General features: G+C 60.9%; 60 protein-coding genes (2 of these 60 running past the window's edge). 38 read left to right on the plus strand and 22 right to left on the minus strand.

Annotated elements, in window-relative coordinates:
* Positions 1-166: the 3' portion of a hypothetical protein gene (locus tag ACWPMZ_RS10845; RefSeq protein WP_455704019.1), read on the plus strand. Its footprint begins 320 nt before the window's first position; 166 of the gene's 486 nt are visible here — the last part of the coding sequence; the start codon falls outside the window, past its left edge; its stop codon occupies positions 164-166.
* A 21-nt stretch (positions 167-187) separates the two neighbouring features.
* On the opposite strand, the gene ACWPMZ_RS10850 is transcribed toward ACWPMZ_RS10845, so the two are convergent.
* The 3 genes from ACWPMZ_RS10850 to ACWPMZ_RS10860 are packed head-to-tail and all read right to left on the minus strand — an operon-like array spanning position 188 to position 2098.
* On the minus strand, positions 188-595 hold the full coding sequence (locus tag ACWPMZ_RS10850; protein ID WP_455704020.1) for an ATP-binding protein: 408 nt from the start codon (positions 593-595) through the stop codon (positions 188-190).
* Positions 585-911: an STAS domain-containing protein gene (locus ACWPMZ_RS10855; RefSeq protein ID WP_455704021.1), complete on the minus strand. Its 327-nt coding sequence runs from the start codon at positions 909-911 to the stop codon at positions 585-587. Before ACWPMZ_RS10855 ends, ACWPMZ_RS10850 begins: the two co-directional genes overlap by 11 nt.
* Positions 908-2098: a PP2C family protein-serine/threonine phosphatase gene (locus ACWPMZ_RS10860; protein ID WP_455704022.1), complete on the minus strand. Its 1191-nt coding sequence runs from the start codon at positions 2096-2098 to the stop codon at positions 908-910. Before ACWPMZ_RS10860 ends, ACWPMZ_RS10855 begins: the two co-directional genes overlap by 4 nt.
* 172 nt (positions 2099-2270) lie before the next feature.
* Between ACWPMZ_RS10860 and bcsS the strand changes: the two genes are divergently transcribed.
* The 9 genes from bcsS to ACWPMZ_RS10905 all read left to right on the plus strand — a co-directional run bounded on the left by bcsS (position 2271) and on the right by ACWPMZ_RS10905 (position 9772).
* Positions 2271-2939, plus strand: a complete 669-nt coding sequence (gene bcsS, locus ACWPMZ_RS10865) for a cellulose biosynthesis protein BcsS (protein ID WP_455704023.1) — start codon at positions 2271-2273, stop codon at positions 2937-2939.
* 43 nt (positions 2940-2982) lie between these two features.
* Positions 2983-3777, plus strand: a complete 795-nt coding sequence (locus tag ACWPMZ_RS10870) for a glycoside hydrolase family 16 protein (protein ID WP_455704024.1) — start codon at positions 2983-2985, stop codon at positions 3775-3777.
* A 53-nt stretch (positions 3778-3830) separates the two neighbouring features.
* Entirely contained in the window at positions 3831-6254 is a 2424-nt protein-coding gene (locus ACWPMZ_RS10875) for a CHASE3 domain-containing protein (protein WP_455704025.1), read from the plus strand.
* On the plus strand, positions 6251-6622 hold the full coding sequence (locus ACWPMZ_RS10880) for a response regulator (protein ID WP_455704026.1): 372 nt from the start codon (positions 6251-6253) through the stop codon (positions 6620-6622). Before ACWPMZ_RS10875 ends, ACWPMZ_RS10880 begins: the two co-directional genes overlap by 4 nt.
* The gene (locus ACWPMZ_RS10885; protein WP_455704027.1) at positions 6615-6908 is read left to right on the plus strand and encodes an Hpt domain-containing protein; all 294 of its coding nucleotides are present in this window, start codon (positions 6615-6617) and stop codon (positions 6906-6908) included. The genes ACWPMZ_RS10880 and ACWPMZ_RS10885 overlap by 8 nt, the downstream gene beginning before the upstream one ends.
* Positions 6909-7228: 320 nt before the next feature.
* On the plus strand, positions 7229-7699 hold the full coding sequence (locus tag ACWPMZ_RS10890) for a carboxymuconolactone decarboxylase family protein (RefSeq protein WP_455704028.1): 471 nt from the start codon (positions 7229-7231) through the stop codon (positions 7697-7699).
* The gene (locus ACWPMZ_RS10895) at positions 7689-8588 is read left to right on the plus strand and encodes a sigma-70 family RNA polymerase sigma factor (RefSeq protein ID WP_455704029.1); all 900 of its coding nucleotides are present in this window, start codon (positions 7689-7691) and stop codon (positions 8586-8588) included. Before ACWPMZ_RS10890 ends, ACWPMZ_RS10895 begins: the two co-directional genes overlap by 11 nt.
* Before the next feature lie 117 nt (positions 8589-8705).
* Positions 8706-9338 carry a tyrosine-type recombinase/integrase gene (locus ACWPMZ_RS10900; RefSeq protein ID WP_455704030.1) on the plus strand — a complete coding sequence of 211 codons (633 nt, stop codon included), beginning with the start codon at positions 8706-8708 and terminating at the stop codon, positions 9336-9338.
* 152 nt (positions 9339-9490) lie between these two features.
* On the plus strand, positions 9491-9772 hold the full coding sequence (locus ACWPMZ_RS10905) for a hypothetical protein (protein WP_455704031.1): 282 nt from the start codon (positions 9491-9493) through the stop codon (positions 9770-9772).
* Positions 9773-9893: 121 nt separating this feature from the next.
* Here ACWPMZ_RS10905 and ACWPMZ_RS10910 read toward each other — a convergent pair whose 3' ends face one another.
* The gene (locus ACWPMZ_RS10910) at positions 9894-10250 is read right to left on the minus strand and encodes a hypothetical protein (protein WP_455704032.1); all 357 of its coding nucleotides are present in this window, start codon (positions 10248-10250) and stop codon (positions 9894-9896) included.
* Positions 10251-10492: 242 nt separating this feature from the next.
* Between ACWPMZ_RS10910 and ACWPMZ_RS10915 the strand changes: the two genes are divergently transcribed.
* Positions 10493-11185 carry a hypothetical protein gene (locus tag ACWPMZ_RS10915; protein ID WP_455704033.1) on the plus strand — a complete coding sequence of 231 codons (693 nt, stop codon included), beginning with the start codon at positions 10493-10495 and terminating at the stop codon, positions 11183-11185.
* 156 nt (positions 11186-11341) lie between these two features.
* Here ACWPMZ_RS10915 and ACWPMZ_RS10920 read toward each other — a convergent pair whose 3' ends face one another.
* On the minus strand, positions 11342-11680 hold the full coding sequence (locus ACWPMZ_RS10920; protein ID WP_455704034.1) for a hypothetical protein: 339 nt from the start codon (positions 11678-11680) through the stop codon (positions 11342-11344).
* Positions 11681-11882: 202 nt separating this feature from the next.
* Here ACWPMZ_RS10920 and ACWPMZ_RS10925 point away from each other — a divergent pair, with 202 nt between their 5' ends.
* From ACWPMZ_RS10925 to ACWPMZ_RS10970, 10 genes are all read left to right on the plus strand, one after another.
* Positions 11883-12104 (plus strand): hypothetical protein, encoded by a 222-nt coding sequence (locus tag ACWPMZ_RS10925; RefSeq protein ID WP_455704035.1) that lies wholly within the window; start codon positions 11883-11885, stop codon positions 12102-12104.
* Positions 12105-12283: 179 nt separating this feature from the next.
* Positions 12284-12586, plus strand: a complete 303-nt coding sequence (locus ACWPMZ_RS10930) for a DUF3489 domain-containing protein (RefSeq protein WP_455704036.1) — start codon at positions 12284-12286, stop codon at positions 12584-12586.
* 2 nt (positions 12587-12588) lie between these two features.
* Positions 12589-12999, plus strand: a complete 411-nt coding sequence (locus ACWPMZ_RS10935) for a DUF2924 domain-containing protein (protein WP_455704037.1) — start codon at positions 12589-12591, stop codon at positions 12997-12999.
* A complete protein-coding gene (locus ACWPMZ_RS10940) occupies positions 12996-14660 on the plus strand; it encodes a recombinase family protein (protein ID WP_455704038.1) in 1665 nt (554 codons plus the stop codon). The genes ACWPMZ_RS10935 and ACWPMZ_RS10940 overlap by 4 nt, the downstream gene beginning before the upstream one ends.
* Before the next feature lie 705 nt (positions 14661-15365).
* Entirely contained in the window at positions 15366-15740 is a 375-nt protein-coding gene (locus tag ACWPMZ_RS10945; RefSeq protein ID WP_455704039.1) for a c-type cytochrome, read from the plus strand.
* 14 nt (positions 15741-15754) lie between these two features.
* The gene (locus tag ACWPMZ_RS10950) at positions 15755-16105 is read left to right on the plus strand and encodes a hypothetical protein (RefSeq protein WP_455704040.1); all 351 of its coding nucleotides are present in this window, start codon (positions 15755-15757) and stop codon (positions 16103-16105) included.
* A 759-nt stretch (positions 16106-16864) separates the two neighbouring features.
* The gene (locus tag ACWPMZ_RS10955; protein WP_455704041.1) at positions 16865-17305 is read left to right on the plus strand and encodes a hypothetical protein; all 441 of its coding nucleotides are present in this window, start codon (positions 16865-16867) and stop codon (positions 17303-17305) included.
* A 3-nt stretch (positions 17306-17308) separates the two neighbouring features.
* Entirely contained in the window at positions 17309-17680 is a 372-nt protein-coding gene (locus tag ACWPMZ_RS10960; RefSeq protein WP_455704042.1) for a c-type cytochrome, read from the plus strand.
* Positions 17681-17732: 52 nt separating this feature from the next.
* Positions 17733-18827: an aromatic ring-hydroxylating dioxygenase subunit alpha gene (locus ACWPMZ_RS10965; RefSeq protein ID WP_455704043.1), complete on the plus strand. Its 1095-nt coding sequence runs from the start codon at positions 17733-17735 to the stop codon at positions 18825-18827.
* Positions 18828-18964: 137 nt separating this feature from the next.
* Positions 18965-19708, plus strand: coding sequence for an SDR family NAD(P)-dependent oxidoreductase (locus tag ACWPMZ_RS10970; RefSeq protein WP_455704044.1), 744 nt, complete (start codon positions 18965-18967; stop codon positions 19706-19708).
* A gap of 48 nt (positions 19709-19756) precedes the next feature.
* Here the strand turns inward: ACWPMZ_RS10970 and ACWPMZ_RS10975 are convergent, their stop codons facing one another.
* The 5 genes from ACWPMZ_RS10975 to ACWPMZ_RS10995 all read right to left on the minus strand — a co-directional run bounded on the left by ACWPMZ_RS10975 (position 19757) and on the right by ACWPMZ_RS10995 (position 26695).
* Positions 19757-21418, minus strand: a complete 1662-nt coding sequence (locus tag ACWPMZ_RS10975; RefSeq protein ID WP_455704045.1) for an FAD-binding oxidoreductase — start codon at positions 21416-21418, stop codon at positions 19757-19759.
* 99 nt (positions 21419-21517) lie between these two features.
* A complete protein-coding gene (locus ACWPMZ_RS10980; protein ID WP_455704046.1) occupies positions 21518-21730 on the minus strand; it encodes a hypothetical protein in 213 nt (70 codons plus the stop codon).
* A 224-nt stretch (positions 21731-21954) separates the two neighbouring features.
* On the minus strand, positions 21955-24285 hold the full coding sequence (locus ACWPMZ_RS10985; protein WP_455704047.1) for a TonB-dependent receptor: 2331 nt from the start codon (positions 24283-24285) through the stop codon (positions 21955-21957).
* A 185-nt stretch (positions 24286-24470) separates the two neighbouring features.
* Complete coding sequence (locus ACWPMZ_RS10990) at positions 24471-25622, minus strand: serine hydrolase domain-containing protein (RefSeq protein WP_455704048.1); 1152 nt, start codon at positions 25620-25622, stop codon at positions 24471-24473.
* A gap of 140 nt (positions 25623-25762) precedes the next feature.
* Complete coding sequence (locus tag ACWPMZ_RS10995; RefSeq protein WP_455704049.1) at positions 25763-26695, minus strand: NAD(P)-dependent oxidoreductase; 933 nt, start codon at positions 26693-26695, stop codon at positions 25763-25765.
* A gap of 251 nt (positions 26696-26946) precedes the next feature.
* Between ACWPMZ_RS10995 and ACWPMZ_RS11000 the strand changes: the two genes are divergently transcribed.
* The 8 genes from ACWPMZ_RS11000 (at position 26947) to ACWPMZ_RS11035 (ending at position 33941) form a co-directional block, all read left to right on the plus strand.
* Positions 26947-27717, plus strand: coding sequence for a GntR family transcriptional regulator (locus ACWPMZ_RS11000; RefSeq protein ID WP_455704050.1), 771 nt, complete (start codon positions 26947-26949; stop codon positions 27715-27717).
* 130 nt (positions 27718-27847) lie between these two features.
* On the plus strand, positions 27848-28741 hold the full coding sequence (locus ACWPMZ_RS11005) for an MBL fold metallo-hydrolase (protein WP_455704051.1): 894 nt from the start codon (positions 27848-27850) through the stop codon (positions 28739-28741).
* Positions 28742-28746: 5 nt separating this feature from the next.
* Positions 28747-29262 (plus strand): nuclear transport factor 2 family protein, encoded by a 516-nt coding sequence (locus ACWPMZ_RS11010; protein ID WP_455704052.1) that lies wholly within the window; start codon positions 28747-28749, stop codon positions 29260-29262.
* Positions 29259-30014 carry an SDR family NAD(P)-dependent oxidoreductase gene (locus ACWPMZ_RS11015; protein WP_455704053.1) on the plus strand — a complete coding sequence of 252 codons (756 nt, stop codon included), beginning with the start codon at positions 29259-29261 and terminating at the stop codon, positions 30012-30014. The genes ACWPMZ_RS11010 and ACWPMZ_RS11015 overlap by 4 nt, the downstream gene beginning before the upstream one ends.
* A gap of 83 nt (positions 30015-30097) precedes the next feature.
* Entirely contained in the window at positions 30098-31738 is a 1641-nt protein-coding gene (locus tag ACWPMZ_RS11020; protein ID WP_455704054.1) for a GMC family oxidoreductase, read from the plus strand.
* Positions 31735-32187 (plus strand): carboxymuconolactone decarboxylase family protein, encoded by a 453-nt coding sequence (locus ACWPMZ_RS11025; RefSeq protein WP_455704055.1) that lies wholly within the window; start codon positions 31735-31737, stop codon positions 32185-32187. Before ACWPMZ_RS11020 ends, ACWPMZ_RS11025 begins: the two co-directional genes overlap by 4 nt.
* A gap of 199 nt (positions 32188-32386) precedes the next feature.
* Positions 32387-32959 carry a TetR family transcriptional regulator gene (locus ACWPMZ_RS11030; RefSeq protein WP_455704056.1) on the plus strand — a complete coding sequence of 191 codons (573 nt, stop codon included), beginning with the start codon at positions 32387-32389 and terminating at the stop codon, positions 32957-32959.
* Between the two features lie 280 nt (positions 32960-33239).
* Positions 33240-33941: an N-acyl homoserine lactonase family protein gene (locus ACWPMZ_RS11035; RefSeq protein WP_455704057.1), complete on the plus strand. Its 702-nt coding sequence runs from the start codon at positions 33240-33242 to the stop codon at positions 33939-33941.
* 142 nt (positions 33942-34083) lie between these two features.
* Here the strand turns inward: ACWPMZ_RS11035 and ACWPMZ_RS11040 are convergent, their stop codons facing one another.
* Together ACWPMZ_RS11040 and ACWPMZ_RS11045 are read right to left on the minus strand one after the other, a co-directional pair.
* Entirely contained in the window at positions 34084-35544 is a 1461-nt protein-coding gene (locus tag ACWPMZ_RS11040) for an aldehyde dehydrogenase (protein WP_455704058.1), read from the minus strand.
* A gap of 47 nt (positions 35545-35591) precedes the next feature.
* A complete protein-coding gene (locus tag ACWPMZ_RS11045) occupies positions 35592-36629 on the minus strand; it encodes a Rieske 2Fe-2S domain-containing protein (protein ID WP_455704059.1) in 1038 nt (345 codons plus the stop codon).
* A 197-nt stretch (positions 36630-36826) separates the two neighbouring features.
* Between ACWPMZ_RS11045 and ACWPMZ_RS11050 the strand changes: the two genes are divergently transcribed.
* Genes ACWPMZ_RS11050 through ACWPMZ_RS11065 form a run of 4 tightly spaced genes read left to right on the plus strand, consistent with a single transcriptional unit; the run spans position 36827 to position 40350 of the window.
* Entirely contained in the window at positions 36827-38458 is a 1632-nt protein-coding gene (locus ACWPMZ_RS11050; RefSeq protein WP_455704060.1) for a GMC family oxidoreductase, read from the plus strand.
* Complete coding sequence (locus ACWPMZ_RS11055; RefSeq protein WP_455704061.1) at positions 38458-38961, plus strand: DUF3237 domain-containing protein; 504 nt, start codon at positions 38458-38460, stop codon at positions 38959-38961. The genes ACWPMZ_RS11050 and ACWPMZ_RS11055 overlap by 1 nt, the downstream gene beginning before the upstream one ends.
* Before the next feature lie 19 nt (positions 38962-38980).
* The gene (locus ACWPMZ_RS11060) at positions 38981-39406 is read left to right on the plus strand and encodes a nuclear transport factor 2 family protein (protein WP_455704062.1); all 426 of its coding nucleotides are present in this window, start codon (positions 38981-38983) and stop codon (positions 39404-39406) included.
* Positions 39407-39438: 32 nt separating this feature from the next.
* The gene (locus tag ACWPMZ_RS11065; protein WP_455704063.1) at positions 39439-40350 is read left to right on the plus strand and encodes an NAD(P)H-binding protein; all 912 of its coding nucleotides are present in this window, start codon (positions 39439-39441) and stop codon (positions 40348-40350) included.
* A 7-nt stretch (positions 40351-40357) separates the two neighbouring features.
* Here the strand turns inward: ACWPMZ_RS11065 and ACWPMZ_RS11070 are convergent, their stop codons facing one another.
* From ACWPMZ_RS11070 to ACWPMZ_RS11100, 7 genes are read right to left on the minus strand one after another with little or no spacing between them, the layout of a single operon-like run.
* Positions 40358-41587, minus strand: coding sequence for an NAD(P)/FAD-dependent oxidoreductase (locus ACWPMZ_RS11070; RefSeq protein ID WP_455704064.1), 1230 nt, complete (start codon positions 41585-41587; stop codon positions 40358-40360).
* Entirely contained in the window at positions 41584-42624 is a 1041-nt protein-coding gene (locus tag ACWPMZ_RS11075; RefSeq protein ID WP_455704065.1) for a Rieske 2Fe-2S domain-containing protein, read from the minus strand. The genes ACWPMZ_RS11070 and ACWPMZ_RS11075 overlap by 4 nt, the downstream gene beginning before the upstream one ends.
* A 55-nt stretch (positions 42625-42679) precedes the next feature.
* On the minus strand, positions 42680-42997 hold the full coding sequence (locus ACWPMZ_RS11080) for a 2Fe-2S iron-sulfur cluster-binding protein (protein ID WP_455704066.1): 318 nt from the start codon (positions 42995-42997) through the stop codon (positions 42680-42682).
* Positions 42997-44109 (minus strand): S-(hydroxymethyl)glutathione dehydrogenase/class III alcohol dehydrogenase, encoded by a 1113-nt coding sequence (locus tag ACWPMZ_RS11085; protein WP_455704067.1) that lies wholly within the window; start codon positions 44107-44109, stop codon positions 42997-42999. The genes ACWPMZ_RS11080 and ACWPMZ_RS11085 overlap by 1 nt, the downstream gene beginning before the upstream one ends.
* A gap of 39 nt (positions 44110-44148) precedes the next feature.
* Positions 44149-44538 (minus strand): hypothetical protein, encoded by a 390-nt coding sequence (locus ACWPMZ_RS11090; protein WP_455704068.1) that lies wholly within the window; start codon positions 44536-44538, stop codon positions 44149-44151.
* Entirely contained in the window at positions 44535-44897 is a 363-nt protein-coding gene (locus ACWPMZ_RS11095) for a c-type cytochrome (protein ID WP_455704069.1), read from the minus strand. Before ACWPMZ_RS11095 ends, ACWPMZ_RS11090 begins: the two co-directional genes overlap by 4 nt.
* Positions 44894-46462: an FAD-binding oxidoreductase gene (locus tag ACWPMZ_RS11100; protein WP_455704070.1), complete on the minus strand. Its 1569-nt coding sequence runs from the start codon at positions 46460-46462 to the stop codon at positions 44894-44896. The genes ACWPMZ_RS11095 and ACWPMZ_RS11100 overlap by 4 nt, the downstream gene beginning before the upstream one ends.
* 193 nt (positions 46463-46655) lie before the next feature.
* On the opposite strand from ACWPMZ_RS11100, the gene ACWPMZ_RS11105 reads away from it, so the two are divergent.
* Positions 46656-48149 carry a carotenoid oxygenase family protein gene (locus tag ACWPMZ_RS11105; protein WP_455704071.1) on the plus strand — a complete coding sequence of 498 codons (1494 nt, stop codon included), beginning with the start codon at positions 46656-46658 and terminating at the stop codon, positions 48147-48149.
* A complete protein-coding gene (locus tag ACWPMZ_RS11110) occupies positions 48146-49762 on the plus strand; it encodes a GMC family oxidoreductase (protein WP_455704072.1) in 1617 nt (538 codons plus the stop codon). Before ACWPMZ_RS11105 ends, ACWPMZ_RS11110 begins: the two co-directional genes overlap by 4 nt.
* A 53-nt stretch (positions 49763-49815) precedes the next feature.
* Here the strand turns inward: ACWPMZ_RS11110 and ACWPMZ_RS11115 are convergent, their stop codons facing one another.
* The 3 genes from ACWPMZ_RS11115 to ACWPMZ_RS11125 are packed head-to-tail and all read right to left on the minus strand — an operon-like array spanning position 49816 to position 52490.
* The gene (locus ACWPMZ_RS11115) at positions 49816-51231 is read right to left on the minus strand and encodes an aldehyde dehydrogenase family protein (protein WP_455704073.1); all 1416 of its coding nucleotides are present in this window, start codon (positions 51229-51231) and stop codon (positions 49816-49818) included.
* Positions 51232-51282: 51 nt separating this feature from the next.
* On the minus strand, positions 51283-52065 hold the full coding sequence (locus ACWPMZ_RS11120) for an SDR family oxidoreductase (protein ID WP_455704074.1): 783 nt from the start codon (positions 52063-52065) through the stop codon (positions 51283-51285).
* A 35-nt stretch (positions 52066-52100) separates the two neighbouring features.
* Positions 52101-52490, minus strand: coding sequence for a nuclear transport factor 2 family protein (locus ACWPMZ_RS11125; RefSeq protein WP_455704075.1), 390 nt, complete (start codon positions 52488-52490; stop codon positions 52101-52103).
* Between the two features lie 95 nt (positions 52491-52585).
* Between ACWPMZ_RS11125 and ACWPMZ_RS11130 the strand changes: the two genes are divergently transcribed.
* From ACWPMZ_RS11130 to ACWPMZ_RS11140, 3 genes are all read left to right on the plus strand, one after another.
* Positions 52586-53917: an NAD(P)/FAD-dependent oxidoreductase gene (locus ACWPMZ_RS11130; RefSeq protein ID WP_455704196.1), complete on the plus strand. Its 1332-nt coding sequence runs from the start codon at positions 52586-52588 to the stop codon at positions 53915-53917.
* A gap of 124 nt (positions 53918-54041) precedes the next feature.
* A complete protein-coding gene (locus ACWPMZ_RS11135; RefSeq protein ID WP_455704076.1) occupies positions 54042-54866 on the plus strand; it encodes an SDR family NAD(P)-dependent oxidoreductase in 825 nt (274 codons plus the stop codon).
* 6 nt (positions 54867-54872) lie between these two features.
* A protein-coding gene (locus ACWPMZ_RS11140) for a nuclear transport factor 2 family protein (RefSeq protein WP_455704077.1) crosses the window boundary here: on the plus strand, positions 54873-55268 show its 5' portion. It continues 312 nt past the right edge of the window; the window shows 396 of its 708 coding nt (coding positions 1-396); the start codon lies at positions 54873-54875; the stop codon falls past the right edge of the window.

The raw sequence follows: 55268 nt of genomic DNA on the forward strand, positions 1-55268 counted from the left end.
TGGCAGCCTGAAACTCGATCGGATCGAACCGGAAATCGTGGAAGCGCGGGCGGCGGGAAGGACCGTCCATCGCCTGTTGATACGCCCACGAGGCGAGATGTCCGCAGCGCAGATGTGCCAGGAATTTCAGGCGCTGGACAACGCCTGCTTCGTGCGTGAGCCCTAGTCTGCCGCCAGCGGCTCCGGCTCAGAGAAGCTTGGTCAAGGTCAAGGTGTTGTGCCCGTCCTTGGTTTCGTACTGTATCGCATCAACGCAGGAACGGACTATGCCCATGCCGCGCCCGCTTTCGGCATCGAGCGGCACTTCACGACATTCAGAATAGAACCGTTGCGGCGCGGCGATGCCGGAGTCGCTGAGGGTCACGACCGCGGTCCCGCGGTCGACGAAGAAGTCGAGCGCGATGGTCCCCGTCCCATCGCCGCCATGCTCGACGATGTTGTTGGCCGCCTCGACCAGCGCCAGTTCAAGGTCGAGCGCCGCGCCGTCTCCCAATCCCGCGGCTTGGCATCGGTCGCGCAGCCATTCGGCCAGGCGGCGAACCTGTAGGAAATCCGCCGGGACCGCGATCCCCGTGAATGGCAGGTCAGCCGGCAAGCGACATCTCGGCCTCGACACTGTCGGCGCAGAGGATGAACAGCTTGTCGAGCCCGGTTATCTGGAACAGCCGCGTGGGGGCGCCGCCCGCGCCAACGACCGCGATGCGCCCGCCGGGCGCCATCTGCTTGAGCATAGAAACGAGCACGCCGAGCCCGGTCGAATCGATGAACTGGACCCGCGATAGATCCAGCAGCACGCGCTGCTGGCCGTGGTGGCGGGCGCTGGCTAAAAGGCGGCGCATGTCGGGTGACGCTGCTGCATCGAGCCGCTCGAACGGCACCTCGATGCGGACGATTGCGGGCGAATCGGTCATGGCTTGGTCTCTTCGGCCGCCGTCGACTCGAGCGCAAGCATCGAGACATCGTCGGCCGGTTCGCGCAGGTCCAGCCGGCTTTGCAACGTCGCGACCAGATCGGCCAGCGGGCTCCCGGCCGATGTCTCGACGACCGACTTCAGGCCCGCTTCGCCCAATTCGCCACCCGCCGCGCCGTGGCAGTCGGTCAGGCCGTCCGAGTAGAGGATGAGCCGGGCGCCGGGCGGGAACGGAAACTCCTGGACGCTGTGCGATACGTCGGCGAACCAGCCCAGCGGCATCCCCTCTCCGCCGCCGAGTTCGCGAAGACCCGATCCATCGTCCAGCAACGGCAGGGGGTGGCCCGCCCGGACCAGCCAGCCTCGTCCCCCGGGCGCATCGAGAATGCCGGCGACCATCGTGGCGTAACTTTCGTCTCCGCGCTGTTCGATCTCGCGATTGAGCCGAGCGACCGCGGCGGCGAGCGATTCAGCGCTGTCGGGACGGTATTGCTTGAGGCGATGATGGAGGTGAAAGGATTCAAGGGCGGCGGGCACGCCGTGGCCGCGGACGTCGATCAGGAAGAACAGCGTCAGCCCATCGCCGACCGCACTTGTCCCCATGGTATCGCCGCCAAGGCCGGTGGCCGGGTGATAAAGGTGCGCGGCCCGCACCGCCTGGAGCTGCTCGGCGCGGGGAAGCGAACGCTGGTGGAGCGCGGCGGCCGCGGCGATGTCGCTGCGCACGGCGCGCAGTGCCTCGCGCGTCCGGGCATGCGCCATGGCGAGGAGCTGGTTGCGGCGCGAGAGCCTGCGCTGGAGCATGCGATTGCGCCGCGCGGTCGAGAGCGCGAGGTCTAGCTGAAAGGGATCGACCGGCTTTAGCAGGAAATCGTCGACACCCGCGCGCAACGCCTCGATCCGGGCACTCTGATCTTCGCGCGCGGTCATCATCGTGATGTGCAGGTGCCTTTCCGAACTGCGGTTCTCGCGCGCCCGGCGAACCAGTTCCATGCCGTCCATCCCCGGCATCTGCCAGTCCGTCAGCAACACATCGACTCCTTCGTCGAGCATGGCCAGGGCAGCGGGAGCCGACGCGGCGATGCGGACGCTGCACCTTCTCGCCTCGAGCTCGATGGCGACGAACTCCGCCAGCATCTCGTCGTCGTCCACCACCAGGACGGTCAAGTGCTCGGTCCGGTCGGCCATTGCTCGCTACTCCCGCGTCCGGGCGGCGAAGGGCGCGCCCGGGGGGGCGCTTTTGCGGCAATGGGTGGGATCGGTCATTGAGCCTGCGACGTTAGGCGCTACAGCGGCGTTCGGAAGAGTTTTCATCATGGGAACCTGTTTCTTGCCAAAAATACAATCCGCAGGCTGCGCGATGGGTGCCATGCTTGCCTTCATGAGCGTTCCGGCCGCCGCGCAGGACATCGGCGTGACCTATGCTGGCGGCGGCGTCGGCGACGGGCGAAACGCCTATGCCGGAGCGGTCATCGCCTTGCCGGGAGCAACGCTGGGCAACGGCATGGCCATCAGGGCCGGCGGCAGCGCGGGCCGTTACGAGTACGAGACCGGCGCCACCCAGATCGACGGCAAATACGTCTCGGGCGAAGTGGCCCTAGTCTATCAGACCTCGGGCGATTGGGGTTGGGCGAATTTCGGCGCGGGTCCCCGCGTCACCGATACCAGCTTGTCGCCGTTCGATCCCGCCAACGAACGGGCCGGAACCCGCTGGGATCTCGCGCTCCAGACCGACGGCGCGGTCGGCTACCGGTGGCGCCTGGGCTGGTTCGGATCGCTCGGCGTTCTCGACAAGCCCTACAACGCGGAATTGCGGGTCGGCCGGCTCGTGAGCGAGGCCAGCCAGACGCGGGTCGGCGTCGAGACCGGGATTGCGGGAGACGATACCTATACCCGGGGCACCCTGGGCGTGTTCGCCTCGACTCAGGTGGCGGCCAAGACGGAGCTGCGGGTGTCCGGCGGGCTGAGCGAGCAGCGCGGGCGCGATGCCAAAGGGTATGCAGCTGTCAGCCTCAGCCGCACGTTCTAACATTCGCCCGGCGTTGGCTCTCCGGTTCGCGGCAAAGGTGGCCATGCTAGCCGCGAGCACCGCTTCCTCGACATCCGCCGCGCAAGCCCTGCAGCGTCCCCCGGGCTATGTCCTCGCCTGGGCGGACGAATTTGACCACCCGGGTCTGCCCGATGCGCGCCGCTGGACCCACGACACTTCGCGCAACCGCGCCGGCTGGTATAACGAGGAACTGCAATACTATGCGCGCGACCGCGCCGAGAATGCCCGCGTGGAGAAAGGCCGGCTGATCATCTCGGCGCGGCACGAGGACCTGGCGGACGCCCGGCCTCGCGATTGGGGCGGCCAAGCCTTCAGCTCTGCTCGTCTCACGACCCGCGGCAAGGCGAAATGGCGAGGAGGCTTTTTCGAGGTTCGTGCGAAGATGCCCTGCGTGCTTGGCGCTTGGCCGGCGATCTGGTTGCTGCCCGACAGCCACCGCGGCGACTGGGAGGGTGGGGAAATCGACATCGCCGAACATGTGGGCTTCCGGCCGGACACGGTCTACCACGCGGTCCATACGCGCGAACGCAACTTTCGCCGCGGCAATCACCTGCAAACCAGCACCCAACTCGACGCCTGCGGCGCATTCCACACTTACCAATTACTCTGGACCGATGAGCAGATTGTGATCGGAGTGGACGGCGAGGCCTCGCTCAGCGCGCCCGCAGCGTCCTTCGAGCGACCCATGTCGCTGATCCTCAACGTCGCGGTCGGCGGCACATGGGGAGGAGAACGAGGTATCGATGCGGCCGCCTTTCCGGCGCGGATGGAGGTCGACTACGTGAGGGTGTGGCAGCCGCTGGAGGGACAGCGGTGACCGTGGCCATCAACAGGGCGAAAGAGCGGCGCTGGCGCCGCATAGCATGGGGGGTGGCTTTTTTAGCCCCGCTGATCGTTGCGCTTGTCGCGCTGCTGCTCGTGCAACAGGTCGTAACCGCCAACAGGCTGCGGGACGCCGAACGCGCTTCGCAGGAACGGCGTGCCCAACTGCTGAGCGTGCTCGGAGCGCACCAGGACGTCGAAACAGGCCAGCGGGGGTACCTGATCACCGGCAGCGAGGCCTTCCTTGCCCCCATGCGCAATGGTGAGCGACGCCTCGATGCGATCTTTCCTCAACTCGAGCGGGAATATGCACTGGACCCTACGCAGGCCGCTCGGCTCGACGAGATAGAACGCGTTTCCGAGGCCAAGCGCGCATTCAGCCGAAGAACCGTCGAACTGCGCAAGGCGGGCGACGACGAGGCCGCCACGGCCATGGTCCGGGGCGGCGACGGAAAGGCGCTGATGGACCGTCTCCGAGCGCTCACGGGCGAGATGATCGGCGTCGAAGTCCGTGTCCTTGGCGATACTGCGGCGCGCTTCGAGCAGGCCACCACCACGCTGCGCTGGCTCACCTTCGGTCTCTTGGCACTGTTGCTGATCCTTCTCGCCAGCGCCGCCGCCGCGCTCAGGCTGATGTGGATCCAGCGCCGAGAAGCCATGATTGCGCTGGAGGACACCGCGGTTCGGCGGGCGGCCATTCTCGACAGCGCCATGGATGGCATCATCACGCTGAACCCAAGCGGCAGCATCGAAGGCGCCAATACCGCCGCGGTGCGCATGTTCGGTTTCGGCGAGGAAGAATTGATCAGCCGCGATGTTGGAATGCTGTTCGCCACTCCGCCGCCGATTGGCCAGGTCGCCGCATCCCTGCGGGACATGCAACTGGAAGCGGGCAATCCGGGCGCGTTGCAAGAAATCGTCGGGCGCCGCAAGGACGGCTCGACCTTTCCGGCCGACGTCGCGGTGACTGCGGCCCCGCTGGCAGAGGGCCTGCGCTACGTCGCAGTGATCCGTGACATCACCGACCGGCAGAAGGCCGAGCAGGTCAAGGCCGAGTTCGTCGCCACGGTCAGCCACGAGTTGCGCACGCCCCTGACCTCGATAGCCGGGTCGCTCGGCCTGCTCGCCGGGGGCGCGGCAGGCGAACTGAGCGACCGCGCCGCGCGCCTCATCGCGATCGCCCATACCAACGCCGACCGGCTGGTGCGCCTGATCAACGATATTCTCGACATCGAAAAGCTCGAATCGGGCAAGATGCGCTTCGACAACCGCCTGCTGTCGCTAGCGCCGGCGGCGGAACAGGCAGTAGAGCAGATGCGCGGCTTCGCTGACACCTACAAGGTCGGGATACGGCTCAACGCGGCAGAGGATGCCTGGGTTTTCGCGGATCCCGACCGCCTGACCCAGGTCCTGACGAACCTGTTATCGAACGCGATCAAGTTCTCCCCGGAGCATGGCGAAGTCAGGCTCACCGTGGTTCCGGGCCGCAAGCGTCATCTGGTTTCGGTAAGCGACGACGGCCCCGGCATTGTCGACGAGTTCCGCAGCCGCATTTTCGGCAAGTTTGCCCAAGCCGATTCGTCCGACAGCCGCAGCAAGGGCGGCACCGGCCTCGGCCTCAGCATCGTGCACGAGATCGTCACCAGGCTGGGCGGGAGCATCAGCTTCGACAGCCGCCCCGGCGAGGGCACGCAGTTCCATGTCCACCTGCCCGCAGTCGATCCCGAGCTCGACATGCCCGAAAAGGCCAGGACGGTCCTTCTCGCGGGCGAGAACCTCGCAGGTCGCTTGCGTGAAGCGCTGCGGGGAACGCGTTACGACCTGGTGGTGGGCAACAGCCCGGCCGACGTGCGCCGGCTGCTCGATACGCGCCAGTTCGACGCGATGCTGCTCGACATGAGCATGACCAACGAGGATCCCGTTCAGATCGTTCGTTTCACGCGCCTTTCGATCCTCAACGAACGCGTCCCGATCATCGCCATCGGCGGCCATGACGAAGGCCAGTATGCCTCCGACCCGACGTTCCTGGTCGACTGGTTACACAAGCCGGCGGAGATCGGCTCACTTTCCTCCCGGCTCGATGCCAGCATACTCCACTGGGAAGGTCCGCGGCCGAGGATTCTTCACGTCGACGACGACCCGGACATCTTGCGGGTCGTGCGGGCCGCGATCGGCGAAAAGGCGGACGTGACGCCGGCGCAGAGCCTTGCGGCCGCGCGCGCCGTTCTGGCCGAAAACGACTTCGATCTGATCATCCTCGACCTGACCTTGCGTGACGGCAATGGCGCGGAACTGCTGGCCGACTTGCGCCAGCATGAGCGCGAGGTACCGATTATCGTCTTCTCGGCCGAGGATTCCGATCAGCACAATCTCGACCGACTGCAGGGCTTTCTCACTAAGGCGCGCACGCCCATCGAGCGGCTGGTTTCAATCGTGCAGCGCGAAATTGCCCGAAAGGATGCTAGCGAGTGAGCTACGACATACTTTACGTCGATGATGAGCCGGATCTACGCGAGATTGCACAGATGAGTCTGGAACTGGACCCGCATCTCGAAGTGCGTTGCTGTGCCAGCGGGGAAGAGGCCCTGCGTGCGGCGGCTGAGCGCCGGCCGGACCTCGTACTCCTTGATGTCATGATGCCGTCCATGGACGGCCCGCAGACTTTGAAGAGACTGCAGGAGGACCATGGCCAAGCCTTGGCGGTGGTATTCATTACCGCGCGCGCCGGTGAAAAGGATGAGCAGGACTTGCGCCGGCTCGGAGCAAGAGGGGTGATTGCGAAGCCGTTCGATCCGATGGATCTCGCTCGCCGCGTAAAGACCTACCTCGCGGATGTCTGAAATCGAACCTCGTCTAGAACGACTCCGCCAACGCTATCTCGAACGGCTTGCCAGGGAGATGGCCGAACTCGAGGCAATTGCCCGGGGCCGCCCAACACTAGCTGAGCTCCAGGAATTGCAGCGGATCGCGCACAAGCTGGCCGGCATTAGCGGTTCTCTGGGGTTTGAATCGGTTTCGACAGCCGCGCAGAAACTCGATCGCGACTGGAGCACATCCGCTGCGGATCTGACCGTCCTCTGCGCATCCGTCTCGGAGTTGAGGCAAATCGCCGACACTGTTTTGTAGTAGACGGCGGTAATCGAGGTCTGGAACTGGATGATTACCGGGGTTTGCATCGTACCCAAATCAAACAAACTTCGGCACGTGGAGGCGATCGTGCCGGAGGAGTTGGTCTGACGGGTTTTATCAGTACCGCAGGCCGCGTCATCCGCTAAGCAGCTGTTCGAGCGCGAAGCCGACAGTCCGCAATCGGCCCAAATGCGGATCTCTGTGAGACGAAGTCCATGCAGCGTCCGCTCCAATATATTTCGAGCAGATGTCACACCGCGCAGGGCTGGGTCGTCTTAGTGTCGAGCGCTTCGATGCTCGTCACCAGGAGACCATTCATGAGCCCCCGCCTCGACAATCCATCCACACTCTTTCCCGCCGGCTTCAAGGCCATGGTGGCGCTCGAACAAGCGCTCGCCCAGTCAATCGATGCGGAGCTGTTGGAACTCGTCAAGCTGCGCGCATCGCAGATCAATGGCTGTGCCTTTTGCATCTACATGCACACGACCGACCTGCGGAAGCGCGGCGTCGACGAAATGAAGCTTTACCTCCTCAACGCTTGGCGCGACTCCTATCTCTATTCCGATCGGGAGCGGGCGGCTCTGGGCTGGACCGAGGCACTTACTCGCGTGGCGGACGAGGGGGCGAGCGACGAGGCCTACGACGTCCTCGCCGCACATTTCGACGAGGAGGAACGAGTGCAACTGACCTTCGCCATCGGCGCGATCAATGTTTGGAACCGCCTACAGGTTGGGTTCCGGGTCGCCCACCCGCCGCGTGGCGCGGCAATGCGCGCCGATGCAGCCTGACAGGTCCCTGAGCGATTTCGAGGCGCAGCGGCCCCGACTGCTGCGCCTCGCTTACCGTATGCTGGGCTCGCTGAGCGAGGCCGAGGATGTCGTTCAGGATGCGTGGCCGCGTTGGGCGGCAGTAGAGGGGGAAGTATACGTAGCGGAGGCCTACCTGACACGCATAGTGACTCGTCTCTGTCTCGATCGGCTGAAATCCGCACGCGCACGGCGCGAGCAATATGTAGGTGCGTGGTTGCCGGAGCCGCTACTGCAGCAGTCAAGCGACGAGGATTTTGCCGACGACGTCACCCTTACGCTGATGATGGCGATGGAGCGGCTTTCACCACTCGAGCGCGCCGCTTTTCTCTTGCACGACATCTTAGAGACGCCGCTGAACGAGGTGGCTGCTGTGCTCGAACGCGACCCTGCCGCAGTTCGCCAGTTGGCATCCCGCGCCCGGCGTCACGTTCGGGAGGCGCGGCCGCGGTATACTCTTTCTCCGCAAAGTGCGACGGATCTCGTGCGGGCTTTTCACGAGGCTAGCACGAAAGGCGACATCAAAACCTTGAGCGGCATCTTGGCAGAGGAGGTCTCTGTATTTTCCGATGGGGGAGGCAAGGTTATTGCATTCCGCAACGTCGTCCACGGCGTAGATCGGGTCCTTCGCCTGTTTCAGGGGCTGGCACGCAAGGCGGCATATCGGCCACGATTGCTGCGCATCGTCATGATCGACGGGCTTCCAGGCTTCGTCAGCATCGACCGCGGGGGGATTTTGCAGACCACCGCGATCGAGGTCCGAGACGGAAAGGTTTCTGCGCTCTACATCGTGCGCAACCCAGATAAACTCTATCATATCGAGGCGATGCTGGCCGATGGATCAGCCCGGCCAGGCCAAGATAGGAGCTGAGTTTCAGCGTCAGCTTGTGACCAGTTCCGGCATTAAGCCGTCAGTCCGCATTCGGCCCAAAAGCTGCGGCGCGCTTCGCGTTCTTTGATCGGCCAATCTCGGCCGTGGAGAAGAACCATGGGATACTCTCGATTTGAACCCGAAATGCAGGCCCGCGCAGCGTGGAATGCTGGCAAGAACGTGGGAACGAAGCGCCCGCTTTCCCAGAAGCAGATCTGGGCGATCCGCTTCCATCTCGATCGCGAAGGCCGGTTGAGGGACAAAGCGCTTTTTGACCTCGCCATCGACAGCAAGCTGCGCGGCTGCGATCTGGTCAAGATCAAGATCGGTGACGTTGTCGCCGGCGCGGACGTCCGCAACCGTGCGATCGTCATCCAGCAGAAGACCAATCGGCCAGTTCAGTTCGAGCTATCTGCTGACGTTCGCGCGACCCTGGTCGCCTGGTTGGAGCGGCGTCGTGGCTCGACCAATGATTATCTGTTTCCCAGCCATGTCGATCGACATGGCCATATGAGCACTCGCCAGTATGCTCGCCTCGTCGACGAAAGGGTAACGGCCATCGGATTGCGTAAGGCCGAATATGGCACGCACTCTCTCCGTCGCACGAAGGCCGCCATGATTTATCGGGCCACGGGTAACATCCGTGCAATTCAGATCTTGCTGGGCCACACCAAGAGCGAGAACACGGTCCGGTATCTCGGTGTCGATGTCGAGGATGCTTTGCTCTTAGCGGAGCGAACAGAAATCTGACCCATCTTGCGGTCGGCCAGCGAAGCTGGTCGACCGCTTTTGGGAATCCGCCATGTTAATCTGATCGGCCGGGATTAGGGTGGAAAGCTGACCCTTGAGCCCAAGGCGGTCTGTCCCATATTTCAACCATGGTTTGGGACCTCGGCGAAGCGATGCAGAAGAAGGAGGAGTTCGAGTCAGCGCGGCTGATGGACTTCGAATTTCGTCAGCGCGCTCGGGCCACCCGACTTCTTGCTCGTTCGCTCGGCCTCAGTGAGGAAGCGCTTGTCCGCGATATAGCGTTGAAAAGCGAAGATGGACTCCTGGACGCCATTGCGGCCGAAACTTCCCAGCCTAAGGAAGTCGTTGCCAAGCTTTATGGCATCTGTCTGAGCGACGCACGCAAGCAACTGATTGCCGAACGAGGAGACCCCAGTCCGTATCGACTGGGCTAATTCGTGCATTGGGTCGGTAGCACTCGTCCATTTTCGGGCTGGGTGGCGCGACAGCTGCTGGTCTGCTTTTGGCGAGCGCCAGAGGAGGCGTGATCGGCTGACATGGGGTGGGAAGCGGACGCTAATCGCGCCCCCGCAAAATGCGGCGTCGTGACCTCAAAATGTCGACGAATTCTGCCACTCCGAAGAGGGCATAGCCACCAACAAGGAGAGTAACTTGGAACTGCTCAGAACCGCTTAGGCTGAATGAGAGCGCCAATGCAACTGAGATGAAAATTGCGAGAACGTAGCGCCAGCGAGCGTTCTCGAAGTCGTAGAAATCCGCCACAATTTCGTCCGTGCGAGTTTCCATACCCCATGCCGCATAGCCTCTCACCTGTTCCCATGACCAATCCATCAAGAGCAAAACGCCGAGGCTGAAGATGCCGACAGCGGCTGGTGACGAGGCAGATGAGAAAGCCAGCATCGCAGTAGCCATCAGCGACGCGCTTAGTGCGAGCAAACCCCATCTCATTTCCGATGAGTGCCCTTCATTAGCAATGTCCGCAATGGGGTCGTTAGCGGACAGGCAGCTTTCCGCCACGGAACTCTCGCAAGCCGACTGTCCGCAATCGGCCCACCTTCCGCCACTGCTCGCGTCGGGGGTCAAAATGCCAACGTGCCGCACGCTATTCCCCGCCGATGATTGCGCACCTTCGCTCAAGCGCGCATCTTGTTCGGGTGAGACGCTTCACTCGCTACTGGCAGGATCCACAGTTTCGCGCAGCAATTGATCGCGAGAAGGCTCGAGCGAGGCTTGAGGGCGAACAGAAGGGGTGGATCACTTATGCGATCCACGATCCCACGACGCCCGACGATGTCGGCGAGTTCAACACCCTCATCGTTTATGTTGGCCAGTCTAAGGTCTTTGCGTCGCGCGTGGATCGCAGGCTTCGCGAGGCAGGCACGGCGACACGGCGTCCAACGAGCTACGTCGAGGGTTTGATGTACGATATCATGCGGCGCGGCGGTGTGCCTCGGTTCCGTGTGATTGAGCGCGTAGATGATGCCATCGCGTCATTCGCTTCGGAAACAAACTGGGCGCAGGGATACATCTCGCAAGGCTATCCGCTGCGGAACAAGTGGGATGAGCAACGGCGGCCGGGCGAGATAATGACTCGTGAGACCGTGCCTCACAAATGGCTTTGGCGACTGGCCGTGGAAGATGCGCTCGAAGCCAGGTTCACGATCCTCGCAATGGACAAGCTGTCGGGCAACAGCCTCAAGATCGACTTGGCCGCAGAGCGGCCAAAGGAGTTGCTTCGGGTTGTTCGGTCCAAGTTGGAAACGCGTATACGCGAGCTGGGGGCGCAGCCGCAGTTCCGGCTTCTGATTGAGGAAACACCTGACGTACTCCCCGGGATAGACAATTGATGTGCTGCATAGGCCTTGTTTGACAGCCGGCTCGCCACCTTGGGCAGTCGCCGCGGAAAGCAGGAAGCGCTTCGAGGTTTACCGTCCGACTTAGGCTCGAGGGCGCCGAAAGCGGACCATCAGCTTTCGGCCATTCTGTGTCATTCGGCTATCTTGTCAGGCAGCGGCCAAGATTAGCTCGCCACCCGCTTGTAAGAGCAAAGGTCCAGAGTCCGGAAGCAATTCGAAGGTGTCCTGAGCGATCTCAACGCAGGCCAAACCCGCAACGTTGAAATACCCGAGGCGCTTCTCTTCATCCGCTCGCCAGCTCTTCGTGAGGTTCACTGCGCTCACGAACAGATCTCCGTGTCGTGCAAACAGCGCGTGCGGCGCCAGCGTGAGCCTCTGGCCATTGTAGTTGGCCGTGAGCAACAGCCGGCGAGCAATTGCCTCCAGAATCCTCATTCGGCAGAGATCGGGATCGTCTTCGGCTCGATCTGAAATGTCATTGTGCATCGCAGCAATATGGGTCTGGATGCTTGCCGCCGCAAGCGAAGCACACGCTGTAATCCAAGCAAATGCATCCGAGACGGGGCCGATCGCGGACCATCAGCCGCGCCACCATTTTCCAACAACGCATTCCGCTGGCGGTCGGATTGAACGGGTCGAGGATCGCTTACGCGTGGTGTACAAGACGCACACACGTGGGGGTAAAGTGATGGACGGCACAGTCCTGGACAAGGTGAAGTCGCCCATCAAGCGGCTAACGCCGGATCCTGTCTGTGACGACTGCATCACGGAGCGTCTGGGTTTGTCGGTTCGGCAACACGCCAATCACAAGACGCGTGAGCTTGCTGGCACCGACGGTTTCGAACGCCAGCTCGACAAATGCTCGCTCTGTTCCGGCACCAAGAAAGTCATCAGGTGGAAGGGCCGCTAGCGGCCTGACAGCTCTACCTGATGCCTGGCGAACAAAGCATTCGACTTCCCTCACGAACGAAGCATTGGTGGTGACATTGAATCGCAGCCGACGACGCGGCTGCCGCCCCGGCGACTGGATCGGCCGGGGCTGTGGGTGGTGGGAGCGGCAAGGTGCTGCTCCGGACCAGGAGACCACCCATGACCAAGACCACCCGGCGAATGGCCCGGCAGCCCGCTGACAGCAACGATGTCATAGCCACGCAATCCGGAACGGCTGCTGAGGCCTCGCCTGCGCAGGCGCCGGCGAAGAGCAAGATCTCGGCAGTCATCGCATTGCTGCAACGAGAGCAGGGCGCAACGCTCGAGGAGATCGCAGCAGCAACAGGCTGGCAGAAGCACACGATCCGCGCCTCGCTGACCGGCCTAAAGAAGAAGGGCCACACGATCGAGAAGGCCAAGCGGCTTGACGTCACTTGCTACCGCATCGTGTCGAAGGCCTGAGCATGACCGCCCTCGACGATCACCTCGACGCACTCGAAAACATGACAAAGGTCGAACTGTCCGACCGGTGGGCAAAGCTCACCGGTCGCCCGGTTCCGAAGGGCAGCACTGCCCTGCTTCGGCTCGCGCTGGCCTACGAGTTGCAGGCCAAGGCGCTTGGCGGGATCTCGCGCATGGCCAGGCGGCGGCTCGACCAGAGCGCCGCGACAGTTGCCAAGGACATCCGGCCGGGCATGCGGCTCGTGCGGGAGTTCGGGGGCACGGTACACGTCGTCACCATCGGCGAGCAGAACGAAGTGTTCTGGAATGAGCGGGAGTGGCGCTCGCTGAGCGAGGTCGCCCGCGCAATCACCGGCACGCGCTGGTCGGGCCCGGCCTTCTTCGGCCTCAAGGCAAAGAGGAAAGCGGCATGACGAAGGTCCGGTGCGCGATCTACACTCGCAAATCGAGCGAAGAAGGGCTGGAGCAGGACTTCAACTCGCTCCATGCGCAGCGCGAAGCCTGCGCAGCCTATATCCTCAGCCAGGCCAGCGAAGGCTGGTCGCTGCTGCCCGAGGACTACGATGACGGCGGGCTCTCGGGCGGCACACTCGAGCGCCCTGCTCTCCGGCGGCTGCTCGCCGACATTTATGCCGGCAAGATCGACATCGTCGTCGTCTACAAGGTCGATCGGCTCACCCGCTCGCTGCTTGACTTCTCCAAGCTGGTCGAGGCGTTCGACAAGGCCGGGACCAGCTTCGTCTCGGTGACGCAGTCGTTCAACACCACCACCAGCATGGGCCGGCTGACGCTCAACATGCTGCTCAGTTTTGCGCAGTTCGAGCGGGAGGTCACTGCAGAGCGCATCCGCGACAAGATCGCAGCGTCCAAGGCCAAGGGCATGTGGATGGGGGGTGTCTGTCCGCTTGGCTACCGGCCGGACGGGCGGACACTGGCGATCGTCCCCGAACACGCCGAAGTTATCCGCGAGCTATTTCGCCGCTACCTGCAGATCGGCAATGTCCGGCTCCTGGCGGAAGCGCTGGACTCCGAAATATACCGAGTACCGTCTCGCACCACCTCTACCGGGAGGGCCATGGGCGGCGGCAAGTTCGCCCGCGGGCAAATCTACAAGATCCTTTCCAACCCGACATATCTCGGCGAGGTTCATCACAAAGGGCAGGTCTACCCGGGCAAGCACCCGGCAATTATCGAACGCGAGACCTGGGAGAACGTGCAGGCGCGCCTCGGCGCGAATACCCGAGGCGAGCAACGCACGTCATCGATCAGGTCACCGAGTATGCTGGCAGGACTCATCGTCGATGATCAGGGCAAACCGCTGGTCGCCAGCCACGCCTGCAAAGGTAAGGTCCGCTATCGCTATTACGTCAGCCGCCACTTACAGCACGAGCCCAACGGCGATCAGAGCGGCATCCGCATGTCTGCGCCAGAGCTGGAGAAGGCCGTCACCGCGGAAATGGCTACGCTCTTCGACAGACCGCTGGCGTTGATTGAAAGGGCCAGGTTGCAGCCAGCACCCAACGAGATGGTCCGCTTTGTTGGAGCGAGTGTAGAAACCGCCGAAAACTTGCGCAAACGGGTACCGCAAGTTGTGCGGGAACTGATCACGCAGATTCGGATCGCCCCCCAGTCAATCAATGTCGATGTGAGCACAACTGGCTTGGCGAAACGGCTTGGCGTATCTCTTCAGTCTGGCGCCCCCGATATCATTCACCTCAGGATCGATGCCCAACTCAAACGCACCGGCAAGGTTGTGCGACTGGTCCAGCGCAATGGCCGGTCAGCGAGCGGACCTGCGCCGCAGGAACATCTGATCAAGCTGCTGCGCCAGGCACGAAGCTGGTGGCAGGAGATGTGTGACGACGGGCTTTCCGCTTCGGAACTCGCCGATCGCCGCGGCGTCAACAAGTCCTACGTCTCGCGGGTCATCCGCATCAACTTTCTCGCACCGCAGATCGTTGAGTCGATTCTAGCCGGCGACCATCCGGCCGGTCTTGATGCGCGAGCGATGCTCGGGATGCATGCCCTCCCGCTGAATTGGGCGACGCAGATGCAAAGCCTCAACGTCAACTAGCCCGACCGGAGCTCGATCATTGACTTGCGGCGCTTTGGCGCCGCATCTTTGTTGTCGGCCCCTGCCTGTGACCAAGGCCGAATCCCCAAAGGGTACTTGTGAAATGGGCTGCAGAGAAACGGCCCGAAAACGGGCTCTGTCTTCGCCTGGAGACGCTCTCTCCGCTACCCAAAGGTCCCACGAAAGGCGCGCTTTCGCGCCATTCTGGCGACGTCCGCGATCTAAGCATCTGACATTGAAGACTCAATGGCGGAGAGGGTGTCCGCCACGCGTAGTGCAATAGACTCTTGTAACTACATTTAAATCTTATGTGTACTGGCCGCTCTTCCCCACATTTTTCCCCACATGGAAAGCGAGGAAGGCCGTTTGGAGGCCACGGGGTCAGAAGCTACCCAAGCTGTTGGATTCCGCAGCATTCTGCCGTTTTGGGTGTAAAATCGGCACAACCTGCCCCTAACAAAATCAATTACTTAAAATTGAGCTGTAAAAATTCTAGCTGTCCTTTGAAGCAGCCAGATTGTCGCACTTGCGGTGCAACGACACTCGCTTGCAACGACTCTGCTTGTGCAAAATTGCGAACTTTCGTCACTCATCAGCGATCCATGGGATTAATCGCCGTCGGGCGCGAACCTCCCGACCGGTGGACATTGAGCCAGTACGCAGCGAAAGCGCATTTCGCGAAGAGTGCTCTCATGCTGGGCGCTAGTGCCAGCCTCGGCGGCGATCGCCGCGGTTGCTTGGGCCCAAGCTCCCGCAGCATCACTGAACGCGCCGGGGACCAGCATCGAGAATGCCTTCCGCGGCGCGCTGCAGGACCGGTCGTCGCGCTCGCCCGACGAGGCGCTCTACGTCGAGAAGTGCAGCATGTGCCATCGCCAGATGGGCATGGGCACGGTCATCCTGGCGCGGCGGATGGATCCCGGCATCGCAATGCTTGAGGACCGGCCGAACCTGCCTGCTGCGTTCGTCACTGTCGTAGTGCGCGCAGGCCTAGGCAACATGCCGGCCATATCAAAAGGTGAGGTGTCGGACGCACAACTTGCGCGAATCGCCGACTATCTCGCCAAGCGGACTCCGTGATGGAGCACTTGTCAGTGATCAGCCGCCGCGGCGTGCTGAAAGGCTCGGTGCTGGTGGCCTCAGGCATTCTGAGCGCCGATGCCCTCGCCAAGGGGTCCGACGGCCCCCAACTGGTGGTGTTCGACGGTCGCGACCACCTGAGCCGGCAATTCGCTCGTGCACGGCTCGGACCCAGCATCGATATCGTAGCCGACGAGGCCAGCGGCTGGCGGGCAATGCGCTCGCTAAACGGGGCTGGGCGCATTGTCGGGCTGACCCGCTGGGGAGAGTTCCTCATGGCTCGCAGTTTCCTGGAGGAGGGATCGCTGCGCGTAACCGCATCATCGGTCCACTCCAATGGTCTCGTCTACTGGGAAATGAGCTGATCCGGATCGCACGTCTGTTCGGCGAATCTTCGCCGCCACCTGCTTTCCTGTCGCACTGCCTTCGAACTCCCATCGGCCATCTGTGGGCGTGAGGCGGTAGTTGGGCATACCCCAGGCCGCTTGAAACCGGACAACGGTAGGATTGTGGCGTGTCGGGCCGCAGACCGGCAGCCACTTCCGAAGCACGAAAGCGGCAGCTGCAACCGTAGGCAAGCCGGCGCTGCAATAGACTGAGCCTGCTCCACACTGACCTGTGCTGACGCACACATCGATCGAATCCCACATCGAGTCGATCTGCTCGACCATTTCGCGGTGGCCAGGTGAGCCGCTGATCATCGATCGCCCCACGGTACGAACGGAGGTTGTTGCGTCCCTAACACCGTTCGATTATGACTCCACGAGAAGGGCAATCGAGTCTCCGATGCGATCAGAGGGATGACCTTCGGGTCGTATCTCCGGCCTCGAACAACCGCATGGGACGGCGAGAAGTTTCCTTTGGGCCGATCACGGCGAAAGCAGCGGTGCGAGGGGCTGTAACGATCGCACGTTATGCCCACGTTGTACGTACGTCTGGGCTACGGTGATTTGATCCGAGCTTTAAGGTGCTGATCTGGAACTCACTGCGGAGGTTACGCGGCTCTGCGCATTGAAAGTGTAGCGAACGGACCGGGTGAGCTCGCTCAGGGAATTGACATAGGGCATCACTCACGCCAGCATGTCCGGACATGTGAAGGCAGTAGTAGGTGATAGGGAGCGGCAATGAACAGACGAAGCTTTCTGCACGGCTCCGGGACGCTGGCGCTACTGGGGTCCCTTAGCGCGCCGGCAGCCGGCTACCCATCAATCGAGAATGGTTCAGCGCCCTTGCTCACACCGACGTTGATCATGGTCGACGCGCGCACCCATCAAGCGGTGGATTTGGCGACCGAGTGGGCGCACGAGCTTGAGGTCCCACTTGCACCTTTTGAACGCGACATAACCGCCGCGTGGTATCAGCACCTGTACGGCGTGTGGTCGTCCCAATCCCGCATTATTGGAGGCGTGACCTCCCCGTCGGCGCTATTCTGTATTGAGCGCCTTGGCTGGGATGCGCGTCACCGCGTGATTGCCCGCAGCGATCTCCAGACAGCGGCGCACGGCGGAGAGCTGTGCCGCTGGCTGATTGCTCCGCAAGACATCGCCGGCGGCAGGAGGGCATAACCGATGAAATTCCTATTCCTCATCACGGGCATTGGCTTTGTCGCAGCATTATCCGGTGTGGCACAAGGCAGCGAGAGATCGGCCAGCCCGGGCCGCTCCCCTGCAGTCGGCGCTACTACCGGCAGTGCGGTCTATGAAAAATGGTGTGCGACTTGCCATTCCGATGGGCCTCGAATGCCTGGAACCCTCGCGCTTGAAGTCAAATATGGCGACAAGGCCCGCTCAGTTCTCACGAACCGTACTGATTTGTCGCCTCAGGTCATCACCTATTTCGTGCGCAATGGCGTGGGGCCCATGCCGCGCTTCCGTAAAACCGAAATAACGGATGCCGAACTCGCTCAGTTGTCCGAGTTCCTGTCTGTGAAACCAAAGTAGTTCAGTTTTGCCAAAAAAAATGAGCAAAACCAGGCGATAGGAGTGGAGTGAGATGTTCCTGAAGAACTGTTGGTACGTGGCGGCTTGGGATTACGAGATTACTCCAGAGAGCCTCTATACAATCACCATCATCGACCAACCGGTTGTCATCTACCGACAAGCCAACGGCGATGTGGTCGCTCTTGAAGATCGCTGCTGCCACCGGTTTGCTCCGCTCTCCAAGGGGCGGCTCGAAGACGGCTGCAATCTCCGATGCATGTATCACGGGCTCAAATTCAATCCTGCCGGCCAGTGCATCGAGATTCCTGGACAGGACAAGATTCCGAACACCGCTTTCGTGCGCGCCTATCCAGCCCAACAAAAGGACAGTTGGATATGGATCTGGATGGGCGATCCCGAGGCAGCTGACGTCAGCCTCATTCCTTCTGCAGTTGGTCTCGATAACGCGGACTATGTGCTCCGCTCAGGCTACATGGATTACGTTGCGAACTATCAGCTCATCAACGACAACCTGACTGACTTTTCGCATCTCTCGTTCGTCCACGCCAACTCCTTCGGCGCGACTGAGGCGTGGGCTCGATACCGCCCCACCGTCCGGCGCATCCCCCGTGGGATCCGCGTATCGCGCTGGCTTCCCTCCGAAGAGGCGTTGAAGGAGGCTGGCTCTCCGACTTCCACAGGTTTGGTGACGTCTAATTCGGCGACGGCTCTGTGGCAGAGCTACGACTTTCTCGCGCCCGGAATCTTGCTCATGTACAGCGCGACTTATCCTCTCGAAGGCATGCCTGAGGATCGCGTTTCGGCACCGCAGGGCGAGCCTCTAGCTGCTAATTTCACTAGCCAGGCGGTTACCGCGATGCGCGAACGAAGCTCGCGCTATTTCTTCTCGTGGGGCCCGCGGAGCATCGACGGTGGCGACGAAATGGCCGATGGCATGTTCAAAGTTGCGATGATGGCGTTCACCGAAGATCGCGAGATGATCGAGGCGCAGCAGCAGGTCATGGACACCACCCCGGCGAGCAAAGAAGTGATCACGACGGCCGATGTGGGGCCGGTTCAAATGCGATCGGTAATTCGACAGCTGATCAATGCTGAGAATGGCGATGCCGCAGCCGTGGTCAACGAGGAAACAGGCGTCCCGGCGTGACCGTAACTGCCTTTGTGTTCCTCCATCGTCCACGGGCAGCGATAGAATTATCATAGCCAGGAACCGCATGGTCTTCGCGCAAGGGCTGAGCCCTACAGCTCGATTCAGGGAGAAAGACCTTGCCTAAGGTAGACGGTATGAAGAACCACGTCGTGATCGTGACCGGCGGCGCAGCTGGTGTGGGCGCGGAGGTAGTCCGCGCTTTGCGAGCGTCAGGCAGTCAAGTAGTCGCCGTCGATGTCGACGATGCGATCGAAAGTGTGTTTGCGGAAGACGAGGGCGTCGCGGCCCTGCAAGCAGACGTTTCGGCTGTCGAAACAGCTGACGCGGCAGTCGCACTCGCGCTTCAGCGGTTTGGCCGAATAGACGGCTTGGTCAATAACGCCGCTCGTTTCCTTTTTAAGCCCCTAACGGAAACCACAGCAGCCGAGTGGGATGACCTTTTCGCCGTGAACGTTCGCAGCATGATGCTGTTTGCCCAGGCAGTCCTACCTCACTTCGTTCGGCAGCGAGCCGGCGCGATCGTCAACCTGTCTTCGATCTCCGGCCTGTGCGGAGCCGCCAATCAGGTGGCATACGGTGCCACAAAAGGTGCAATCGTCATGTTCACCAAGGGGCTGGCAATCGAACATGCGGGGGACAACATTAGGGTCAACGCGGTTGCACCAGGAGCTGTCGACACCGGCTTCGTCCGGAAGGCCACGCAGCTGACCGATGACACCTACGAAGAGCTCGCCGGCCAAATTGCCAAGGCGCATCCCCTGGGGCGAATGGCCAGTCCGGCGGAAGTCGCAGAAACGATCTGCTTTCTGCTCTCTCCCTCCGCTGGCTTCATTACCGGCGTAGTGCTGCCAATCGATGGGGGCTGGACAGCCCAGTAGACGGTCGAGGCTACTATTCCATGACTGGCGGTCCGCGGTCGGCCGGAACTAGAGGTCTTTAGCCGCCCTCAAGGATGCCGGCCAAATTCCATACCGGCCAGGTGACAAGATACCGTTCGGATCAGTGGCGTCCTTCAGTTTTTCCTGAAACTTGAGCAGGGCGTGATCGCCGAAGCTGTAAGTGCGCGCGACCAAATCTTGAAACATGATTGGGGTGCGATACTCCCCCCAACCATTTTCAGCCGCCTTAGCCACTAGCTGTTTGTACAAGTCGATGATCTGTTCGTTGTTTTTGGCTTCTGTACTTAGCAGAAGACCGATCACACACACAAAAGATCGCTCCCAGTAGAGGTGCGGCAAGATAAATCCCTGACTCCAACCCGATTGCATCTGGCTCAGCACAGGACCGAGTTCGCGATTGAGATCGAAAATCGCCTGTGCCGTCCGTGGAATGACGGGCGAAAATCCGATGTGTCCTTCGGAGCCCGCCGGGTTGAACGACCTGCGAACAATCAGCTGGAAGATTTCCAAGCTGGGAATCCCCAGTTCTGCGTGATGGACGTCATCGTGCAGCTCGGCCGAGACAGGAAGCGGTACTGCCTTCCCGTCCTGGAACCTGACGCCGGGAATCTGACCAAATCGGCGCTTGATTGCTTCCCACTGGGCGGCGGTTACATCCAGAGGACCATAAAACCCCAGCCTGAGCGACCAATATGGAATTTGATTGGCTATTCCGTAGCGCTCAAGCTCGTCCGAGTATCCAACTGCCGCAGAGCGGATCAGAGCCTGGTGTTCGGGCGTGGGGGAGATGGGAGGCCTGTCCCGGGTTTCCATGCCCAAGTCTTCGGGGAGGTTACTCACATTCAGCAAGGGGCTCGCGAGGTAGGGCATGCCCGTAAAAAGGCGGCTGTTCTCTACGAAATTGAAGATCCGCACGAGTTCGTGGAGGTCTTGATACCGAGGCACCTCGATTGTCGCAGTGCGATATCCTTCGGGCTCCGGCATCAGCCAGAAACCCATTTTTGTCACGATGCCAAAGTTTGATTGGCTAAAGAGGCCGTCGACAATCGGCCCGTAACCACTTCGATACTCCTGCCAACTGTCGGCCTCAGGCATAGCGCCCATGCCGGTCCTCATCACATCCCCATTCGCCAGAACTACTTCCATGCCGCAGTGGGCTTCCCAGTGATTCCGTACATTGGGCATTGTGTACCCGATGCCTCGATCCAGTGCGTTGCCCACGAGGCTGCCCCAGCCAGGGTCGGGGCAATCGATCCAGAGCTTGAGGCCTTTCTCTTGGATGTGATGATACAGGTCGAAATAGCTTACGCCTGGTTCCACAAGAGCAAAGCATCGCGCCTCATCGATCGCGAGGACACGATTCATGCGCTTTAAGTCGAGTACTACACTACCGGTCATGACGGGTGCGGCCCCCCCGTAACCGAGGTTCTTACCGGTCGAGATGGGATAGAGGGGGATTTTGTATTTGTTCGCGATGCGAACGATAGACTGCACCTGCTCGGTACTTTCGGGAGCAACAGCAGCGGACGCGAGCCGCTCTTCGGGCTTCCCCTTCACCGGCGAATAGTCGTCTCGATAGAGTTCGAGATCGGCTTCGGTCGAAAAAACCCATTCCTTGCCAACCACCGCCGCGAAAGCGTCCAGTGCTGCCCTAAAATCGCTCGGACTTACGCCGTTAGGATTCCGCATGTCAGCTACTCCCTGCCCTCGCGGGCGAGTTTCTCGGCGGTGACGAAGCCGATCGCACTTGCTGCGCCGCCACCCGTATGGTCTTGCACTGCCGGCGCATCACTTGGCTCCCTTACGGAACGGCAGCGTTAGCAGGAACAGGATCAGCCGCGGGGTCAACAGCTTGAGGAACGCGCGGGCTTGCACGGGGGTCAGCGTGGCGCTCATCGGCATGGTCCCGAACACCTTGCCCTTGAGCACCAGATCGTCGCCCTTCCGCTCGATCTTGCTGACCTGCATCAGCTCGGACTTGTCGGCGGCGTAGATTTTCATAGCACGGCGCTCGTTTTGCACTCGATGCCGAGGTCTCCGGCTATGACCATTGTCGTCGGGCCTAGGTCGGATCGACCCGGACGCCACATCATGGAAGATGCCGTGGAGGTCTTGATACCCCTGCCCTCAACGTAAACGTCGCTCGACTTTGCACCGTTGGGAATCCGCACCGACACGTCAGAGACGGGAGCGCCTATGCCCAAGGCGCTCCCGTTCATCGAGGTTTAGAATTTCCGCTTGAGCGATACCTGCCATTCGCGAGGCCTGCCCGGCTGTCCAAAGACATTTCCGAACGCGGCCTCACGGTCGTACTTGTTGGTGTAATAGAACTCGTCGGTGATGTTGGTGACAGCCAGGGCCGCCTCCCACACGTCATCTGCCGTGCGATAGGTGATCCGGCCATTCAAGAGCCCCACGGAGTCCACATGCCCCATTGTAAAACCGGGCACTCCATTGATGGCATTGCTCTCCATCGACGAGCGATAAGTCCAGTCCAGTCGCGGCGTAACCGAACCAGCGTCCGCGAGGTCGACCTCGTATTGCGCTCCGATCGCGTACTTCCATTTCGGCGAGAACTGCGGTTCGGTCGCCGTCGTCAGGAAACTTGCAGGATCGGTGCGCGTGAAGCGGAAGTCGACATAGCTGACAGACCCGTCGATTGCGAAACCAGCAAAGGGTCTAATGTCTCCCTCGAGCTCGACCCCTTCGATTTCGGCATCCGCAACGTTCTGTGTCGCCGCACACAGATTGCCCAAGCCGGGGGGCGAGATTGCCGGACAGAACAGGAGCTGCGCCTGATAATCCTTATAATCCGTATGGTAGGCAGCTGCGTTCAGCCGGACCCTGCGATCGAATAGCATCGTCTTGATGCCGACTTCGTAGGAAACCACTGTTTCCGGCTGGAACACGACCGCCTGGGATTCGAAGAACGGACGGGGATTGATACCGCCGCCTTTGAAGCCCGAAGAAAGCTGGGCGTATGGCCGAATGTCGTCGACGATCTCGTAATCGACCGCGACGCGGTAATCCCATTGGTCGCCCGAGAACGACCTGGTCACCCCGTCAAGCGGTGCGACGGCTGGATTCGTGGGAATTCCCGGGATCGCGCTGTACCGGGTGAACGTATAGGTCTTATCCTCTGCGGTGTACCGCAAGCCACCAGTGATGTTCAGCCGCTCGGTCGGATGTACAACCGCGTGAATGAATGCAGATTTCGACGTCTGCTCGAACGGATCGTTGTAGGCAAAGTCAAGGCCGACGACCTCCACATTGATGCGGCCCCCTACGTGACTGCTGGCGTCGTAGTAGTAGCCACCGATCGTCGCATAGAAGAAATCGCCCAGCTGGGCCGAAAGGCGCAGTTCCTGCGTAAACTGCTCGTGGTCGAAGGTATTTATGTTGGCGAACTGGGACTCCGGGGCTGCGTCGCCATCCCAATTGTTTCGACCGGAAGAAAATCTGTAGGCCGAGATCGACGTCAGGGAAAGCACGTCGGACAAGCGAGCTTCAAGCGTATTTGAAACACCCCAGTTTCGCGCATAGCTGATGGCGGGCACCGAGTATTGCTGCGCAGTTCCCGGAAAACCAGTGTAAGTTGCGTAGTTGGTATAATCCTCGGGTCCTGTCAGATAATTGTTCCCGCTGGGATACGCCGGCTGAAGAATCAGCTTCTGCGGTGAGGAATCAGACCGATCTTCATTGAAGTCGGCGATGAGGGTATTTTCGATATCATCGGTGACTATCCAGCGCAGCGCGCCGCGAACTGCGTAGATCTCTTGTCCACCTTCGGTCCCAAGCTTGCAGTTTTCGGCAGGCGTTGCGAATACGCCCCCCGGCGCATCGCGTCCCGTGACGCAACTGTAGTCCAATCGGTCGAAGTATCCGTCCACATGCCGCGCCAGGCCGGTCAGACGCGCGTAGAGCCGATCTTCCAGCAGCGTAAAATTACTTGCCGCCCTGAGCGACACGCGATTGAACGCGCCGTATGTCCCCTCGACATAGCCGTCGGCATTAGGGCCCGGCTTCTTCGAAAATAGCTTGATCGAACCGCCGATGGAGTTCTTGCCCGAGAGCGTGCCCTGAGGGCCGCGCAAAATCTCAACCCGCTCCAGATCCACCAGGTCAAATGACGAGCTGAAGGAGATGCCATAGTAGACATCGTCAATGTAAATGCCGACACCTGGCTCGACGGGAAATTGGAAGTCGGTCGTGCCGATACCACGGATCGCGACCGCAGCGGTCTGCGCGCCACCGCCCTGCCCACCAGTCGAAAGCTGAACGCTAGGAGCTCGGTTCGCAACTTCCGTTACGTTGGTCTGGCTGCGCGCCTCAAGAAGAGCGGCGTTAACCGCGGTAATCGCCAAAGGTGTGTCTTGGACGTTCTGTTCGCGGAATTGCGCGGTGACGACAATCTCCCCCACGCCATCTTCCTCAGCCGAAACTACAGGCTCCGGTGAATCCGTCGACTGACCACCCTCCTGCGCGAACGCTGGGGTGCTAGCGGCTAGCAAGCCCGCGACGAGCGCGGTCCTGGAGATTGCTGGAACGAACTTCATGATGATCTCCCTCTCGATTCCCGGCCGGTTTAGCGGCGAAATTTTGCCGGAAGCTATCAGCTTGTCCGGACGTGTCAACAAATTTCCCTAACTGTGATAGGGAGCCGGTCAGCGATCCTTGAGAGCTGGCCGGGCGCGTCGCCTGGACGTGCGATGATGTGCCTACAAAGCCAGGTTCGTGAGTTTCAGATGCACGCCGAAACGGCGACGTCTGAAAGCTTTTGGAAGCGCTGAATATTGCCCGCCTGAGGCATGAGCCCAGCACTCAGGAAGGTGAATGTGAGGTCCAGTTCCGGGTCTATCCAATACAAGGATGTCCCAGCCCCGTAGTTGCCGAAAGTCTCCGCCGAAGTCAGGGTCCCCAGTTGGTGGTGGACCATGCCGGAGCCACGAACATTGAAGCCCAGCCCCATGTAGGCCGGCGCAGCTTCCCAGCCTGCTCGCACGGCCACCCCGCGGTAGAGCTCATTCGGCAATTCGCCTGTCCACACCTTCCGCGCCACACGGATCGTTCGGGGCGACAGGATGCGCGCGCCGTCTAACTCACCTCCGCGCCGGAGCATCTCAGCAAACCGCGACAGGTCGGGAACCGTCGAGACGCAACCGACGTGGGGGGCTTCAACGTGCTCTTCGTCAAAGAATGCATGATCTCCAGGCAAGGTTCGACTGAGGTGCTTTATGGGCACAGTCCCGCGCATGTCAGGCTTGACGTGTCGGTCCCGCAGGTCGGCCCGCAAGCCCATCGATGTATCGACCATGCGAAGGGGCGTCAGAAGATCTTCCTGCAAGATTTCAGCGAAGCGACGCCCGGCCGGGTCCGTTCGCCGGAGCGCTTCACCCATCAGCACATGATTGGCGAGGGGCGCGTAGTCGCAACGTTTCCCTGGCTCGATTGCGCCGTGCACATTCTGGCAAATCGCTTCGACCATCTCGTCGAGGCGATCGAGGTACATGTCGGGCTTAGCGACCCACACCCCGGGCATCCCGGTCGTGTGTGTCAGCAAGTGCAAAAAGGTGACCTGGTCCCGCGGCGCGCCAGTGAATTCTGGGATAATTTCGGTGATGCGAGTGGTTAGAGCAAATCGCCCTAGCTCGATCGCGCGCAGTACCAGGATGTTGGTGAAAGCCTTGGTGGTGGAGAAAATGCTGAAAACGGATTTGGTAGACAGCGGAACCGCGCCGCCGGCGTCAGCAAAGCCCAGCGCTCGCTCCAAGTGTACTTGACCGTGGCGGGCGACGCGAACGACCGCTCCGAAATAAAGTCCCTTGGCGATATCTTCCTCGATGACCGCCGACAGGTGTGCCAACCGGTCATTCCAAATTCCTGTAGGTTCCATGGTTAGCCCTCCCGTGGTGGTCGGCCCCGCCCAACCCCGTCAATTGCGATGTCTACACTGACGTAGGCTTGTCCGGGCAACTCGAACATCGTTAGTCTGCGGAGCGATCGAAGACCGCCATATAAGCGCAATTCCGAACCTCAAAGCGTCGGCGAGCTGGGAATGGCCGAAGCACCGATCGAGTTGCGACGGGCACGAACCTCGACCCCGCACTCACGTTCGGCCTTGCGAACGATGGTGCTAAAGTCGGCGTCTTCCCCTTCCTGCATCATCGCTGCCTGCCACTCCCTACCAACAGAGCGAGCGACCGGTAGCTCAATGCCCATTTGCTCGGCCAGCCGTAGGCAAAGCCCGACATCTTTGAACATCAGGCGGTTCGAAAAACCCAGATCAAAGGACCCAGGGAGGATCGCCTTGGGATACTTGTCGAGAGTTGCACTGCTTCGGCCGCTGCCCGCGTTGAAAACGTCGATCAGTGACTTTGGATCGAGCCCGGCTTTGACACCAAGTGCAGCCGCCTCACCGGCGAGCAACATGTAGCCCGCCGAAAGAGTATTGTTCAGCACCTTGGCGACTTGGCCCAGGCCCGGCTGTTCTCCAACATGGAACACCCGACCGAGCTGCTCGAGCAATGGCAAAATGGCCTGTTTGTCTACCTCGGAGCAGGCGAGCATTATGGCAACAGTTCCAGCCTTCGCCCCCGCCACACCGCCACTTACGGGCGCATCGACAAGCGTGATCCCACTCTCGGCCAGCTCTGCCGCGAGTTTCAATGCCATGTCCGGACCTGTCGTTGACAGGTCGATCAGGTATTTTACCCGAGACCCATCGCGAACACCCGCTGAACCGAGCGACACTGTCTCAACTACAGATGGTTCGGGTAAACTAAGGAATACAACCTCAGCGGCAGAAGCAACCTCAGCTGGTGTATCCCAGACCGTGAAGCCCCGGGCAGACCAATCCTGTCTGACCGATTTATCAGCATCGAGGACATGCAACTCATAACCTGCGCCGGCTAATCGAAGAGCAAATTCCTTGCCCATGTTGCCTAAGCCAATGAAGCCTACCGCCAACACTGCTTCCCCCACTACTAGACCTTACTCTTCTGCAATGGAGCAAGGCGCAATCGATCTGGCCAGCGTTCTCCCAACGGGTCAAACCTGGCTGACCGGAATCAACATGTACGGATAAGTATCGCAAGGTTCGCCGGTTGCCAATCCCTAATCGTGGAGGCATGTCGATGGCGGCAGGGATGGGGCTGTCCACCGCGTCGCGAGTTGACTAAACCATCGACCTTGAGGGCGGGATCGCAGCGACGGATCAGATGGAAAAACTAGAAAAAGTCAGCCGGAAGGCCGGTGCCGCACAGGACGCGGGTCCGCCGCTTTATCAGATGGTTGTGCAAGCGCTCCGGGCAGAAATCCTTCGTGGCGCGTATCCGGTCGGCTCTGCTTTACCGTCGGAGCTCGCGTTGGTGACCCGTTTCGGCGTCAGTCGGCACACAGTGAGGGAAGCAATCCGGCATCTGCGAGATTTAGGTTTGGTCGAGTCCCACCAAGGCAAAGGAACTCTCATCCTGAAGCCCGGTGGGCCCCAGGTTTACGTCCATCAGGTCAACTCGATCGGGGATCTGCACGATTACTCGGTAGAATCGCGGTACGCGGATCATGCGGATGCCGTTTCCGTCGACCCTGCGCTCGCCGAACGTATGGGCGTTGAACCAGGCGACCAGTGGTTGCGAATTGACGGCATGCGCTTCGACGAGGGTCAGCCGATCTGCGCGGTCGAGATCTACGTGGCCACCGAATTTGCCGGCATTTCCCGACTGCTCGGCCGCAGATCAGGGCCCATCTATGCTTTGATCGAGGATGTTTATGGCGAAGCGATTACGGAAGTGACGCAGGACCTGCGAGCGCTGCCCGTTCCAGAGGAGGTCGCCCGACGGCTGGAGATTGAGCCGGGAGAAACCGTGGTTGAAATCAAGCGCACCTACCGCCTCCTTGACGGCCGACCGGCCGAAATCACCTTCAATTACTACAAGGCCGCCAATTTCCGATTCGCGATGAACCTGCGGCGAGTTCGCAATCCTGGTTAGCTGCTTGTCCGTACGTGGTGATAATCACCTGCACTTTTTCCTCTTGATATAGCCGCGCCCTCCCAGTTAAGATGACCGGACAAGTTGCCGCTCGGTTCGAATCCGAGTTGGCTGACGGGAGGGACGCTGCGTGGCGCTGGATAATGTGCGGCACTGGCAGGTCGGCGATGTCCGGATAACCCGGATCGTCGAGATTGCCTCATTCGCCGATGACATCTCGGTTCTGCTTCGCGACGCCGGGCCCGAGATCTTTGAGCCATATCACAGCTGGCTCAGGCCGCATTTCGTCACCGACGACGGAAAGATGCTGATCCAATGGCAAGCTTTCGCCGTGCAGACACCGAGCCGTACAGTGATGATCGACACCTGCATCGGCAATGACCGGCAGCGCCACTTTGCTGTGTTCAACGACTTGCAGACCGCTTTCCTGGACGACCTTGTCGCATCGGGAATTACGCCGGACGAAGTCGACACGGTGTGCTGCACCCACATGCACTACGACCATGTAGGATGGAACACGAGGCGGGTAGGAGGCCAGTGGGTTCCCACGTTCCCGAACGCGCGTTACCTGTTCGATCGCGTTGAATTTGCAGAGCTGCGAAGCTTGCAAGAAGTTGGCGACTGGCATGCGATGCATGCCCCTGACTCCATTGAACCCATCATCGCAGCGGGGCTGCATGAGTTTATCGACGCACCAGGCTACCAGGTGTGTGAAGAAATCCATTTGGAACACACCCCGGGTCACACCGCCGGGCATTGCTCGGTGTACATACAATCTGGCGGCGAGCGCGCGGTCATAACGGGGGACATCCTTCACCACCCCGTCCAGATCGCAGTCCCGCATCACGTCGGCAATTTCGACCAAGATCCAGCCACGGCAGTCGCCACCCGCCAAGCCTTCGTTTCAAGGCATTCGTCAGGGCCGACCCTCGTGATCGGCTCACATTTCGCCGGCCCCACTGCCGGGTGGATTGTCCCAGATGGGACAACCCAACGCTTTGAGACGTTCGAGCCAAGCGATTGAAACTTATGTCTGTCTTCACCTGCCACGGCAATAAGAAGCCGTGCGGAACCAGTGAACTACGCCAACCCCCTGTCCGCGAGGTTCGTCAAATGCCGGATTCACAAAGTTCCAATGAAAGCACTGTCTTGGCTTTTTTCAGCGCCCTCAGCGATGGCGATCTGAAAAAGGTGGCTGAGTACATGCACCCCGACGCCTCTTGGACGACGATGATTACCGGCGTGCCTGGAGCAGGACGCCACGAAGGTCGCGACAGGATCCTTGGCGAGTTCATCGGACCAGTGCGAGGAACCTTCAAGCCTGGCGACCCGAAGGTTCACGTCGACACCCTGGTGTCATCCGGTGACACTGTAATGGCCGAGTGCCGTGCCATCGGCGAGCGCGCAGACGGACGCGAGTATCGCAACTTCTACGCGTGGGCGTTTGAGCTGCGCGATCGGAAGATCGCCCACGTCCGGGAATACATGGACAGCCTATACGTCGCCAAATTCTTTGATCTCGACCTCACGGCAGACGGGTCTTGAGCCAATCGTTTGATGGCTATGCTTTTCTCATTAGCGGGGGCGCTAAGGGGCTAGGACGTGCGATCGCAGCTGGATTATCTGAATCGGGCGCTATCGTTGGCATTGCCGATATTGATGGTGTTGCGCTTCAAGAGACCGCGGGGGAAATTCGCCGGTCCGGGGGCAACATACACGCGTTCGAAACCGACGTCGGTTGCCGGGAGAGTTATCTGGCGGCTGCCGCCGCATTCGCTGAGGCAGCCGGTGGCCTCGACGGGGTCATCAACAACGCCTCCTGGCTCGTTTATGAACCGGTTGACGACGTGACCGATGAAACGCTGGAGAGAATGACATCAGCGGGGTTCAAGTCCGTTATCTGGGGCACACAGATCCTACTTCGTCACAGGAAACAGGGTCGGTCGGCGTCGATCATCAATTTTAGCTCGCCTGTCGTATATCATGGTCGTCCGAATACTTCGATCTACAGTGCTATTAAGGCTACTAGCGCTAGCCTCACTCGCTCGCTAGCTGCCGAACTGGGCCCGCAAGGCATTCGCGTAAATGCCGTCGCGCCAGGCTCGGTTCCTACGCCTGGGGCGCTTAAGTACGTAACTTCTGAGGAATACGAGCGGCGGGCCGCCACAATACCTATGCGCAAACTTGGTAGTGAAGCCGATGTCCTTCACGCAATCCGCTTTCTATTGAGCGAGGACGCGGCTTTTATCAACGGCGCTATGCTAGCCGTTGACGGCGGAATTATTGCGGCTGCCTGACGCGCCGCTCCTAAATCAGCATCGCTGACGTCCGCGCACCATACACGACGGTCTTGGAAGCTTATTGGAGACGAGATTTCGACATGGCCGAAACCAATCACGAGTTTGACTACGTCATAGTTGGCGGAGGAAGCGCTGGCTGCGTTCTCGCGAACCGATTGAGTGAAGATCCCCGCGTGCGGGTTTGCCTACTCGAAGCAGGCCCACCCGACGTGAACCTCTTCATTCGAGTTCCTGCTGGAGTGGCCTTTACCATTCTCAATCCGCATCTCGGCTGGGGCTTGAAAACCGTGCCTCAGCGCCACTGCTCTGACAGAGAGATCTTACTTCCGCGAGGTCGGGTGCTCGGCGGATCGAGCTCGATCAACGGAATGGTCTACATCCGCGGCCACCCGGGCGATTTCGACGATTGGGTTGAAGCCGGTGCTGAGGGTTGGAGTTACGCAGAAGTTTTGCCCTATTTTATCCGTGCCGAGAACAATGAGGCCTTAGCCGGGAGCCCGTATCATGGGCATGGCGGGCCGATGAATGTCATCTCGATTCCCTCAGTGAACCCGCTCGTTGATAGTTTCCTTGACGCTGCGGCCCGGCTGCAACTCAAGACATGTAGCGACTTCAATGGTCCCGATCCTGAAGGGTTTGGAACCCGGCAGGGAACAATTCGCAGAGGTCTGCGAGAGTCGGGGACGACTGCCTATCTAGCCCCCGTACGGTCGCGCTCTAACTTGTCCGTAATCACCGGGGCGCTTGTTCACAAAGTGCTGTTTGAAGGAAAGCGGGCGATCGGTGTGCAGTACGACGTATCCGGCGAACTCCAATCGCTGCGGGCCGCGCGGGAGGTTATTCTAGCCGGCGGAGCCTATGGCTCGCCTACGGTACTGCTGCGAAGTGGGATCGGCCCCGCCGGTGAGCTCAAGGACCTCGGGATCGAACCAATTCTTGATCTACCCGGGGTGGGCAAAAACCTTAAAGACCACCCCGCGGCATCGATCCAGATGAGAACCGACGACATCACCTCGTACGGCCTATCGGTGCGCAAGGCCATTCCCAACGCCTTGGCCGCGCTGAAGTACCTGCTGTTTCGAACCGGGCCCATCGCGAGCAACTTGTTCGAAGCCCACGGGTTCTGGAAAAGTGATCCTGATCAGCCCAGGCCAGATTTGCAGATCATCATGATGCCTGCCCACCGCAACGCTGAACCTAAAGCGCTACCCCGTGGACATGGCTATGGTATCATTGTCGGACTCGTAAAACCCGACAGCATTGGACAGGTGACCTTGGCATCTACCGATGTACGGGAAATGCCCCAGATCGACTTAAATTTCCTGGCCGAGACGAGCGATGTTACGCGGCTGCGCACAGGTCTCCGGTTGGCTCGAAAAATTTTACGTTCATCTGCCTTTGACCGGTACAATGCGCACGAGATCCTGCCGGGCGAAGCTGTCGGCAGCGATGATCAGTGGGATGATTACATCCGGCGGACTGTCACAACGATACATCACCCAACGAGCTCATGTCGTATGGGAATCGACCGGCAAGCGGTCGTTGATCCGCAGCTGCGGGTGCGCGGGATCGACGGTCTCAGAGTTGTCGATGCGTCGGTATTTCCAACCCTGCTGGCGGGAAACACCAATGCCGCAGTGGTGATGGTGGCAGAGAAGGCGGCTGACCTAATCCGGGGACGGGCGACCCTTCCCGCGCTGGACTTACCTCACGCAGCATGAACCTGAGTATTGCACTGAAAAACCAGACGTCTCGACAGATTGACGTCAAAATCAAGGAAAAGAATATGAGTGAAACGCGATATGAGCGCGGCCTTGCGCTGCGGAAGGACATCTTGGGTGCGGATTATGTCGAAGCTTCTTTCAGAAATTCGGACGAATTCAGTCGGCCTATCCAAGAACTCTCAACAGAATATTGCTGGGGCGAGATCTGGTCTCGGCCTGGCTTGGCCAGGCGCGAGCGAAGTCTTCTCAACATTGGTATGATCAGTGCCCTGAATCGGCCACATGAACTGAAACTTCATATCAAGGCAGCGCTTACGAATGGGCTTTCGCGTGACGAGATCCGCGAGGCACTGCTGCAAGTCGCAATTTACTGCGGCATGCCGGCTGGCCTTGATTCGACGCGGATCGCTCGAGAGGCCTTCGCGGAGGTTGATGCCGCCACGTAACTCCGCCTCGCATATCGGGCCAGCCTTCCCAGCTGTGTGCCTTGCGTCCCAGATTGTCATGCACCGGGCTGCCTCCAAACTCGCGTGGAGCATGGCTAGCGGCCCGGCGATGATCCCAAGCAAACAGACAGCGCCCCGCGCCCCTTACATCGTTAGCTAAGCGACTGGACAGCCCCTCGATTTACGTTGATGAGACTGCATGGCCGAACAAGCGCTCAACCAGGATATGATCGTCCGCGAAGCTCTCAAGGTCCTCCAGGAAGACGGTCTGGAAGGTGTGACCTTTCGCAAGCTCGGAAAAAGATTGGGCATCAAGGGCCCCTCCCTCTACTGGCACATCGCTCACAAGGAGTTCTTGCTCGGTCGAATGACCAGATCTATAATGAATGACTGCCTTGCCAAGGTTAAGGGAGCAGATACTTGGCAGGAGTGGCTGTATTCATTTGGCTTTGAGCTGTGGCATGCTCAGTTGACCATTAGGGATTGCGCCGCTGTTCTATTGCAAGCAAAGTGGGAAGAGGAATGGCTCACTGAACTTCATTCCCATTTGACAGAGCAACTGCATGAGCGGGGTCTCCCCCGTGACAAGGCAATGGTGATGCATTCGGCCGTCCAATCTTTGGTCACCGGATGGGCCGCTTTCGCCACGGGACCAAATGCGCAGTTTGTCGATGCACATCTGCGGTCGGGGGTCGAAGACGCCTTGCTGCAAAGTCTTCGTGCCTTGATCCGCGGCTGCGAGACTGAGGTCGCCGCAAATTCCACGGGGTAATGGCCGTTGTGCCATACGATACCGCGGACAGACTGCATGCACCGGGCCCCTTGGCCGAGCGCACAAGCCCCGGTGACTTACCCGTCTACGACCAGGGGCTCTTGACTGGCTCGCACTGCAGGCTGGTGATGACCACCCGATCTTCATCCGCTCGCCGCAGCGAGCTGAGGGGCCGGAAATAGCCGCGCCCGTCACCCGTATTGATGCGATCCGCTACGCGCGGCACGAGCGAACGGCGGCTCACAATTTTTCGCACCCGGTCGATGACCACGATGTGCCGATGCCGCTCGACTACTTCGTGTGGGCGATCCATCGCCATGGGCATCCGCCGGCCATCGTAGACACAGGTTTCGGTGACTCCGGCGCCCGCGGGCGCACCATCACCCGGCCGCTAATCGAGGGCCTGCGCGACGCGGGGATCGACCATCTGGCGGTGGAGGACGTGATCCTGACGCATCTGCATTACGACCACGCCGGCTCGCTGAGCACCTTTCCCAACGCGCGGTTCCACGTGCAGGACGCCGAGCTCGCCTTTGCCACCAGCCGGGCGGTGTGCGACCGCGAGGTGCGCAGCCCGTTCGACGGCGAGCCGGTCGCTCTACTGGTGGGGAAGCTCTACAGCGACCACGTGGTGTTTCACGACGGCGATGCCGAGTTCGCTCCGGGCATCGCGCTGCGGCTGTGCCACGGCCACACCGCGGGGTTGCAGGCGGTGGTGTGCGAGACCGCCCGCGGCCCCGTGGTCCTGGCCAGCGACGCCGCACATCTCTACGCCAACGTGGCGCGCAAGATCCCCTTCCCGATCTTCATCGACGAAGCCGCCTACGCCGCGGCGCAGGAGCGGGTGCTGGCCTTGGCGGGCGGCTCGCTCGACCACCTCATCCCGGTGCACGACCCGCTGGTGCTGACGGCGTTCCCCAGCGAGAACGACATCGCCCGCGTGGACCTTGCCCCGCTGCTGCCGATCGCCGAGCTCGTATGACCAGCGTGGGGTTCGCTCTTCGTGCTCCGGTGCACTTGCCTAAAAGCTCGCCGGCCATTGATGAGGACGCGCGCAGACGACTTTGTTAGCGCGACCCGCATCGAACGACGAGCGCCCTGCAACAATGAGCTAGCCCGCCGAGCTACGGAGCCGCATCTAGCAGAATGGTTTTGGTCTCAAGGTAATGCTGTAACCCTTCAGCGCCGCCCTCTCGTCCGATCCCAGACTCCTTAAAGCCGCCGTACGGAAGGTTGAAATCCATCCGCAGCCCATTCTGTCCAATACTCCCGGTCCGAAGTTTGCGCGCAAGCGAATAGGCCGCTCCAGCATCGTGGGTTAGGATGGACCCATTGAGACCGTAGCGGCTGTCATTGGCTATCTGAACCGCGTGATCGTCATCGTCGGCCGGGATGAGGCACAGCACTGGGCCAAAGATTTCCTCCTGAGCCAGTTCGCTTGAATTATCGACGTTGGCGAACAGAGTCGGCTCGATGAAGTAGCCCTTGTTCAGATGCGCCGGACGCCGGCCCCCGGTTACCAGCTCACCAGATGACTGCCCTTGGGCAACGAAGCCTTCGATCCGGGTGAGCTGACGCTCCATCGCAACGGGACCCAACTGGGTACCAGGATCCTGGCTATATCCGATCACCACTTCACGCATGTTGCGGGCAATTGCGTCCGCGAGTTCGTCGTGGCGTTTCCTGGAGACAATGGCGCGGGTTAGCATGGCACACACCTGGCCACTCATCGTGTTCAGCGTACCAGTCAGAAGAGCCGCGGCATCGTTGATCGCAAAATCCTCGCGGATGATGGCGGCAGACTTTCCGCCAAGTTCGAGGGTGCAGCGTGCCACCCGGCTCGCGCACACTTCACCGATTTTTTTGCCCGCCAGGGTCGATCCTGTGAAGCTGACCTTGTCGACCCCGGGATTGGCAACGAGATGCGCGGAGGCATCGCGTTCCGCCGGAACCAGATTGAGCACCCCCGCCGGTAACCCGGCTGCCTCAGCGGCCTCCGCGATGATGTAGGCTTCAAGTGGGGTCTCAGGCGAAGGCTTCATGATCACCGGGCATCCCGCCAGAAGGGCGTTCGCAACTTTGGACGACATGATGCCAAAAGGCGCATTCCACGGGGCAATTGCCGCCACAACGCCCACAGGCTCCTGAACAACGAAGGCTGCCGCGGCCGCCATACTTTGCCGGGATTCTTGAAACGGGAAGGTACTTCCCAAGTCGGCGATAGCCCGAAATGCGGCGATGGCCCCGCCGGTCATTATCGGTGCAAAGGTCACCAAGCCGCCTACCTGTGCCGTCCACGCGGCGCATAATTCCCCTGAACGCCGTTCAAGCTCGTCGGCGAGTTTGTGAAGAGTAGCGCCCCGCTGCTGAGGGGATAGGTTCGACCATTTTGCTTGATCGAATGCCTCTCGCGCGGCCGCCACCGCTCGGTCGATATCGTCCGGTCCAGCCTCCGCTACCCGCGCTACAGGTTCTTCGCTATCCGGCGACACCACGGTCAGCATACTGCCGCTCAAGGGCTCGACCCACCGGCCGCCAATGAAGAGCTTTTCAGGATGTTTAATATTTACGCCAACAGGCAACATGGTTGTCTCCCAAATTTGCAGTTAGTTCCGACCGAAAAGCGCAAACGCTACTCAGTAGACTCCTGGTCCATCATCTCTTGAAGCTTGCGTCGCCCCAAGACCGCGGTTCCATCGCTCTTGAGCATAAGCTCAGGAGGTAGCTCATCCACCGTTGCAATGATTTTCTCTATTTCTACGGTTGCGAAGATATCTTCTTGAACAACGGGCTTGAGGTACTCGACCATCCCGTCAACATCACTTCGGTTGATGGAGCCCATAGCGAAGAAGTAATTGGTCGAATGCCGTTTGGCCGGGGTTACTGCATGCCAAACACGACTTGCCAACAACACCTCGCCAGCGCGGGGCTCGGATTCATTGGCGTGCACTTCGGCGACCCCCGCGTGGAAGCCGGGTAAATAGAAGTCCATTCCCGACACTCGATCGACAGCTCCCTCAAGTTCGGGGCGGCCTTCGAAAACGGGAGGCAAATCGGCGTTGCGCATGACACGCCGGCTCAGGATCCGACGATCATCCACCGTCCGCTCCTCGGGCGTAGCCGCGTCGTCGGCAGTACCAATGGACGAGCCATGCAAATAACCGAGATGGGTAAGGTCAAGTAAGTTGTCGTTTAACAACTGGTACCGTCCTTCGACATAATGCGAATAGAACGGTTTTGAATACATCCCGGGAATATTGTAACCGATTTCCTCGAGCGAGGGGATTAGACTCTCATCAGCCTTGTCGGGATCGCCAGGCCATATCCACGCCCACAGGCCCCGCTCGACAAGGGGATATGACTTGATGGTGTAGACGCCGGGAATCTTCTCCTGACTGGGCACGAACGTGCACTTGCCCGAGTAGTCAAATGTGATGCCGTGATATCCGCATTGGATGGCATCGCCTACTCGCTTGCTGGCACCCAAGGGAAAGTGACGATGGGGGCAGCGCCCCTCGACGGCAACCGCGGTGCCATCAGCTTTGCGATAGAGCACGACCGGATGATTCAAGATCCACCGGCTGAGAAGCTCCTCGCCAATCTCGTCACAGAATGCGGCCACATACCATCCGTTACGCGGCGCAAAACTGCCTTCCTTGAACGGGTACATCGTCTCCTCCCGCGCTCGAGTAGCGAGCTCTCTGGTCCTGTCTTCCGGAGGACCGCCAGTAAAGGCCACGCATCGGGCCATTGCGCTCTTGCGTCGGCGTCCCTTACGGTGTTAGTCTAGACTAGAAGAACGGTCAATCCCGTGCGATTGTCAGGCCAAAACCGGCCAGCGCGACAGGAATTCCGATCGGGAGAGCCATGGCTGAAGTAGATTTCATCGTCGTGGGTGCAGGTAGCGCTGGTTGCGTTCTCGCTGCTCGGCTCAGCGAGTCGGCTGCAGACGCCGTTGCGCTATTCGAAGCGGGCGGGTCCGATCGCCATCCCCTGGTCCAGATGCCACTTGCCTGGATGCAGGTGGCTGGGATGGATAAATTCGGTTGGGGCAATGTCAGCGAGCCAGAACCTCACCTCGATGGTCGGCGACAACCCCTCCCCCGCGGCAAGGTCTTGGGCGGGTGTAGTTCAATTAACGGCACCATGTTCATACGGGGAGCGGCCGCCGACTACGACGGCTGGTCGGATGCCGGCCTTTCTGGCTGGAGCTATCGGGAGATCCTTCCCTACTTCAAGCGAGCGGAGTCGAACTGGCGCGGCGCGGGTCCCGAACACGGAGGGCGCGGGCCTCTAAGTGTCACCCCCATGAAGCCTCACGACGAACTCTACCCTGCTTTCATGGCCACGGCCGAGGCCATGGGATTTTCGGCGAGCAGCGACTTCAATGTCGCCGAGCCGGAAGGATTTGGAATGCCCGATTGCACGATCGACGCGGGGCGAAGGCACAGCACTTATCGCGCCTATCTGCTTCCCGCCCTGCGCCGACCTAACCTACGCGTTGAATTGAAGGCCCAGGTCCATCGAGTTCTGTTTTCTGGCCGACGGGCGATTGGGATCGAGTACGAGCAGAATGGAACGCTCCATCGCCTCACGGCTCGTAAAGAGGTTCTACTCTGTGGCGGAGCCTTCAACTCCCCTCAGCTGCTGATGTTATCTGGCGTCGGAGACGCTGCCCACCTTCGCGACGTAGGCATCAACCCCATCGTCAACCTCCCGGGCGTGGGTTCCAATCTCCAAGACCACCCGATTGCGCTCACGTTCTGGGGTTCTTCGTTTCCGAATACGTTTGAGAAGGACCTTCGCCTAGATCGATTGGCGCGCAATCTTGTTCGCTGGCAGCTTCTCGGCACTGGCACACCGGCCCAAAGTCCCCTCACCATTCAAGGTTTCCTGCGATCGACTCCAGAGCAGGACAGGCCAGACATCCAGTTTCAAGTCAGCCATGTATCGTACGCGGCCAAGCCCTGGTTCCCTGGCTGGCGCAAGGGCGTGGGACACCAGATTTCGGCAGGAGCGCTGCTGCTCAACCCGGCGAGCCGCGGCGAGGTGTTCCTTGCCAGTAGCAATCCGCGCGATCTGGCCAAAGTGAAGCTCAATTTCCTCGCCGAGGAAAGCGATCGTCAAACCCTCCGCGAAACTGTCCGGTTCATGCGGCGCTTCTTTGCGACCGAACCGGCAAGAAGATATGTTTCGACCGAACTCGCGCCCGGTCCCGAGGCAGCGGATGACCTCGCCATCGACGCCTGGCTGCGCGCCACTGTAATGAGCGGTGCCCATGCCTCCTGCACCTGCGCCATGGGACTTTCGTCTGACCCGAAGGCGGTCGTGGATGATCAATTGCGGGTTCATGGGCTTGAAAACCTTCGCGTTGTTGATGTGTCGGTGATGCCCAACATCATTCGCGGCAACACCAACGCGCCGGCGATCATGATTGCGGAAAAGGCCGCTGACATGGTGCTTGGTCGGGCCCTCTCACCAGAACTTGAGGCCGCCTGATGGACCAGATCTATTCTACCCTCGACAATCCGCGGCTCGAGTTCGCACTTGAAGTCACACTGAAATTTACCCGCATTCAGGCCATTCCTAATACCCCAATGGGAGGCATGCGTTCGGCAGTTTACGTCGATGAGGGGATCTTCAGCGGTCCCAATCTGAAAGGCCGTGCCGTGCCGAACTCGGGCGGTGATTACGCCTACTTCCGCCCCGATGATGCAGCGGTGTTCGATGCCCGGTATATGCTGGAAGAAGACGACGGCACCCTCATCCTGGTCAACAACCGCGGGTTCCTGTGGGGGCGAAAGCCCGGCACCATGCAGCGACTGCGCGATTGGGCATTCGACAAGGGGCCGCCCGTTCCGCATGAGGAATACTACCTCCGGGCCCAGCCGAGTTTCGAAACGCCAATCGGAAAGCATGATTGGCTCACCCGACATGTATTCGTGGGCATAGGCGAACGTCGTGCCGATGGGAATCACGTGCGGTACTACGCACTGACGTAAATCAAATCGGGAGATTATTATGGACCGCGCTGGCTACGAGAAATACCTCGGTCTTTTCAACGCAAAAAATTATGATGCCGTGCTGGATCACTTCACCGACGATTGCGAAGTCGTCTTCGCTGGATATTGTCTCAAAGGTAAGCAGGCAGTCCGAGAGTTCTATAAGTTCTTCCATTCCGTTACCAAGGAAACGATCACGCTACAGCGATTTCTCGCCGGCGAAGCCACCGTCGCCTTGGAGGCGGTCGTGAGACTTGAGGGTATTGCTGACAGCACTCCGGACATGTTTGCAGAGCGTGGGCTTGGCCGCTTGTTCGCGTTAGCAAAGGGTCAAGTTATAGAAGTGCCTCAGTTCATCCATTACCATTTGGAGAACGGAAAATTCAAGAAGGCCCTTTGCGCCATTTATGAACCGCCGTCTGACACCATCACCCATCTCCAGTAATCCTGCCACGCAATGCAATTGAACGGTACGTCATGAAAATCATCATCACCGGCGCTTCAGGGCAATATGGCAGTTCGGCGGTTCAAAAACTGCTCGCTACCGTTCCGGCCGAAGACCTCATTCTAATCACGCGAAAGCCTGACAAGCTTGCGGAACTATCCGAACGCGGTGCGTCCGTCCGATTTGGTGACTTCGATTATCCCGATAGCCTTGTGTCTGCCTTTGCCGGCGGTGAGCGCATGCTCCTGATCAGCGGCACGCGGGTGGGCGCGCGCGTCGCGCAGCACAAGGCCGCAATTGATGCCGCCGCCGCTGCCGGTGTGACCCATACCGTCTATACCAGCATGGTGGGAGTAGGTCCGACCAACCCCGCGATCGTTGCGCATGATCACTGGCCAACCGAACAGATGCTCAAGGGCAGTGGAATGCATTGGACCATCCTCCGCGATCAGCATTACGCTGACGCGATGGTGATCAACATGGGACCCAACTTCATCCGCAGTGGGGTTTGGCTCTCAAGCACCGCGGGTGGGAAGGAAGCGCCGGTTTGGCGCGATGATTGCGTCAATTCAGCCGTCGCTGTGCTTACGGGACAGGGTCACTCGGGTAAGACATATAACATCACGGGCCCTGAGCTGCTGGGCTTTAGCCAATTTGCGACGCTTCTCTCTGAGATTTCTGGCAGACCGATCGATTACGTCGAGACCGACGATCAAGGAATGTATGCCATGTTCGATGGCATGGGGATTCCGCGCAAGCCGATCGACGACCAGGCTGTGATGGGCATCACTTGGAACAGCGACGATATGGTGACATTTGAAGCTTCCATCCGGGAAGGATTTTTTGAAGTGATCTCGGACGATGTGGAGCTTTTGACCGGCCAAAAAGCGCGGAGTGTGCGGCGGTTGATCGAAGAGAACCGGGAATTGCTCGCCAACGCCTGAGGTGCCGTCAGACTGCGATCTCTTTCAGAGGATGCCCCGTGTCGGCGAGGCGATCCAGAGGCGCGCTCACGCCTGACTCGACCAGCTTCCGGCCCTGGACGTAATCCTTGACCGCGTTGACGCAGTCGAGCGCGATCACCCGGCCTTGGCGAAGGTAGACGATCGAGAACGAGCGAGCGGCGGGGTCGCCGCGGACGACCGCCTGGTCGTGCCCGTGGCTCAAGCCCACCGTCTGCAGCTTGATGTCGTACTGGTTGGACCAGAACCACGGCACCGCGTCGTAGGGCGCTTCGAGTCCGCAGATATGCTTGGCGGCGGTGGTCGCCTGGTCATTGGCGTTCTGGACCGACTCGAGGCGGATCGTGTTGCCTTCGGCGTAGCCGTTGGCATGGGCGGCGCAGTCCCCGATAGCGTAGACGTGGGGCAGGCTGGTGCGACAGTACGCGTCGACGTCGACGCCGTTTCCGCCGTCCGCGCCGGCCGCCAGCAGCGGCTCGACCGCGGGCACGATGCCGATCCCGACGACCACCAGGTCGGCCGCCAGGGTATCCCCATCGACCAGCCGAACCCCTGCGACGTGCCCGTCACCGTCGATCTCGGCAAGCGACTGCCCCAGCCGCACGTCGACGCCGTGGGCGCGGTGCTCGGCTTCGATGAAGCGTGACAGCTCGACGCCGGCGACGCGGGCCAGCACGCGGTCGAGCGCTTCCAGCAGAACGACTTTCTTGCCGGCCTTGGCCAGTACAGCGGCCGCTTCCAGCCCGATGTAGCCGCCGCCGATGACGACGATCTGCTGGGCCGTTTCCGCGGCGGCCTTGACCGCATCGGCATCGGCGCGGGTGCGCACGCCCAGGACGCCGCGCAGGTCTCCCCCGGGCACCGGCAGCGGACGCGCGTGACCCCCGGCCGCCCAGATGAGCTTGCCATAGGAAATGATTTCCCCGCCGGCGGTCGCGACCTCGCGATGAACCGGATCGACCGCCACCACCCGCGTGTCGGTAAGCATCGCGACTTCGCGCTCGGCCCAGAACGCTGCCGGGCGGATGAGGATACGCTCGAAGGTCTTCTCGCCAGAGAAATACTCCTTCGACAGCGGCGGCCGCTCGTATGGCAGCTCGGGCTCCTCGCCGACGATCGCGATCGACCCGGCGAACTTGTTCTGGCGCAGCGCGATGGCGGCCTGCGCGCCGCCGTGGCCCGCGCCGACGATCACCACGTCGAACCGCGCCGCGCTCACGCCTCGTCTTCCACCGCGGCGGGCTGCTGCGCCTTGATCAGCCGCTGGATCACCAGCCGCGCCTTGACGCCGCCCTGGTCGATGTTGAACCCGCGCAGCTTCATGTCGGGATTGGCCTCGAGCGAGAGCTGCTGCGCCTCGAGGACCTCGACGTCCTCGGCGAACACATGACCCTGCTGGTTCTGGAAGCGCCGGGTGAACCCCGCGTCCTGGATGTCGAAATTGCGCGCCATGCCCCAGAAATAATGGGTCGTGGTCTCGGTCTCGGGGGTCATCGCGTCGATCACCACCCCGCGCACGCCGTTGTCGTGGCTCTGGATCGTCGCGCCTTCACCGACCGGCGCGACGCCGACATCGATCAGCACGTTCGAGGGCGGCAGGAACACGCATACCTGCCAGCGGTCGACCTGGCCGTCGCGCTTGAGCGCATCGCGCCAGAACGGCGGTGGTTCAATATTGGGCATCCACCGCCGGACGATCACCACATTGCCGTCCTGGACGGTCTCGATCGGCGCTTCCATCAGCTCGGACTGGCCGATCGAGCCTTCGTGGACATAGGTCTCGTGCGTCAGGTCCATCAGGTTGTCGATGATCAGGCGATAGTCGCACGCGATGTGGTAGTAGCCGCCGTCGAAGGTCCAGTCGGGCCGCGAGCACGGCCAGAAATCCGGCACCTGCTCGGGATCGGCCAGCTCCGCCTCGCCGATCCACACCCACACGAACCGGTGGCGCTCGATGACCGGGTACATCTTTGCCTTGACCGCCTTGTTCGGCGGGTCCGACTTCAGCGGCATCTCGACGCACGCGCCGTGGGAATCGAGCACCAGCCCGTGATAGCGGCAGCGGATGTTGTCGCCTTCCTTGATGCCCATCGACAGCGGCAGCAAGCGGTGCGGGCAGGCATCGCGCATGGCCACCACCGAGCGGTCGAACCGGCGGTACAGCATCACGCTTTCGCCGCAGATCTTGCGCGAGATCGGCTGCCGGTCGACCTCATGATCCCATGCTGCGACGTACCACTGATTGCGTACGAACATGTTGCCTCCCCGTCGCGATCCCTCAAAGTATCTTCTGCTAGTGCCGCTTGCGTCTTCAGTCCTCTGGAGCGATTCTGACTGCCAAACCGTCAAGCTCTGCGCTCATCGGTATCTGACAAGACAAGCGAGAAGCTTGTGCTCGATGGTCCGAGCTGTCGAGCAGATCGTTCTCGTCTTCGCCCATTGGTGGAAGACGATCGGCAAACGCCGGATCAACGAAGACATGGCACGTTGCGCATGACGCGCACCCGCCGCACAGCGCCAGCAGCTCGTCGATGCCCGCATCCCGGATTGTCTCCATGAGGGTAATGCCCTCCTGGATCTCGAGGTGGTGCTTGTCCCCCTGCCGGGTCGTGATGTGGACCAGGCCCATCAAAACACCACGACGCTGCGGATGCTTTCCCCGGCGTGCATCAGGTCGAAGCCCCGGTTGATCTCGTCTAGCGAGAGAACGTGGGTGATCATCGGGTCGATCTGGATCTTGCCGTCCATGTACCAGTCGACGATCCTGGGCACGTCGGTGCGGCCCTTGGCGCCCCCGAACGCGGTGCCGCGCCAGTTGCGCCCGGTGACCAGCTGGAACGGGCGGGTGGCGATCTCCTTGCCTGCCTCGGCCACGCCGATCACGATGCTGGTGCCCCACCCGCGGTGGCACGCCTCGAGCGCAGTGCGCATGACCTCGGTATTGCCGGTGGCGTCGAAGGTATAGTCGGCCCCGCCGTCGGTCAGCTCGACAATCTTCGCAACCGTCTCCTCGCGGCTCAGGCCCTTGGAGTTGAGGAAGTGGGTCATGCCGAACTGCCGGCCCCATTCCTCGCGCGCCGGGTTGATGTCGACGCCGACGATCTTGTCCGCCCCTACCAGTCTGGCGCCCTGGATCACGTTGAGGCCGATGCCACCGAGGCCGAACACCACCACGTTGCTGCCCGGCTCGACCTGGGCTGTCTTGACCACGGCGCCGACGCCGGTGGTGACCCCGCAGCCGATGTAGCAACTGGTCTTGAACGGCGCATCCTCGCGGATCTTGGCGACCGCGATCTCCGGCAACACGGTGAAGTTCGCGAACGTGCTGCAGCCCATGTAGTGAAAGATCGGCTCGCCCTTGTACGAGAACCGGCTGGTCCCGTCGGGCATCAGGCCCTTGCCTTGCGTCGCGCGGATCGCCGTGCACAGGTTGGTCTTGCCCGACAGGCATGACTTACACTGGCGGCACTCGGGGGTGTACAGCGGAATCACGTGGTCGCCCGGCTTCACGCTGGTCACGCCTGGGCCGACCTCGCGCACGATTCCCGCGCCCTCGTGTCCCAGGATCGAGGGGAAGATGCCTTCGGAATCGAGCCCGTCCAGCGTGTACGCATCGGTGTGGCAGATGCCGGTCGCCATGATCTCGACCAGCACCTCGCCCGCGCGCGGCCCCTCGAGATCGACCTCGACGATCTCGAGGGGCTGCTTGGCAGCAAAGGCGACGGCGGCGCGGGTCTTCATTTGGAAGTCATCCTCATTGGTTTGAGATTTGTTGGTGCCTTACGACTGAGCGGTCAAAACCCAGCCCAAGACCAGGCCCCTGTCGATGGTCGAGGCGGCTGCAATCGATTCTGCCAAAGTGGCGCTGTGGGCGCTCACGGCCACATAACCTGCCTCGCGCGCGACTTCCTCGATCAACAGCGCGTCGGCCGGTCGGCTCACCCCGACCACCAGCGACGGGCGGCGGGCGAACAGCGCCCGCGCGAAGCGGATGCGGTCGCCCTCGATCGCCAGCGCGCCGGGGGATTGCGCAGCCAACCGGCGGCCGGCCGCCAGCGCGGGGTCGTGGACCACCACCGCTCCCGCCTGGAACCGCCAGTGAGCCACGCTGCCCATCGCGGGCACCGCCAGCGCGCCCGCCAGCGCCTCGCGGCGGGTCGCGCGGATCACTTGGCCGCCTCGTGCGGCCCGGCGGCGAGATAGTCGGCGATCGCCTTGAGCTCGTCGTCGCTGACCTCGCCGCGCGGGACCGGCGGCATATTGCCCACGCCCTGGCGCACGGCGATGACCACGTAGGCGGCGGGAAGGTTGTCGCGCGCCTCAAGCAGCGCCGGCTGGACTCGCCGCCCCAGCAGCCCGGTGCCCATCCCGTTGGGCCCGTGACAGCTGACGCAGTGCTCGAGGTACAGCGCCTCGCCCCCGCTCGCTCCGGGACGGCTGGACAGCGTCAGCGGCTTGGGCGCGGGGGGAGCCTGCGCGACGGCCGCGCCCCCGGCGAGCAGCAGACCCGCGACTAGCAGACGCTTCACTTCCGCACTCCCGCTCTTCGGCCCTGCCCCTTGGGCCAGATCCCGTTCTTGCCCGGCGCGAGGATCCCGTTGGGGTCGAGCGCATCCTTGACCGTCTCGTTCAGCGTGCGCAGCGCCCCGCCGTTCCAGTCGTAGCTGTCGGCCACCAGGTCCATGTAGTCGAGGTGGGTGCGGTACTCGCCGTACCCTTGCGCCTTGGCGTCGGCCACCAGCTGGCGGAAGAAAGGGTCGATCCGCCCCATCATCGCCGCATCGTCCTTGTTGAACAGCATCGCGTTGACGTTGGTCAGGTGCCGCTCGCCGAAGGCGAAGCTGCCCTGATAGTCCATGCCGTATTCCTGATAACGCGCGTACGTCCGCTGGAACTGGGCCAGTGCCGCGGTGCCATTCTGCGGTATGATCGGCGAGAACCCGATGTGCCCGCCGCGCCCGCCATACCAGTTGACGTTCTGCATGGGGAACGTGATCGGCGTGCCGGTCCACCCGGAGTATTCGAGCGGCTGGCCTTTGACCCAGGTAGTCGGTTTGATCGCCAACGGGCCGATCGCCGTCATCGCCTTCTCGAGCACCTTGTAGGCCGCCTTGTTGATGTCCTCGCGCCCGTACAGGCGCAAGCTGACGCCCCACCAGCCGAGCCCGAAGCGCTTGCGGATGGCATCGATCACCGCATCGTCGAGCGCGCCGGGCTTGTCGGTCCATTCGCCCCGCCGCGTGGCCACCGCCGCCGCGCGCAGCCAGTTGCCGATGCTGGGCGACTGCTGCAGCACTCGCTCGCGCCGCAGCGGCCCGATCACATCGACCAGCGGCTTCAGGTCCTCGGGCCGGTCGAACTCGACGTCCATGCCCATCAGGCTCTCGGGCTCGGGCATCAGCCACATGTTGGCCTTGGTGACCACGCCGAAGTTAGACTGGACGAACATCTGGTCCCACGCCGGGCCGAACCCGAACGGATAGGCGCCCCACGTCGGCGCATTGGTGAACGCGCCCATCCCGGTGCGCACCACTTCGCCCGTCGGCAGCACCACCTCGAGCCCGCACAGGTTCTTGGTGTTCTCGCCATAGGGCGTGTAGCCGACCCCGCGGTCGAGCGCGTTGCCGATTACGCTGCCCCACGAGTTGCCGGGCGTCGAAAGCCAGTAGGGCAGCTTGTTCGCCTGGATGAAGTCGTAAAGGTCGTAGAACCCGACGCCGGGCTCGAGCAGCACGGTGCCGAACTCCTCGTCGAACTCGATCTTCTTCATGCCGCTGAGGTCCATGACCACCGAGCCGGACATCAGCGGCGCCGAGCCGCCGTAGCCGAGGTTCTTGCCGCGGCTTACCGGCCACACCGGCAGGCGGAACTGATTGGCGACCTTGAGCGCCGCCTGCACTTCCTCGACCGTGGTCGGCCCGATCGCCCCGGCGGGCAGGTGGCGCGCGTCCGCGATGGCGAACTTGTCGCGGTAGCCGGTGCGGTCGAGGCTCTCGAAAAACACCTTGCCGGCGCCGAGCGCACTTTCGAACGCGCGCCGCGCCTGGGTCAGCTTGGCGGCGGTGAAGTCGGGGGGCAGCGGAACTTCGGCCATGCGATCAGACGCGGTCCGGCCCGTCGTTGCCAAAGTGAGATGCGCTCTGAAACATCTTGATCCCCACCCTAGATCGCTGTCGACCTTCTTGCTTACCTTACACTGTTAGTCTAACGTTGTCTATCCGGCGTTGGCAGCCTTGCCGGGATAAATGCGGGTGGTACCGCACCCAAGAAGCTCGGGAGAACTTAGAGTGAACGCCTTTCCCCAGACGCTGCACTTCATCGGCACCAACACGCCCCGGCGGCTCGAGCTGTCGGTACGCAACCTCGAGGTCGAGGGCGAGATCCCCGCCGAGATCGAGGGCGCGTTCTTCCGCGCGGTGCCCGACAACGCCCACGCGCCGATGTTCGAGGACGACATCGCGCTCAACGCCGACGGGATGATCGCGCGGTTCAATTTCGAGCGCGGCGCGGTCGATTACGACATCAAATACGTCGAGACCGAGCGCTACAAGGCCGAGAAGGCCGCGCGGCGCGCGCTGTTCGGGCGCTACCGCAACCCGTTCACCGACGATCCCAGCGTCGCCGGGGTCGACCGCACGCTCGCCAACACCACGCCGGTGTGGCACGCGGGCCGGCTGTTCATGACCAAGGAAGACGGGCGCGCCTACGAGATCAACCCGCATACGCTGGAAACCGCGGGCAAGTGGGACTTCTACGGAACCCTGCGTTCAGAAACGTTTACCGCGCACCCAAGGGTCGATCCGATCACCGGCGAGCTGTTCTTCTTCGGCTACGAAGCGGGTGGGCTGTGCTCGCTCGACGTCGCCTACGGGGTGGCCGACAAGGACGGCAACCTGGTCAGCGAGCAGTGGTTCGAGCAACCCTATTGCTCGACCATCCACGACTTCGTGATCACCGAGAAGTACGCCATCTTCCCGATCTTCCCGACGCTCGCCGACCTCGAACGGCTCAAGTCCGGGGGCGCGCACTGGGCCCATCACCAGGACAAGGAGAGCTGGGTCGGGATTATGCCGCGCTACGGCAAGGTTTCGGAGATAAAGTGGATCAAGGGACCGGTCGGGGTCAGTGTGTTCCACGAGGTCAACGCCTACGACGACGGTGACCTGGTCCACATCGACTTGTGCCTGACCGACACCAATGCGTTCAGCTTCATGCGCGAGGCGGGCGGGATCGAGCGCGAGCAGCAGAGCCTGCAGGGCGCGGTGACCCGCTGGACGATCGACATGAGCCAGGCGGAACCGACCATCGCCGAGCGCCCGCTGGGCCCCCCTGGCGACTTGCCGCGCCTCGCCGATGCCGACCAGGGCCGGCCGTACAACCGCGCGTGGTACCTCTCGATGAACCCCGAGGCGCAAGGACCGCCGATGCTCGGCGGGCCGGTCGGCGCGAATTTCAACATCCTGCTCAGGATCGAGCCCGGCAATGGCCGGCTGACCGCGATGGGCCTGCCGCCGGGCGCGGGGATCAGCGAGCCGGCGTACGTGCCGTCGGCCGATCCCAGCCACGGCGGGTGGCTGCTGACCGTGGTCGATTTGCCCAACGGACCCCCGGGCGCGGGTCCGCCGCACGACTATTCGTCGGAGCTGTGGATCGTCGCCGCCGATGAGATCGAGAAAGGCCCGATCGCCAAGGTCAGGACCGGCCTCGCGCTGCGCAGCCAGGTCCACGGCGCATGGGTCAGCCGCGAGAAGCTCGATGCAGCGCGGTCGCAAGCAATATGACCAATAATTCACAACTGGGGACGCCTGACCTCATCGTGATCGGAGGCGGATCCGCGGGCTGTGCTGTCTCAGCACGCTTAGCTGCTGCCGGTGTTAGGGTACTGCTTATTGAAGCGGGAGAATCGCGACCAGCGATCCGCTCGATCGTGCCTGCGCTAGTCGGTGGAATTGTCCATAACCCAGATTTTGATTGGTGCTATGTGGCTGAACCGGACGAATCTGTTTCGGGTCGAACCGATGTCTGGCCCGCCGGAAAAAGGCTCGGCGGGGGCAGCGCCATAAACGGAATGATGTTCGTCCGCGGTCACCGTTGGGACTACGATCATTGGTCCAGTCTCGGTGCCACCGGCTGGGATTATGAGTCGGTCCTGCCCTTTTTTCGTCGGTTGGAGGACAACGAGCGCGGGGAAGACCCCTGGCGCGGTCGCGGCGGACCCATCGCTGTGTCGGAATGCCGCTCCCGGTATGCAATTACTGATCACTGGATCGAAGCCGTCCAACAAGCCGGCTATCCTCGATCGGCGGATTTGAATGGCAAGTCTGCGGAAGGTGTCGATCACGTACAGTTGTCGCAGCGCCGCGGACTGCGTTGTTCAAGTGCCAGCGGCTACCTAGCTTTGGGGGGCGACAACTTGCAGGTCCTCGCCAATGCCGAAGTCGTCCGGATCGAGTTTTCAGGTCGTACAGCAACCGGCGTCCAGCTTCGCCACGAGGGGGAAACGAAGACCATTCACGCCCACCGGGGCGTTGTTGTAAGCGCCGGGGCCCTAAATTCCCCGCGTATTTTAATGTTGTCGGGGGTGGGTCCGGGGAAGGATCTTCAGGAATGCGGGCTTGATGTCGTTCTGGATGTTCGCGCTGTCGGGACGAATCTCCAGGAACATGTAGGGACCCATCTTGTGAACGAGGTGCAGTCGCGAACTTTGAACGTCGATGCTCAAGGAATCTCTGGCGTTCTTGAGCTTCTCAAGTTCGCGTTCGCTAGACGCGGAGCACTCACAACTGGGATCGGACACGCTCAAGCTTTCGTACGCACTCGTCCGGGTCTCGACGCACCTAACGTGCAACTCGCATTCTCGGCATTTGCCTTCGATGTCACCCCGCAGGGCAACTTGGTGCTGCGCCCCAACTCATCAGCGTCCACGTTCATTGCCCTAGCGCGACCAAGCTCACGAGGCAGCGTTTCGCTTGACCCGGGCAATCCCGGAGCGGCTCCACGTATACGGCATACGCTCTTGGGAAGCGATGACGACGTGGAGCAATTGATTGAAGGCATGACGATCGCTCGGCGTGTCATGCAGCAAGCCGCCATTAGTTCTGAAGTTGTTTCAGAGGTCCGACCCGGCCTGCCCGACAGCGAACCTGAACTCCTGCGTCAATACATCCGCGCTGCCAGCATTCCCATGTATCACCCCGTTGGTACAGCTAGAATGGGCTCAGCCGCAGACCCTTCGGCGGTAGTTAGCCCCGATCTGGATGTTCATGGCTTAAGTGGCTTGTGGGTAGCGGACGCCTCAATCATGCCAACTATTCCTGCCGGCAACACCAACGCAACCGCCATCATGATCGGCGACAAAGCTTCCGAACATATCCTTCGCAAGCTCTCACACTAGAAAAGGTTAAAGTCGGTGAGGCACTGCCCTGCACTGCCCCACCGCCGATTAGGTTACGCAATTTGAAGCGGCACAGCATTTATCACGTGTGCCTGCGTATATTCCAGCAGCCCAGCTTCGCCCAGCTCAGCGCCAATCCCTGACTGCTTCGAGCCTCGGAATGGGATATTGGGGTCAATGGCCAGGTACTGATTAACCCACACTGTGCCGGTATCAATTCTGCGGGCTACTTCAACCGCTCGCTCCGTTGACGCACTCCACACAGTCCCGCCTAGTCCGTATTCGGACGCGTTTGCGCGCGCAATCACTTCATCGATTTCGCTGTAGCTGAGAACAGGCAAAACCGGTCCAAACTGCTCCTCTTTCACCAATGGGGCATCGTCATCGAGATCTCTTACAATAGTCGGGGGGATGAAGTATCCTGGGCGATCGAGAGGTCGTCCTCCGGCAATGATGCGGCCTCTTTGCCTTGCGTCATCAAGCAAGCCCTTGACCTTTTCGAACTGGGCCTTGTTTTGGATCGGACCGACAGTTGCGCCCTGCTGCGTCCCGTCGTCGACAACGGCTGCGTTCGCCAGATCTGCAAGGGCGTCGCAGAATTCATCGTACATTGCCTCTGGAACATAGGCCCGCTTTACAGCGACGCAGATCTGTCCAGCGTTCGCCATTGCTCCGTTATACACCTTTTCGGCAGCGATCTTGGCGGGCACATCATCGAGAACGATAGCGGCGTCATTACCGCCGAGCTCCAATGTCACGCGTTTCATTCCAGCCGCCGCCGCCGCCATCACCTTCTTGCCAGTGGCAGTCGATCCTGTGAACGCCACCTTGGCGATGTCGGGATGTGCGGTGATTAGCGGCCCCAGCTCATTTTCGTCGCAGACCACATTGAACACGCCAGCGGGCAGGATTCCAGCCGCGATTTCTCCGAACAGGAGCGTCGTCAGGGGGGTGGTGGGCGCAGGTTTGGCAATCATCGTATTGCCTGTCACCAAGCAGGGACCGACCTTGTTCATCAAAAGGATTACAGGGAAATTCCACGGCGTGATCGCTGCACAAACACCTAGCGGCGTCCGATGCTCCACGACCGAATTGCCCGCTTCATTGCGTAGCAGTTTGTCTGCAATCCGCATCTTGGCGAAAGTCTGCAGGGTCTTGATCGACCGCATAATTTCGTAAGTGGCCTGATCGAGCGGTTTGCCTTGCTCAGCTGTCAGCAGGCGGGCGAACTCGTCAATGCGCGCTTCAACCGCCGAAGCGAGTTTTTCCACGAGCTCGCCTCGTTCATCGAACGATTTGGCAGCCCAAGCGGGGAAGGCACTCTTGGCGGATTCCACAGCGCGATTCAGAATGTCTGCGTCCGCCTTCGGACACCGGGCAATAGTTTGCTCGGTCGCGGGGTTAATTACAGGAAAACTGCTTGATCCTTCGATTAGCTGACCGCCAACCAACATTCTGTAGTTTCGCATATCTAGATCCGCTTGCTGTAGAAAGTCTGCCTGCGCTCGAGCGCACCGAAATCACCGAAGTTCGAGCATTCCACCGTCCACGAAGATGTTGGCAGCGGTAATGAAGCTCGCGTCGTCCGAAGCGAGAAAGAGCACGGTCTTGGCGACCTCGTCGCTGTGGCCCATCCTGCGCATTGGAACAGCCCCTCGGAGGAACTCCTTCATGCTATCCGACTCTTCTGTTGTCATCCCAGGATTGCGGTACAGAAGAGGTGTGTCGATGGGTCCCGGGCTAACCATATTGAGGCGAATGCCCTCTTTGATGAGCTCGCCAGCGAAGACCTTCATCGCGGCGTAGAGGCCACCCTTCGCAGCCGCATAAATGCCGTTTCCGGAGACACTGACATGTGCCCCTATTGAACCCGTCACCACCACAGAACCACCCTCTCGCATGAGCCGGACAGCCTTCTGCAGGGCAAAAACACATCCCTTTAGATTGATCGAATGGACATGGTCCCACGCGTCCTCGGTGATTTCGCGAAGTGGCGCAAAGCCACCCACTCCAGCATTTATGTAGAGAACGTCTATTTTTCCGTCGCTAGACTCGATGGCTCGGACCACGTCGTCCGTGGATTGAATGTCGGAGATATCGGCAACGTAGCCAGTGCTGCCCGGAATTGCCTGGACCGCCTCATCGATGGTCGCCTGGTTACGACCGGTCAGGTGCACCTTGGCTCCCTCCGCCGCTAAGGCTGCCGCGGTGGCAAGGCCCATGCCGCTGTTGCCCCCAAGGACTAGGGCTATTCGGCCCTCGAATCGCTTAGCGCGGTCGTGCGAGTGCTGTGCGGTGGGCATGACGAAAGTCCCATTTGAATTGGTGAGGGAGGATGTCAGAAAGGCGAAATCGGGTTTGGTCCGCCTGTGGTGACATTCTGTAAGACATCCCAATGCTCCACGATGAAACCATCCTGGACTCGGAATATGTCGATCACGGCCCAGCCCAAATCATCCGGCCACCGGCGAACATGGTAGTGTACGATTACGTGGTCACCGTCGACGAACGCCCGCTTGATATCGTGAACTGCATCGGGATTTTGGCCCCGGATCATGTCCAGAAAATCTTTCAGGTTTTCGCGCCCGGGCTGCACTGACTGATTGTGCTGGATGTAGTCGGGCGAGATGAATCGATCGACTGCAGACGAGTCCATCGGGTTTAGGACCTCTGCAAACATGTCGAGAACCAGCTTCAGATTTGCGTCCTCTTCCCGTGTGCGTGTCATCGGCCCCTGCCCTCCTTGCGTCCGTTCCCTAACAGTGTTAGGCCGCAAAGGCAAGCTAGTCTGCCTTACGAACGGGGAGCGAGACCGCGGCCGATATCTCTGCCCTTGAAGTCCGATCTGAACGCAAGACTCAGATCGTGGTGGTTGGAGGCGGCGCTGGCGGTCTTGAACTCGTGCGAATGCTGGGCGCACGTTACGGTCGAGAGAAGCACGACATCATTCTCGTCGAAAAGAACCGGACGCACATTTGGAAGCCGCTGCTGCATGAAGTTGCGGCGGGCTCGCTTGACGCCAACCTCGACGAGGTTGGCTATCGCAGCCACTGCCATCGGTGGGGCTATCGCTTTTTCTTGGGCGCGTTGGAGAGCCTCGACCGGCAAAATCGGCAGATCGTACTAGCGCCTATGCTTGATGACGACGGTAGCGAGGTCGTCGCTCGGCACACGATCCGCTACGACTATTTAGTGCTCGCCATTGGCTCGGTAACAAACGATTTTGGAACTCCTGGTGTAGCCGAGAACTGCCTTTTTCTTGATGATCGGGCGGGTGCTGATCGATTTCGCAACTTGCTACTCAACCATTGCTTGCGCGTGTCACGCGCGATGAGCTCCAACCCCGCGGCAGACGCGCACGTTCGAATTGCCATCATCGGCGGGGGCGCGACCGGCGTCGAGCTGGCCGCTGAACTGTACAACTCGGCCGCGGCGCTCAAACATTACGGGCTTGAAGTGTTTGACGAGAGCCGGCTGCAGATTACCCTGCTTGAAGCTGGCCCGCGCATTCTGCCGGCGTTGCCTGAGACCCTCGCCGCGGCGGCGAAGGGCGAGCTCGAGGCGCTGGGGGTAAAGGTCTGCACGGGCGTCGCTGTCACTGAGGCCATACCTCGCACTGTTCTCACAAAAGATGGAAAGCGGATCGAGGCGGACCTCATTGTCTGGGCCGCCGGAGTGAAGGCAGCGCCATTCCTGGCAGAACTTGGTTTAGAAACGAACCGTACCAATCAGGTTGTCGTGCGTAGTACGTTGCAAAGCCTCAGCGATGAGAGAATCTTCGCTATCGGTGACTGCTCCAGCTATACGGCGTCAGGCACCGACCGGCCCGTCCCACCACGCGCGCAGGCAGCTCATCAGATGGCATCTCGCGTCTCCGACAATCTGTCCCGGCTTATGGACGGGCGGCCGCTCAAGCCATTCGTGTATCGCGACCACGGCTCATTGGTCTCGCTAAGCAGGTTCTCGACAGTCGGCAGCCTGATGGGAAACCTGGTGGGAGGTCGAATGGCGATCGAAGGGCGACTGGCTCGCTTCGTCTACTCGTCCCTTTACAGGATGCACCTCATTGCGATTCATGGCTGGGCGAAAGGCGTAGCGCTGTTGCTTGTCGGGCGGGTCAACCGCATCATTCGGCCGCGCCTCAAGCTGCACTAAGAACCGTCGTCGTCTCTTACGCTGGACCGAGTGAATGGTCACGTGACCCGTTCTGCGGCGGCCTGCACAATGCACAAGATGATCCCCGTCCCTGAAGCGAAACAAGACGAAGATCGGACAGACTATGACAGATAGCTTGCAAGGAATGTCGGCGCTGGTCACGGGCGCGGGTCGCGGATTTGGTCGCGCAATCGCGCTACAGCTTGCTGCTGAGGGCGCGGCAGTCACCCTGGTCTCACGTAGCGCCGACCAACTGTCGGAGGTCGCCGCCGAAATTCACGCTGCCGGCGGCAGAGCGATTATTGCGGCCACGGATGTGACAGACCCGCGGCAGGTCAAGGCGGCTTGTGACGCTGCCCGCGCCGCTCATGGCCCGCCTTCGATTCTGGTGAGTAATGCGGGGGTCCCATGGCCTTTCGGTCCGGTTTGGGAAAGCGACGTTGAACTGTGGTGGAAAGCGGAGGCCGTCCACATCCGCGCACCCTATCTTTTCATGCACGAACTCATGCCGGATATGATCGCAGCCAAGCGAGGCCGAATCATTTGCATTTCGGCCATCGCCAGCAAGCTCACTCTTCCATTTTTGTCGGCCTACAGCGTCGGCAAGGCAGCGCTCAACAAGCTAGTCGAAATGGCGGCCGAGGAAGCGCGCCCTCATAACGTGCAGGTATTTGCCGTAGAACCCGGGTTCGTTGTGACGCAACTTGCGGAAGACACATACAACGATCCCAGCGCTCAAAAATGGATGCCGCACATGCTTGCCTACCTCGATGAGGGACGCGAGCGCGACGATCCTGATGCCGATCTCATCCGCACCGCAACTCGCTGCGCTGCGCTCGCAGCGGGCGAGTATGACATCTTGTCTGGCCGCTACATGGAACTCCAAGATCCGATTGAGGACTGGAAGAGCGAGGCGGAAGCGGCGGCCGCAAGATCGCCAAAGGAGTAACGCCTGATGTCCGACAAACGGATCGACGAGCTAGTGGCAAAAGTCACCCAGCTCGAAGCGGAGCTGCAGCTTCATAGAGACGTGCAGGCAATCCGCACGCTGCATTTCACTTATGGCTATTGCATGGACAAATGGCTGTTCAAGGAAATCGTCGATCTCTTCGCTCGCGAGTGCGAGCTGCGCTTTCTCAACGGCATTTGGCACGGCAGGGAAGGGGCAAAACGACTCTATAGCTGGACCGAGGGCGCCTATGGTCCCCGTGATGGCATGCTGGCCGAGCATGTAATCGCACAGGACATTGTTCATGTTGCCCCTGACCGGAGCCGAGCATGGGGCCGCTTCCGTGCCTTACTGCAAGTGGGAGCGCACGAGGCCTACCGTAACAATTTTCCGCCGAGTTTT

The sequence above is a fragment of the Tsuneonella sp. HG222 genome, assembly GCF_053819185.1.

What these genes read in the sequence shown, in the direction of transcription:
- ACWPMZ_RS11000 (WP_455704050.1), top strand. Translation starts at nt 26,947, where the DNA reads ATGGAAAAACTAGAAAAAGTCAGCCGGAAGGCCGGTGCCGCACAGGAC.
- ACWPMZ_RS10930 (WP_455704036.1), top strand. Translation starts at nt 12,284, where the DNA reads ATGACCAAGACCACCCGGCGAATGGCCCGGCAGCCCGCTGACAGCAAC.
- ACWPMZ_RS11045 (WP_455704059.1), bottom strand. Translation starts at nt 36,629, where the DNA reads ATGTACCCGTTCAAGGAAGGCAGTTTTGCGCCGCGTAACGGATGGTAT.
- ACWPMZ_RS10890 (WP_455704028.1), top strand. Translation starts at nt 7,229, where the DNA reads ATGAGCCCCCGCCTCGACAATCCATCCACACTCTTTCCCGCCGGCTTC.
- ACWPMZ_RS10920 (WP_455704034.1), bottom strand. Translation starts at nt 11,680, where the DNA reads ATGCACAATGACATTTCAGATCGAGCCGAAGACGATCCCGATCTCTGC.
- ACWPMZ_RS11065 (WP_455704063.1), top strand. Translation starts at nt 39,439, where the DNA reads ATGAAAATCATCATCACCGGCGCTTCAGGGCAATATGGCAGTTCGGCG.
- ACWPMZ_RS11040 (WP_455704058.1), bottom strand. Translation starts at nt 35,544, where the DNA reads ATGTTGCCTGTTGGCGTAAATATTAAACATCCTGAAAAGCTCTTCATT.
- ACWPMZ_RS10980 (WP_455704046.1), bottom strand. Translation starts at nt 21,730, where the DNA reads ATGAAAATCTACGCCGCCGACAAGTCCGAGCTGATGCAGGTCAGCAAG.
- ACWPMZ_RS11055 (WP_455704061.1), top strand. Translation starts at nt 38,458, where the DNA reads ATGGACCAGATCTATTCTACCCTCGACAATCCGCGGCTCGAGTTCGCA.
- ACWPMZ_RS11110 (WP_455704072.1), top strand. Translation starts at nt 48,146, where the DNA reads ATGACCAATAATTCACAACTGGGGACGCCTGACCTCATCGTGATCGGA.
- ACWPMZ_RS11100 (WP_455704070.1), bottom strand. Translation starts at nt 46,462, where the DNA reads ATGGCCGAAGTTCCGCTGCCCCCCGACTTCACCGCCGCCAAGCTGACC.
- ACWPMZ_RS11125 (WP_455704075.1), bottom strand. Translation starts at nt 52,490, where the DNA reads ATGACACGCACACGGGAAGAGGACGCAAATCTGAAGCTGGTTCTCGAC.
- ACWPMZ_RS11060 (WP_455704062.1), top strand. Translation starts at nt 38,981, where the DNA reads ATGGACCGCGCTGGCTACGAGAAATACCTCGGTCTTTTCAACGCAAAA.
- ACWPMZ_RS11120 (WP_455704074.1), bottom strand. Translation starts at nt 52,065, where the DNA reads ATGCCCACCGCACAGCACTCGCACGACCGCGCTAAGCGATTCGAGGGC.
- ACWPMZ_RS10955 (WP_455704041.1), top strand. Translation starts at nt 16,865, where the DNA reads ATGAACAGACGAAGCTTTCTGCACGGCTCCGGGACGCTGGCGCTACTG.
- ACWPMZ_RS10885 (WP_455704027.1), top strand. Translation starts at nt 6,615, where the DNA reads ATGTCTGAAATCGAACCTCGTCTAGAACGACTCCGCCAACGCTATCTC.
- ACWPMZ_RS10855 (WP_455704021.1), bottom strand. Translation starts at nt 911, where the DNA reads ATGACCGATTCGCCCGCAATCGTCCGCATCGAGGTGCCGTTCGAGCGG.
- ACWPMZ_RS10960 (WP_455704042.1), top strand. Translation starts at nt 17,309, where the DNA reads ATGAAATTCCTATTCCTCATCACGGGCATTGGCTTTGTCGCAGCATTA.
- ACWPMZ_RS10940 (WP_455704038.1), top strand. Translation starts at nt 12,996, where the DNA reads ATGACGAAGGTCCGGTGCGCGATCTACACTCGCAAATCGAGCGAAGAA.
- ACWPMZ_RS10900 (WP_455704030.1), top strand. Translation starts at nt 8,706, where the DNA reads ATGGGATACTCTCGATTTGAACCCGAAATGCAGGCCCGCGCAGCGTGG.
- ACWPMZ_RS10905 (WP_455704031.1), top strand. Translation starts at nt 9,491, where the DNA reads ATGCAGAAGAAGGAGGAGTTCGAGTCAGCGCGGCTGATGGACTTCGAA.
- ACWPMZ_RS10860 (WP_455704022.1), bottom strand. Translation starts at nt 2,098, where the DNA reads ATGGCCGACCGGACCGAGCACTTGACCGTCCTGGTGGTGGACGACGAC.
- ACWPMZ_RS11030 (WP_455704056.1), top strand. Translation starts at nt 32,387, where the DNA reads ATGGCCGAACAAGCGCTCAACCAGGATATGATCGTCCGCGAAGCTCTC.
- ACWPMZ_RS10925 (WP_455704035.1), top strand. Translation starts at nt 11,883, where the DNA reads ATGGACGGCACAGTCCTGGACAAGGTGAAGTCGCCCATCAAGCGGCTA.
- ACWPMZ_RS11080 (WP_455704066.1), bottom strand. Translation starts at nt 42,997, where the DNA reads ATGGGCCTGGTCCACATCACGACCCGGCAGGGGGACAAGCACCACCTC.
- ACWPMZ_RS11085 (WP_455704067.1), bottom strand. Translation starts at nt 44,109, where the DNA reads ATGAAGACCCGCGCCGCCGTCGCCTTTGCTGCCAAGCAGCCCCTCGAG.
- ACWPMZ_RS10910 (WP_455704032.1), bottom strand. Translation starts at nt 10,250, where the DNA reads ATGGCTACTGCGATGCTGGCTTTCTCATCTGCCTCGTCACCAGCCGCT.
- ACWPMZ_RS11135 (WP_455704076.1), top strand. Translation starts at nt 54,042, where the DNA reads ATGACAGATAGCTTGCAAGGAATGTCGGCGCTGGTCACGGGCGCGGGT.
- ACWPMZ_RS10990 (WP_455704048.1), bottom strand. Translation starts at nt 25,622, where the DNA reads ATGGAACCTACAGGAATTTGGAATGACCGGTTGGCACACCTGTCGGCG.
- ACWPMZ_RS11010 (WP_455704052.1), top strand. Translation starts at nt 28,747, where the DNA reads ATGTCTGTCTTCACCTGCCACGGCAATAAGAAGCCGTGCGGAACCAGT.
- bcsS (WP_455704023.1), top strand. Translation starts at nt 2,271, where the DNA reads ATGGGTGCCATGCTTGCCTTCATGAGCGTTCCGGCCGCCGCGCAGGAC.
- ACWPMZ_RS11020 (WP_455704054.1), top strand. Translation starts at nt 30,098, where the DNA reads ATGGCCGAAACCAATCACGAGTTTGACTACGTCATAGTTGGCGGAGGA.
- ACWPMZ_RS10895 (WP_455704029.1), top strand. Translation starts at nt 7,689, where the DNA reads ATGCAGCCTGACAGGTCCCTGAGCGATTTCGAGGCGCAGCGGCCCCGA.
- ACWPMZ_RS11035 (WP_455704057.1), top strand. Translation starts at nt 33,240, where the DNA reads ATGCCGCTCGACTACTTCGTGTGGGCGATCCATCGCCATGGGCATCCG.
- ACWPMZ_RS11050 (WP_455704060.1), top strand. Translation starts at nt 36,827, where the DNA reads ATGGCTGAAGTAGATTTCATCGTCGTGGGTGCAGGTAGCGCTGGTTGC.
- ACWPMZ_RS10935 (WP_455704037.1), top strand. Translation starts at nt 12,589, where the DNA reads ATGACCGCCCTCGACGATCACCTCGACGCACTCGAAAACATGACAAAG.
- ACWPMZ_RS10985 (WP_455704047.1), bottom strand. Translation starts at nt 24,285, where the DNA reads ATGAAGTTCGTTCCAGCAATCTCCAGGACCGCGCTCGTCGCGGGCTTG.
- ACWPMZ_RS11075 (WP_455704065.1), bottom strand. Translation starts at nt 42,624, where the DNA reads ATGTTCGTACGCAATCAGTGGTACGTCGCAGCATGGGATCATGAGGTC.
- ACWPMZ_RS10965 (WP_455704043.1), top strand. Translation starts at nt 17,733, where the DNA reads ATGTTCCTGAAGAACTGTTGGTACGTGGCGGCTTGGGATTACGAGATT.
- ACWPMZ_RS10975 (WP_455704045.1), bottom strand. Translation starts at nt 21,418, where the DNA reads ATGCGGAATCCTAACGGCGTAAGTCCGAGCGATTTTAGGGCAGCACTG.
- ACWPMZ_RS11115 (WP_455704073.1), bottom strand. Translation starts at nt 51,231, where the DNA reads ATGCGAAACTACAGAATGTTGGTTGGCGGTCAGCTAATCGAAGGATCA.
- ACWPMZ_RS10970 (WP_455704044.1), top strand. Translation starts at nt 18,965, where the DNA reads ATGAAGAACCACGTCGTGATCGTGACCGGCGGCGCAGCTGGTGTGGGC.
- ACWPMZ_RS11025 (WP_455704055.1), top strand. Translation starts at nt 31,735, where the DNA reads ATGAACCTGAGTATTGCACTGAAAAACCAGACGTCTCGACAGATTGAC.
- ACWPMZ_RS10870 (WP_455704024.1), top strand. Translation starts at nt 2,983, where the DNA reads ATGCTAGCCGCGAGCACCGCTTCCTCGACATCCGCCGCGCAAGCCCTG.